The 57,671-nt window shown below is 73.5% G+C and carries 46 protein-coding genes and 1 riboswitch (2 of these 47 running past the window's edge); of the genes, 11 read left to right on the forward strand and 35 right to left on the reverse strand.

The window, feature by feature from the left end:
• From BMY61_RS06040 to BMY61_RS06095, 12 genes are all read right to left on the reverse strand, one after another.
• A protein-coding gene (locus BMY61_RS06040; protein WP_042443890.1) for a type I polyketide synthase crosses the window boundary here: on the reverse strand, nt 1–1,742 show its 5' portion. Its footprint begins 1,261 nt before the window's first position; the window shows 1,742 of its 3,003 coding nt (coding positions 1–1,742); the start codon lies at nt 1,740–1,742; its stop codon lies off the left edge, out of view.
• The gene (locus BMY61_RS06045) at nt 1,742–2,044 is read right to left on the reverse strand and encodes an acyl carrier protein (RefSeq protein ID WP_042443892.1); all 303 of its coding nucleotides are present in this window, start codon (nt 2,042–2,044) and stop codon (nt 1,742–1,744) included. Before BMY61_RS06045 ends, BMY61_RS06040 begins: the two co-directional genes overlap by 1 nt.
• Before the next feature lie 56 nt (nt 2,045–2,100).
• Nucleotides 2,101–3,828, reverse strand: coding sequence for an acyl-CoA dehydrogenase family protein (locus BMY61_RS06050; RefSeq protein WP_042443894.1), 1,728 nt, complete (start codon nt 3,826–3,828; stop codon nt 2,101–2,103).
• Nucleotides 3,825–5,606 (reverse strand): acyl-CoA dehydrogenase family protein, encoded by a 1,782-nt coding sequence (locus tag BMY61_RS06055; RefSeq protein WP_042443896.1) that lies wholly within the window; start codon nt 5,604–5,606, stop codon nt 3,825–3,827. The genes BMY61_RS06050 and BMY61_RS06055 overlap by 4 nt, the downstream gene beginning before the upstream one ends.
• A gap of 3 nt (nt 5,607–5,609) precedes the next feature.
• A complete protein-coding gene (locus tag BMY61_RS06060; RefSeq protein ID WP_042443898.1) occupies nt 5,610–7,412 on the reverse strand; it encodes a fatty acyl-AMP ligase in 1,803 nt (600 codons plus the stop codon).
• Nucleotides 7,413–7,490: 78 nt separating this feature from the next.
• Nucleotides 7,491–7,772, reverse strand: coding sequence for a DUF6059 family protein (locus tag BMY61_RS06065; RefSeq protein ID WP_042443900.1), 282 nt, complete (start codon nt 7,770–7,772; stop codon nt 7,491–7,493).
• Nucleotides 7,769–9,016 (reverse strand): cytochrome P450, encoded by a 1,248-nt coding sequence (locus BMY61_RS06070; protein WP_042443903.1) that lies wholly within the window; start codon nt 9,014–9,016, stop codon nt 7,769–7,771. Before BMY61_RS06070 ends, BMY61_RS06065 begins: the two co-directional genes overlap by 4 nt.
• Nucleotides 9,013–10,191, reverse strand: a complete 1,179-nt coding sequence (locus tag BMY61_RS06075) for a terpene synthase family protein (RefSeq protein ID WP_042443905.1) — start codon at nt 10,189–10,191, stop codon at nt 9,013–9,015. The genes BMY61_RS06070 and BMY61_RS06075 overlap by 4 nt, the downstream gene beginning before the upstream one ends.
• Entirely contained in the window at nt 10,185–11,300 is a 1,116-nt protein-coding gene (locus BMY61_RS06080) for a polyprenyl synthetase family protein (RefSeq protein ID WP_052438422.1), read from the reverse strand. The genes BMY61_RS06075 and BMY61_RS06080 overlap by 7 nt, the downstream gene beginning before the upstream one ends.
• Complete coding sequence (locus BMY61_RS06085) at nt 11,297–13,054, reverse strand: cytochrome P450 (RefSeq protein ID WP_075003767.1); 1,758 nt, start codon at nt 13,052–13,054, stop codon at nt 11,297–11,299. The genes BMY61_RS06080 and BMY61_RS06085 overlap by 4 nt, the downstream gene beginning before the upstream one ends.
• A gap of 149 nt (nt 13,055–13,203) precedes the next feature.
• On the reverse strand, nt 13,204–14,241 hold the full coding sequence (locus BMY61_RS06090) for a ketoacyl-ACP synthase III family protein (RefSeq protein ID WP_042443909.1): 1,038 nt from the start codon (nt 14,239–14,241) through the stop codon (nt 13,204–13,206).
• Between the two features lie 179 nt (nt 14,242–14,420).
• Nucleotides 14,421–15,902 (reverse strand): MFS transporter, encoded by a 1,482-nt coding sequence (locus tag BMY61_RS06095; RefSeq protein WP_083555134.1) that lies wholly within the window; start codon nt 15,900–15,902, stop codon nt 14,421–14,423.
• A gap of 185 nt (nt 15,903–16,087) precedes the next feature.
• On the opposite strand from BMY61_RS06095, the gene BMY61_RS06100 reads away from it, so the two are divergent.
• The gene (locus BMY61_RS06100; RefSeq protein WP_052438425.1) at nt 16,088–16,468 is read left to right on the forward strand and encodes a YrdB family protein; all 381 of its coding nucleotides are present in this window, start codon (nt 16,088–16,090) and stop codon (nt 16,466–16,468) included.
• A gap of 119 nt (nt 16,469–16,587) precedes the next feature.
• Complete coding sequence (locus tag BMY61_RS06105) at nt 16,588–17,625, forward strand: PDR/VanB family oxidoreductase (RefSeq protein ID WP_082014819.1); 1,038 nt, start codon at nt 16,588–16,590, stop codon at nt 17,623–17,625.
• Nucleotides 17,626–17,686: 61 nt separating this feature from the next.
• On the opposite strand, the gene BMY61_RS06110 is transcribed toward BMY61_RS06105, so the two are convergent.
• The 8 genes from BMY61_RS06110 to BMY61_RS06145 form a co-directional block, all read right to left on the reverse strand.
• Complete coding sequence (locus BMY61_RS06110; RefSeq protein ID WP_042443911.1) at nt 17,687–19,900, reverse strand: MMPL family transporter; 2,214 nt, start codon at nt 19,898–19,900, stop codon at nt 17,687–17,689.
• A gap of 103 nt (nt 19,901–20,003) precedes the next feature.
• Nucleotides 20,004–20,240 carry an acyl carrier protein gene (locus BMY61_RS06115; RefSeq protein WP_052438426.1) on the reverse strand — a complete coding sequence of 79 codons (237 nt, stop codon included), beginning with the start codon at nt 20,238–20,240 and terminating at the stop codon, nt 20,004–20,006.
• Between the two features lie 2 nt (nt 20,241–20,242).
• Complete coding sequence (locus BMY61_RS06120) at nt 20,243–22,186, reverse strand: HAD-IIIC family phosphatase (protein ID WP_042443913.1); 1,944 nt, start codon at nt 22,184–22,186, stop codon at nt 20,243–20,245.
• 71 nt (nt 22,187–22,257) lie between these two features.
• Nucleotides 22,258–23,361 carry a ketoacyl-ACP synthase III family protein gene (locus BMY61_RS06125; protein WP_143094183.1) on the reverse strand — a complete coding sequence of 368 codons (1,104 nt, stop codon included), beginning with the start codon at nt 23,359–23,361 and terminating at the stop codon, nt 22,258–22,260.
• Nucleotides 23,362–23,448: 87 nt separating this feature from the next.
• Nucleotides 23,449–24,006: an SRPBCC family protein gene (locus tag BMY61_RS06130; RefSeq protein ID WP_042443916.1), complete on the reverse strand. Its 558-nt coding sequence runs from the start codon at nt 24,004–24,006 to the stop codon at nt 23,449–23,451.
• Between the two features lie 11 nt (nt 24,007–24,017).
• Nucleotides 24,018–25,268 (reverse strand): FAD-dependent monooxygenase, encoded by a 1,251-nt coding sequence (locus BMY61_RS06135; RefSeq protein WP_042443917.1) that lies wholly within the window; start codon nt 25,266–25,268, stop codon nt 24,018–24,020.
• A 107-nt stretch (nt 25,269–25,375) separates the two neighbouring features.
• The gene (locus tag BMY61_RS06140; RefSeq protein ID WP_042443919.1) at nt 25,376–26,119 is read right to left on the reverse strand and encodes a thioesterase II family protein; all 744 of its coding nucleotides are present in this window, start codon (nt 26,117–26,119) and stop codon (nt 25,376–25,378) included.
• On the reverse strand, nt 26,116–27,105 hold the full coding sequence (locus BMY61_RS06145) for an alpha/beta fold hydrolase (RefSeq protein WP_042443921.1): 990 nt from the start codon (nt 27,103–27,105) through the stop codon (nt 26,116–26,118). Before BMY61_RS06145 ends, BMY61_RS06140 begins: the two co-directional genes overlap by 4 nt.
• A gap of 202 nt (nt 27,106–27,307) precedes the next feature.
• Between BMY61_RS06145 and BMY61_RS06150 the strand changes: the two genes are divergently transcribed.
• A complete protein-coding gene (locus tag BMY61_RS06150) occupies nt 27,308–28,126 on the forward strand; it encodes a 4'-phosphopantetheinyl transferase family protein (RefSeq protein ID WP_052438428.1) in 819 nt (272 codons plus the stop codon).
• 166 nt (nt 28,127–28,292) lie between these two features.
• Nucleotides 28,293–31,346, forward strand: coding sequence for an AfsR/SARP family transcriptional regulator (locus tag BMY61_RS06155; protein ID WP_161791211.1), 3,054 nt, complete (start codon nt 28,293–28,295; stop codon nt 31,344–31,346).
• Nucleotides 31,347–31,416: 70 nt separating this feature from the next.
• On the opposite strand, the gene BMY61_RS45970 is transcribed toward BMY61_RS06155, so the two are convergent.
• Nucleotides 31,417–31,566: a hypothetical protein gene (locus BMY61_RS45970; protein WP_161791212.1), complete on the reverse strand. Its 150-nt coding sequence runs from the start codon at nt 31,564–31,566 to the stop codon at nt 31,417–31,419.
• A gap of 203 nt (nt 31,567–31,769) precedes the next feature.
• On the opposite strand from BMY61_RS45970, the gene BMY61_RS06160 reads away from it, so the two are divergent.
• The 4 genes from BMY61_RS06160 to BMY61_RS06175 are packed head-to-tail and all read left to right on the forward strand — an operon-like array spanning nt 31,770 to nt 36,627.
• Nucleotides 31,770–32,318 carry a luciferase domain-containing protein gene (locus tag BMY61_RS06160; protein WP_143094184.1) on the forward strand — a complete coding sequence of 183 codons (549 nt, stop codon included), beginning with the start codon at nt 31,770–31,772 and terminating at the stop codon, nt 32,316–32,318.
• On the forward strand, nt 32,284–33,279 hold the full coding sequence (locus tag BMY61_RS06165) for an AfsA-related hotdog domain-containing protein (RefSeq protein ID WP_052438430.1): 996 nt from the start codon (nt 32,284–32,286) through the stop codon (nt 33,277–33,279). The genes BMY61_RS06160 and BMY61_RS06165 overlap by 35 nt, the downstream gene beginning before the upstream one ends.
• A 25-nt stretch (nt 33,280–33,304) precedes the next feature.
• Nucleotides 33,305–36,079 carry an AfsR/SARP family transcriptional regulator gene (locus tag BMY61_RS06170; protein ID WP_042443924.1) on the forward strand — a complete coding sequence of 925 codons (2,775 nt, stop codon included), beginning with the start codon at nt 33,305–33,307 and terminating at the stop codon, nt 36,077–36,079.
• Nucleotides 36,076–36,627, forward strand: coding sequence for a TetR/AcrR family transcriptional regulator (locus BMY61_RS06175; RefSeq protein WP_052438432.1), 552 nt, complete (start codon nt 36,076–36,078; stop codon nt 36,625–36,627). Before BMY61_RS06170 ends, BMY61_RS06175 begins: the two co-directional genes overlap by 4 nt.
• Here the strand turns inward: BMY61_RS06175 and BMY61_RS06180 are convergent.
• From BMY61_RS06180 to BMY61_RS06205, 6 genes are all read right to left on the reverse strand, one after another.
• Nucleotides 36,540–37,928, reverse strand: coding sequence for a cytochrome P450 (locus tag BMY61_RS06180; protein ID WP_082014804.1), 1,389 nt, complete (start codon nt 37,926–37,928; stop codon nt 36,540–36,542). The genes BMY61_RS06175 and BMY61_RS06180 overlap by 88 nt on opposite strands.
• The gene (locus BMY61_RS06185; RefSeq protein ID WP_042443926.1) at nt 37,925–38,719 is read right to left on the reverse strand and encodes an alpha/beta fold hydrolase; all 795 of its coding nucleotides are present in this window, start codon (nt 38,717–38,719) and stop codon (nt 37,925–37,927) included. The genes BMY61_RS06180 and BMY61_RS06185 overlap by 4 nt, the downstream gene beginning before the upstream one ends.
• A 49-nt stretch (nt 38,720–38,768) precedes the next feature.
• Nucleotides 38,769–40,259, reverse strand: a complete 1,491-nt coding sequence (locus BMY61_RS06190) for a DUF7405 family protein (protein WP_042443928.1) — start codon at nt 40,257–40,259, stop codon at nt 38,769–38,771.
• Between the two features lie 74 nt (nt 40,260–40,333).
• Nucleotides 40,334–41,374 carry a nucleotidyl transferase AbiEii/AbiGii toxin family protein gene (locus tag BMY61_RS06195; protein WP_063773198.1) on the reverse strand — a complete coding sequence of 347 codons (1,041 nt, stop codon included), beginning with the start codon at nt 41,372–41,374 and terminating at the stop codon, nt 40,334–40,336.
• Nucleotides 41,375–41,417: 43 nt separating this feature from the next.
• Nucleotides 41,418–42,737: a nucleotidyl transferase AbiEii/AbiGii toxin family protein gene (locus BMY61_RS45975; protein ID WP_063773199.1), complete on the reverse strand. Its 1,320-nt coding sequence runs from the start codon at nt 42,735–42,737 to the stop codon at nt 41,418–41,420.
• Complete coding sequence (locus BMY61_RS06205; protein WP_042443930.1) at nt 42,682–43,392, reverse strand: hypothetical protein; 711 nt, start codon at nt 43,390–43,392, stop codon at nt 42,682–42,684. The genes BMY61_RS45975 and BMY61_RS06205 overlap by 56 nt, the downstream gene beginning before the upstream one ends.
• A 200-nt stretch (nt 43,393–43,592) precedes the next feature.
• Here BMY61_RS06205 and BMY61_RS06210 point away from each other — a divergent pair, with 200 nt between their 5' ends.
• On the forward strand, nt 43,593–44,531 hold the full coding sequence (locus BMY61_RS06210) for an extracellular catalytic domain type 1 short-chain-length polyhydroxyalkanoate depolymerase (RefSeq protein WP_042443932.1): 939 nt from the start codon (nt 43,593–43,595) through the stop codon (nt 44,529–44,531).
• Between the two features lie 22 nt (nt 44,532–44,553).
• Here the strand turns inward: BMY61_RS06210 and BMY61_RS06215 are convergent, their stop codons facing one another.
• From BMY61_RS06215 to BMY61_RS06245, 7 genes are all read right to left on the reverse strand, one after another.
• On the reverse strand, nt 44,554–45,447 hold the full coding sequence (locus tag BMY61_RS06215) for a bifunctional 5,10-methylenetetrahydrofolate dehydrogenase/5,10-methenyltetrahydrofolate cyclohydrolase (protein WP_042443934.1): 894 nt from the start codon (nt 45,445–45,447) through the stop codon (nt 44,554–44,556).
• Between the two features lie 21 nt (nt 45,448–45,468).
• Nucleotides 45,469–45,553, reverse strand: a riboswitch (ZMP/ZTP riboswitch).
• A gap of 65 nt (nt 45,554–45,618) precedes the next feature.
• A complete protein-coding gene (locus tag BMY61_RS06220) occupies nt 45,619–47,685 on the reverse strand; it encodes a tetratricopeptide repeat protein (protein ID WP_042443936.1) in 2,067 nt (688 codons plus the stop codon).
• A 77-nt stretch (nt 47,686–47,762) separates the two neighbouring features.
• Nucleotides 47,763–48,959 carry a hypothetical protein gene (locus tag BMY61_RS06225; RefSeq protein WP_143094185.1) on the reverse strand — a complete coding sequence of 399 codons (1,197 nt, stop codon included), beginning with the start codon at nt 48,957–48,959 and terminating at the stop codon, nt 47,763–47,765.
• A 601-nt stretch (nt 48,960–49,560) separates the two neighbouring features.
• Nucleotides 49,561–51,456 (reverse strand): Ig domain-containing protein, encoded by a 1,896-nt coding sequence (locus BMY61_RS06230; RefSeq protein WP_082014806.1) that lies wholly within the window; start codon nt 51,454–51,456, stop codon nt 49,561–49,563.
• A gap of 262 nt (nt 51,457–51,718) precedes the next feature.
• Nucleotides 51,719–52,744, reverse strand: coding sequence for a glutamine synthetase (gene glnII, locus BMY61_RS06235; RefSeq protein WP_042444024.1), 1,026 nt, complete (start codon nt 52,742–52,744; stop codon nt 51,719–51,721).
• 177 nt (nt 52,745–52,921) lie between these two features.
• Nucleotides 52,922–54,142: a beta-ketoacyl-[acyl-carrier-protein] synthase family protein gene (locus BMY61_RS06240; RefSeq protein WP_042443939.1), complete on the reverse strand. Its 1,221-nt coding sequence runs from the start codon at nt 54,140–54,142 to the stop codon at nt 52,922–52,924.
• Nucleotides 54,143–54,308: 166 nt separating this feature from the next.
• Nucleotides 54,309–54,941: a YigZ family protein gene (locus BMY61_RS06245; protein WP_236655899.1), complete on the reverse strand. Its 633-nt coding sequence runs from the start codon at nt 54,939–54,941 to the stop codon at nt 54,309–54,311.
• 147 nt (nt 54,942–55,088) lie between these two features.
• Here BMY61_RS06245 and BMY61_RS06250 point away from each other — a divergent pair, with 147 nt between their 5' ends.
• Nucleotides 55,089–56,261, forward strand: a complete 1,173-nt coding sequence (locus BMY61_RS06250; RefSeq protein WP_042443941.1) for a DUF5685 family protein — start codon at nt 55,089–55,091, stop codon at nt 56,259–56,261.
• 3 nt (nt 56,262–56,264) lie between these two features.
• Here the strand turns inward: BMY61_RS06250 and BMY61_RS06255 are convergent, their stop codons facing one another.
• Nucleotides 56,265–57,173, reverse strand: coding sequence for an alpha/beta fold hydrolase (locus tag BMY61_RS06255; protein ID WP_042443943.1), 909 nt, complete (start codon nt 57,171–57,173; stop codon nt 56,265–56,267).
• Nucleotides 57,174–57,270: 97 nt separating this feature from the next.
• Between BMY61_RS06255 and BMY61_RS06260 the strand changes: the two genes are divergently transcribed.
• Nucleotides 57,271–57,671, forward strand: the 5' portion of a protein-coding gene (locus BMY61_RS06260) for a TetR/AcrR family transcriptional regulator (protein WP_042443944.1). It continues 277 nt past the right edge of the window; 401 of the gene's 678 nt are visible here — the first part of the coding sequence; its start codon is at nt 57,271–57,273; the stop codon falls past the right edge of the window.

Consider the following 57,671-nt stretch of genomic DNA (forward strand, 5'->3'; position numbering starts at 1 on the left):
CGATGCACCTTCTGGTCCTCGGCGGTCAGCAGCTCGACGACGGACCAGCCCAGGTGCGGGCGCAGCGCCGCGTCGGCCGCGTCCAGGTGGCGGCGGTAGACCGCCGACTCCCGGTACAGCCGCATCGTCATGCCCGGCGACTGGACGCCCTGTCCGGCGAAGAGGAAGGCGGCCTTGGGGCGGCCGGTGGGACGGTTGGCGTGCCGGGTGAGCAGGTCGTCGTCCTCGGCGGCCGCGCGCAGGGCCGCGGACAGGGCGGAGATGTCCTCGGCGGGCAGCGCGAAGCGGATCCGGTGACCGGTCTTGACCCGGTTGCTGGTCCAGCACAGCCGGCCGAGCGGCACCCGGCGCTTGTCGAGCTCCTCGGCCTGCGCCAGCAGGTTGCGGCGCAGCGCCTCCGGGGTGGTCGCGCTGAGCGTGAAGACGCCGCCGGCCGTGCCGGGAGCCTCGACCGTGGCCGGGCGCACCGCCTGGGGCGGGGCCGAGGCGAGGACGGCATGGGCGTTGGTGCCGCCCATGCCGAAGCTGCTGAGCCCGGCCACGGAGGTGCCCGCCGCCAGCCGCAACGGGGCCTTGATCAGCTTGATGCCCTTGGCCGCCAGGTTCAGCTTGGGGTTCTCCCGCACGGCGAACCGGCTGGCCGGGACCACCCGGTTGTGCAGCGAGAGGGCGACCTTGATCAGGCCTGCGACGCCCGCGGCACCCTCGGTGTGCCCGAGGTTGCCCTTGACCGAGCCGAGCGCCATCGGCTTGTCCGCGCGCGTGGCGTGCAGCGCGCCCAGGGCCTTGGTCTCGATCATGTCACCCAGCTCGGTGCCGGTGCCGTGGCCCTCGGTGAAGACGACCTCGGCGGGCTCCACGCCGGCCCGGCGGTAGGCGGCCTCCAGCACCGCCTGCTGCGCCCAGCGGTTGGGCGCGGTCAGGCCGTTGCTGCGGCCGTCCTGGTTGACGGCGGTCGCGCGGATCACCGCGTAGACCTGCTGGCCGTCGGCGAGGGCGTCCTCGAGGCGCCGCAGCACGACGACGCCGACGCCCTCACCGCGTCCGATCCCGTCGGCCTGCGCGCTGAACGGCTTGCAGCGGCCGTCCGGCGCGGAGAGACCGGCCTGGGTGTAGAAGATGTTCAGCGCGGGCGAGACCGTGACGTTGACGCCGGCCGCGATGGCGGTGTCGCACTCGCCCGAGAGCAGCGCGTTGCCCGCCAGGTGGACGGCGACCAGGGACGAGGAGCAGGCCGTGTCGACGGCGAGGCTCGGGCCCTTGAGGTCGAGGTGGTAGGAGATCCGGTTGGCCGTCATGCAGTAGCCGTTGCCGGAGCCGACCTGGGCGGTGATCTTGTCGTAGTCGGTCAGGTGCCGGTGGGCCCACTCGTTGCCCATGATGCCGACGAAGACGCCGGTGTCGCTGCCCGCCAGGGAGGCGGGAGCGATGCCGGCGTCCTCCAGCGCGCGCCAGGAGCACTGCAGCAGCAGGCGCTGCTGCGGGTCCATGGCGGCGGCCTCGCGAGGGGAGATGGTGAAGAACTCGTTGTCGAAGACGTCCGGGTCGTCGATGAAGCCGCCCCGGTCGGTGTTGGCCCGGCCGTCGCCGCCCTCGGGGGCGGAGAACTCGGCGCCGTCCCAGCGGTCGGCCGGGACCCGGCCGACCGCGTCACCGGAGCGCATCAGCAGCTCCCAGTAGGCGCGCGCGTCGGCGGCGCCGGGGAACCGGCAGTCCAGGCCGACGATGGCTATCTCTCTCATCAGGCGGCGCCCGCCTGCGTTGAGAGCTCCTCCAGGATGTGGGCGGCGAGCGCCTCGATGGTCGGGTAGTCCCAGGCCACGGTGGGCTCCAGCACCAGATCGAAGTCCTCCTCGATGTCGCCGCAGAGGCTGAGGGCGGCCACGGAGTCGAGCCCGTACTCGGCCAGCGGGACGGTCGCGTCGATCTGGTCGGAGGAACGCTTCAGGTAGACGGCGATACGGTCGACCAGCCAGACACTGAGCGACTCGGCGGTGTGCTGCTGCGCCGAACTGGTGGTGACGGTGGTGGTCGTGTCGGTCACGGGATCCTCCAGACGGATCGGACGGGTCGTACGGGACGGGTGCGGGACGGGACTGCTCAGCCCGCGAGCGGGCAGTCGTAGAGGTCGAAGCTGCGGTGCTCCTCGAAGCGGCGCAGCAGCTCCTGGTGGACGCGCTCGGCGCAGGAGGCGGGCAGTGCGGCGGGCTGGTAGCCGAGCCGCCGGACCAGCCGGTCCAGCGCGGCGGCGGCCCAGGCCGGATCGGCCAGGAACGGGTCGCCGCCGTCGGCGCGGGCCTCGCGCCAGACGCCGAGGACGGCCGCGCCCGCCAGCACCACCGTGTAACGGTCCGCCAGCGCGAAGCTCGCCGGGGAGGCGAGGGCGGTGCGGTCCTCCAGCGACAGCGTCAGGCTCTGCTCCTGGATCTGCCGCAGCTCGTCCATCAGTCGCAGCGCCAGGGACTGGACGGCCACCTCCTCGGGCGAGCCGTCGGGCAGCTCGTCCACGGCCGCCACCAGGGAGGCGCTCAGGCTGTCCTTGCCGCTGGCCAGGGCGAGCCGCCGGAACGGGATCGCGGGCAGGTCCGTGCGCGGCTGGAACAGCTCCGCCGGGGCCGGCGCGTCCTGGAACCAGGCGCGACGGGCGAGCCGGGGCAGCTGCGGGATGATGGTGGCCTGGCAGGCCGCCGAGCCCGCGTGCCCGAGGCTGAGCACCGGCAGGTCCCGCACGTTCTTCTGGAATCCGCCGAACTCGCCGTCGCGCACGTAGAAGCGCGCGCCGAGCACGATCGACAGCTCGTACATGGTCTCCTGCAGCAGCTTCGGCACCAGGTACTTGACGGCCGAGGCGTAGACGGACGTCTCCTCCGGCAGCAGGTGCACCGCGCGGGTGCCCACCAGGGAGAGGCTGTCGCTGATCAGCAGGTCCAGGAAGGCGTTGCCGAGGGTGGCCCTGGCGTGCGGGATCTCCATGACCGACCGCCGGTACAGCCGTCGGCCCAGCGCGAAGGAGACGACGGTACGCAGCGCCGCGTCCGCCCCGCCGAGCGCCATGCCGGGCACCGCGCTGCGGGTGATCTGGAAGGAGCGCAGCGCCAGTTCGACGCCCTGGCCGAGCGAGCCGACCAGCGCCTCGGCGGCGACCGGGGCCTCGGTGAAGTCGAGGCCGGCCAACTGGCAGCCGCGCACCCCGACCGTGGTGTAGCGAGGCAGCACGGTGACCCGCTCGGGGTCGACCCCGGCCCGCTCCACCATCAGCACCGAGTGGCTGCGCGAGCCGGGGGCGTCGTCGGTGCGGCTGAACAGCAGCCAGGCGTCGGCCCGAGCCGCGTTGTTGATGACCTGCTTGGCGCCGTGCAGGACGAAGGAGCCGTCGGGCTGGACCCGGGCCTCGAACTCGTTGCGGACGAAGTCGTTGCCGTGGGCCAGCTCGTGGTAGGCCACCGACGCGCGGCCGCCGTCGAGCAGGATCTCGGCCAGCCGGGCCTGCTGCCGCTCGTCGCCCTCGGTCCAGACGTTGACCGCGGCCATGAACGAGGTGACGCCGTAGCCGAGGCCGAGCGCCACGTCACGGCGGAAGACCTGCCGCAGCACCCGGACCAGGGTGTCGATCCGTTCCAGCCGGCCGCCGAGCTCCACCGGCACGAACTCGGCGTTGAGGTTCAGCGCCTCCAGGGCCTTCTCGCCCGCGGCGAGCAGCTCGCCCGCCTCGTCGGCCTCCAGCAGCCGGGCCTGCCCGACCGGGTTGGCCGGGTCCGCCGGATCGCCCAGCGCGGCCTCGATCTCGGCGATCCGAGCGGCGGCGCGCACCTCCTGGGCGGTCGTCATGATGCCTCCTCCATGGTGTTGCCCGCGGCGTCCACCGCGTGGTTCGGGTGCAGCGACAGCGACAGCAGCGAGACCAGGCGGCCGTCGGCGTGCTGCGCGCGGACCACGTCCAGCACCTCGTCGAGGGCCTGCGGGTCGTCCGTGTCGGGCAGCCCGAGGGCGGTCAGCAGGCGTGCCAACGCCGCCCGCAGCCACAGGGCGCCGCGCCACAGCTCCGCCGTGGCGCCCGTCTCGGCCTCGGCGCGGGTGTGCGCCCACAGGCCCACGCAGGCCGCGGCGGCGAAGCAGAGGGAGAAGCGACGGGCGGCGTCGAAGGCGGCCGGCGGCACGTCGGTGACGGTGTTCTGGTGCTCGGCGAGCTCCTCGTGCACCTGGTCCACCGCCGTCAGCAGCCGCTCCGCGGCCTGCAGCGCCGGCTTGAACGCCGGGTCCTCGGCCGCCGCGCGGCGCAGCTGCTCGACGCTGCCCGGCAGCGCCGCGAACACGCCGCTGCCGTGGCGGGCGACCAGGGAGAGCCGCTCGGGCGCGAACGGCGGCAGCGGCTCGGCCAGCCGGAAGGCGCGCACGGCCCCGGTCACGTCGCCGGTGCCGCGCCGGTGCGCACGGGCCAGCGAACGGAACTGGCTGACCAGCGAGTTCAGGTTGACCAGGGTGTTGCCGTCGAAGAGGCCGACGATTCGGTGGTCCCGGTCGACCTTCTGGAACTGTCCCCCGGCGAAGACGCCCTTGAGGAAGGCGCGGGCGCCCAGCAGCCGGGTCAGCGAAGCGATGACCGCCTCGGTGCGGGTGGGCACCAGGTACTTGGTGACGGCGGCCGTGATCGACAGCTCCGCCGGGGCGGTGTGCACCGCGCGGGAGGCGACCAGAGTCAGTGCCTCGCCCGCCAGGACGTCGGCGGCGCACTCCGCCAGGGTGCGGCGGGCCTGCGGCAGTTCGACCAGGGCGCGACCGTAGAGCGTGCGCTCGGTCGCGAAGTCCAGGCCCAGGCGCAGCGCGTGGTCGGCGGCACCGAGCGACAGCGCCGCGCACATGGTGCGGGTCAGCTGCAGGGCCTTGAGCACCGTCTCCACGCCGCCGCCGACGGTGCCGACGACGGCGTCGCCGGGGACGGTGGCACCGGAGAAGGCGATGCCGGAGATGTCGGCACCGCGGATGCCGTGCGTGCGGATCTTCTCCAGGCAGCGGTAACTCTCCTGCGGCAGCGCGCGCTTGTCGACGAGCAGCACGGAGTAGGCGCGCGGTCCGCCGTCCGGATCGGTCCGGGTGAGCAGCGAGATGATGCTGCCCCGGGTGGCGTTGTTGATCAGCCACTTCTCGCCGGCGACGCTCCAGCCGCCGTCCGGCGTCGGCTCGGCGCAGACCTCGTTCGCCAGCAGGTCGCTGCCGTGGGCACGTTCGGTCAGGCCCAGGGAGACGGGCAGGCCGGCGCGGATCGCCTCGCCGAGCCGGCGTCCCTGCTCCTCCGTGCCGGACACCCAGACGCAGACGCCGCCGAGGTAGGTCTTGCCGTGCCCGATGGCGACGGTGAGGTCGCGCCGGGCCACGGTGCGCATCTGCTGCAGCACCTGTTCGTAGTTCTGCAGCCGGCCGCCGTACTCGGCCGGCACGTAGTACTCGTGCAGGCCGAGCTGCTCCAGCCGCTCGCAGATCGCGGCCGGGAACTCCTCACGCTCGTCGAGGGCGAGGCAGGCGTCGTGGCCGAAGACGGTCTCCGGCAGGTCCGGGTCGCCGAGCTGCCACTCCAGCTGCTCGGCCAGACGGTAGGGGGCGTGGTCCACGGCTCAGCCCACCGGGGCCGGCTGCGGCTGGGCGGCCGGAGCCTGCGTCGCGATCTGGTCGGCGACCAGCTGCTCCAGGTGCTGGTGCTCGGCGGTGACCGCGCCCTCCAACAGCAGCTTGCGCATCAGGGTGCGCTGGATCTTGCCGCTGGTGGTCTTGCGGACAGTGCCCGGACGGGCCAGCACGACGCTCGCGTTGACCTGGAACTCGCGGCTGATCAGCGAGCGGGCGGAGGCCAGCAGGGCCGGCAGGTCGGCCGCCGCCGGGGCGTTGGGCCGGATCTCCTGGACCAGGACCAGGTGCTCCTCGCCCGCGTCCACCGAGAAGGCCGCCCCGCCGCCGATGCCGAAGGCCGGGTCGAGGGACTGCACCTGGCGCTCGACGTCGTGGGGGTAGATGTTGCGGCCGTTGATCAGGATCATCTCCTTGAGGCGGCCGGTCACGTAGAGCTGCCCGGCCTCCAGCACGCCGAGGTCGCCGGTGCGCAGCCAGCCCGCGTCGACGGTCTCCTCGGCGCCCTCGCCCACGCGCAGCTTGGCGTTGAAGATCTCCTCGTTGACCTCGGGGCGCTTCCAGTAGCCCGAGGCGACGCTGTCGCCCTTGACCCAGATCTCGCCGACGTGGCCCTCGGGCTGCTCGCGGAAGGAGTCCGTGTCGACGATCTTCACGGTGAAGTCGGTCGGGTGGACGACGCCGGAGCTGACCAGGGTGCGGGCGCCCGTTTCGGCCACCTCCGCCAGCGCACCCTGCTCCAGGGCCTGGGCGTCGACGGTGCGGTAGATCGGGGCCTGGCCGTGGGGCGTGCCGGAGACCAGCAGCGTGGTCTCGGCCATGCCGTAGCAGGGGAAGAAGGCCTCGGCGCGGAAGCCGGCCGGGGCGAAGCGCTCGGTGAAGGCGCGCACGGTCTCGGCGCGGATCGGCTCGGCGCCGTTGGCGGCCTGCTCCCAGCTGCTCAGGTCGAGGGTGGCGAGCTGCTGGTCGGTGACCCGCTTGACGCAGAGGTCGTAGCCGAAGTTGGGGCCGCCGCCGGCCGTCACCTGGTACTCGGTGATCATCTGGAGCCAGCGCAGCGGGCGCTTGAGGAACGAGATCGGCGACATCAGGGCACTGGAGCCACCGAGGAAGAGCGGCTGCAGGATGTGACCGATCAGGCCCATGTCGTGGTAGAAGGGCAGCCAGCCGCCGAGCCGGGTGTCCTGGTGGCCGTGGATCTGGTGCTGGATCGCCAACTCGTTGGCCAGCAGGTTGCGGTGAGAGACCATGACGCCCTTGGGCGCGCTGGTCGAGCCGGAGGTGTACTGCAGGAAGGCCAGCGACTCGGGGGTGAGCCGCGGCTCGCTCCAGGCGGACGCGTCGCCCTCGCCGGGGAGGTCGGTGGCGAGCACCGGGATGTGGGTGATGCCCGCGTCGCGCAGCCAGCCGCTGATGGTGGGCTCGTTGACGCTGTCCGTCAGCACCGCGCGGACCTCGGCGTCCTGCAGGATGCCGGTCACCCGGGAGAAGTGGTTGCCCTGGTCGCCCGGCAGCGGGGCGGGCACGGCGACGGAGCCGGCGTAGAGGCAGGCGGTGAAGGCCTTGATGAAGTCGAGGCCGGAGGGGTACAGCAGCAGCACCTGGCCGCCGGAGGCGCCACGCTGCTGCAGCCACGAGGCGACGCGCTTGGCCTCCTGGTCCAGCGTCGCGTAGGTGAGCCGCTCGGCGTCGCTGCCGGAGGCGTTGTCGTGCAGGAAGATGAAGGCGTCCTTGCTCGGCAGATCGGCGGTGCGGTGCAGCACCAGCTCCGTGAAGGTCTCGAAACTCTTCAAGGTCGTTCCCTCGCCTCGATTGGCTGTCGACGGATTCGGGCCGGGGGGCACCGGTGGTCCGATGCTCACCGGCCGTGCTTAAGGCCTTCTTGCGGCGCCCACGTGCGTGAGTGTGTGGTCGAACTGCTCCCACAGCGCGGCCTCGCCGGTGCCCGGCGGCCGACCGGGCACCAGGCGCTCCGGATGCCCCGGGGAGGGCCGGCGCGGACGCTCGGCCGCCACCAGCGCGGCGTACTCCGGGGTGGTCACACTGAAGTAGGCGCCCAGGTGGACCAGGGCCAACAGGCCCTCCCTGCCCAGCGTCCGCAGCCACCAGCGCACCCGGAAGGAGGGGCGGAACCGCCCGCGGGCGCGGTTCACCAGCTGACCGGCAGGGATGCGACGCCGGTGATCAGTCGCCCGGAGGTGCGCGGCACCTGCTCGGCGGGCACGGCCAGCCGCAGCGTCGGGAAGCGCTCGAAGAGCGTCCACAGGGCGATCTGCAGCTCGGCCCGGGCCAGTCCGGAGCCGAGGCAGTAGTGGATGCCGTGGCCGAAGCTCAGGTGGGCGTTGAGCGGACGGTCCAGCTCCAGCCGTTCCGGCTGGGCGAAGCGGGCGCCGTCGCGGTTGCCGGAGCCCAGCGAGGGCAGCACCGCCTCCCCGGCCCGGATCAACGTCCCGCCCAGGTCCACGTCCTCGACGGCGATCCGCAGCAGCGTCTCGTCGCCGGGCAGGTGCAGGCGGAGCAGCTCCTCGACGGCGGCGGGCACGCCGTCGGGGTCGGCCCGGAACCGGTCCGCCTGCCCGGGCTCGGCGAGCAGGGCGAGGACGCTGTTGCCGATCTGGTTGACCGTCGTCTCGTGGCCGGCCACCAGCAGGCTCACGCCGAGGAAGAGCAACTCCTGCTCGCTCAGCCGCTCCTGGTCGCTGTCGCGGACGGAGACGAGCGCGGAGAGCAGGTCCTCCCCCGGGTTCCGGCGCTTCTCGGCGTACAGGGAGGCGAAGTAGTCGCGCAGCGCGGCGATGGCCCCGAGCATCTCCTCCGCGGTACTGCCCGTGGTGGCGACGAACGCGCCCGACCAGGCCGTGAACCGCTCCTGATCCGCCTGCGGCACGCCCAGCAGCTCGCAGATCACCCGCACCGGCAGTGGGAAGGCGAGGGCCTGGACGAGGTCGGTGGTCCGGCCGTCGGCCTCGCCTCGCGCCGCCATCTCGTCGAGCAGGGCATCGGTCAGCTGCTGGATCCGGGGCCGCAGCGCGGCCACCCGGCGCGCCGTGAACTCCCGCGAGACCAGCGCCCGCACGCGGGCGTGCTCGGCGCCGTCGAGATTGGGCAGGCTCGGGAAGCGCTGCGGCGCGGCCGCCAGCCGCGGGGCGCCCTCCGCGAGCGTCGCGGCGCGGCTGAAGCGCGGGTCGGCGAGCACCGCGCGCACCTCGTCGTAGGTGGTGACCAGGTGGGCACTGTCCCCGCTGGGCATCCGCACCCGGGCGACGGGCTGCGTCTCGCGCAACCGCGCGTAGTGCGGGCAGGGGGTGAGCGCGTCGGGGCGCGGGAACGGGTACGGGATCGGCTCCGCCCCGGTCCCGGCCTCGGCCTCGGGCTCGGTCATCTGCTCTGTCGTCATCGCGCGTTCGCCTCCCGGAAGGGCGTCGGTCGGCCCGGGCGGAACGCCGGGACGGGCAGTCGGGCGGCCTCCTCGAGGGCGGCCTCCGTCTCGGCGGTGGGGCCGAGGACGACGGTGCGGTCCCGGTGGAGGACGAAGCGGCCGTGGGTCAGGCCGGTCCAGACGTGGCCCGCGCCGAGATAGCGGCTGGACATGTACTGCCACAGCAGCACCCCGGAGACGAAGTGGCTCATCTCGTCGAGGAACGCCCGCACCGCCGGGTCGGCGCCCGCCTCGCCGACGAGGATCCCGTCGCGGCAGCGGATGAACTCGTCCTCGCGCCGCTGCGCCAGTCGGGCGGCGGTGCCGATCGCCGTCTGCAGGTCGCAGCCGGTGTCCGCGCGCACGGCCGCGACCACGTTCATCGGGTCGTCGTGCAGCAACACCTCCTTGCGGTAGGCGACCACGTCGTTGGCGAAGCAGGTCTGCTCCAGGGCGATGTCGACGAGCGTGCCCAGCTCCGGGTGGAGCGCGAACTGCTCGGTCAGGTCGATGCCGAGGCCGTACTCGCACATCAGGAACACCCAGTGCATCCCCGAGCAGGCGTAACGGATCTCGAGGTACTCCTCGTAGCCCAGGCGTTCACCGCGGGCGCGGGCCTCGTCCTCGCGGCGGAAGCCGTCGATGGTGAAGTCGACGCAGGCCAGGAAGCGCCGCCACTGGCCCGGCGTCATCCGCGACCGGAGCCGGTCCCCCACCTCGGCCAGCACCGTCCCGTAGGGCGGGAGCGAGCCGCGGTCGGCGCCGTGGGCGGCGGCGGCGAGCATGGCGTAGAGATCGGGGAAGCCGCCGACATGCCGACGCGGATCGCCCTCCGCGCACAGGTCGTCCAGGGCGAACCAGGTGAGCTCCCAGTCGCAGATGTCGGCGAGGCGCTCCGGTTCGGCGCGGGAGTAGGAGAGCGCGGTGTAGAGCGCGTACCGGTGGTCCAGGAACCGGTCCAGTGCGGCGTCGTCGGGGAACATCGGGCGCAGGTGCCGCCGGGCCCAGCGGTCCGTGCGCTGCTCCAGCCAGACCAGCGCCGGGTTGCAGCGGGAGCTCAACCGCCGCACCAGTGGCGGCACCTGGACCGAGAGCGGAGCGTCCGGCGCCACGGCGGAGGCGTCCGGGAGCGCGGGGCGGGCGGTGGTCACCATGGTCGGGTCTCCTCGGCGGGCGGGAGGATCGGACGGGTCAGCGCGGCCGCCAGCTCGGCCAGGGTTCCGTGGCCGGCCGGGTGCAGCGGCTCGCCCACCTCCGCGAGGGCCGCGACGGCAAGTCCGGCGTGGGCGGAGGCCAGCCGGGCGGTCCCGGCGAGGGCGTCCCCGGCGCGGACCCTGGCCGCCATCTCCTCCGGGCGGGCGAGCAGCGACGCGAGCTCGGGCCGCGCGCGCAGGGTGCGCAGCAGCGGCAGGGTGTAGACGCCCTGCCCGATGTCGTGTCCGACGGGCTTGCCCAGCTGGGCCGAGTCGGCGGTGAAGTCGAGGATGTCGTCGTTGAGTTGGAAGGCGATGCCGAGATGCCGTCCGTACCGGGCCAGTGCTGCGCACTGCGTGGTCGTCAGGCCCGCTGCCATGGCCCCCAGTTCGCAGGAGGCCTCGAAGAGCGAGGCGGTCTTGCCGTCGACGGCGCGCAGGTAGGACTCCTCGGAGCGGCTCGGGTCGAAGAGGGCGGCGCCCTCCTCGGCCTGGCCCTGGCAGAGCCGGGCGAAGGTGCGGGCGGCCAGCACGCCTTCCGCGGCGCCGAGCGAGCCGGCCGCGGCCAGCGCCTGGGCGATCAGGAAGTCACCGGTGAGCACCGCCCGGCCGACGCCCGCCTCGGCGTTGACGGTGGCGACACCGTGGCGCAGCCGGGAGCCGTCCATCACGTCGTCGTGCACCAGGCTGGCCAGGTGCAGCAGTTCGACGACGGCCGCGCTCTGCACGGTGCGGGCGCGCCGGTGCGGGGTGCCGAGGGGGCGACAGGCGTAGCCGACGGCCAGGACGAGCAGCGGACGCAGCCGCTTGCCGCCCAACAGCAACGGCAGCAGGCCGTCGGGGACGATCGCCGGGTCCTCCCCGGCGATCCGGCAGACGGCCTCGACGCAGTCGGCCAGGTCGGCGGTGAGCCGGCTCGGCCCCACCAGGGCGGCGACCGCCCGGTGCGGCGGCGCCGTCACGACGCGGGCCACGCGCTCGGTGATGCGTTCGCCGAGCCAGGGCGAGGCCTCGCTCCGGCCACGGACGGTGGCGGCGGCCCGCTGCGGCGCGACGGTGGTCGGGGTCATCGCGCCACCTCCACGCTGTCCGGCCCGGGGGCCGCCGTCCGCTGGAAGGGGCAGACGTCCTCGGACCCGGCGGCGGTGGTCCCGGTCCCGGCCAACACGGGCACGGGCGCGGCCTTGGCGGCGGCGACCGTCGCGGTGGCGGTGGTCCCGGCCGCGGCCGTCGCGGTCCCGGCCGTCCCAGTGGCAGCCATCGCGGCCCCAGCCCTCGCGGTTCGGGCCGTCCCGGCGGCGTCCATCGCGGGCCCCGCCGTCGCGGGCACCGCCGACGCGGGCGCAGCCTTCGCGGGCGCGGGCGCGGTTGCCGCCGTCGCAGGCGCAGCCGTCTCGCGGCGGGGGCGGGCCTGCACGGTCATCGGCAGCGGGCCGGGGCCGAGGCTGGCCGCGGGGGTGGTGCTGAGCGAGGCGCCCGGAGCCAGCCGCAGCGTCCAGCGGGAGGCGACCGTCGCCAGCGCGACGTTCACCTCGATCATGCTGAACCCGTTGCCGATGCACTGACGGTTGCCGGCGCCGAAGGGCAGGAACGCGGTGCGCTGCCGGCGGGTGGTCCGCTCGGGCAGCCAGCGGTCCGGGTCGAACCGGTCCGGCGCCTCGTAGGTGGCGGGGTCGAGGTGGAGCAGGTAGGGGCTGTAGAGCAGGATCGTGCCCGGCTCGATCCGGCGGCCGGCCAGCTCGGCGGGACGGGTGGTGGTGCGGGTGGCCAGCCAGACCGGCGGGCGCATCCGCAGCGCCTCGGTGGTGACGCGCGAGGCGTAGTCCAGGTGGCCGACCGCCTCGCGCAGCGCCTCCCGGCCGGGAGGCAGCGCGTCCAGCTCGGCGTGGAGCCGGGCCTCGACGTCGGGGGCCTCGGAGATCAGGTGGAAGGCGGAGGCCATGGCGTTGGCGGTGGTCTCGCTGCCGCCCAGGTACATGGTCATGACCTGGTCGTGGATCTCCTGGTCCGAGAGCGGCGCCCCGGTCTCCGGATCGCGGGTGTTGACCAGCAGGGAGAGCAGGTCGCCCTCGTCGCGGCCGCGCGCGTGGTAGTCCGCGATCGTGCGGTCGATGACCTCGTGCATGTGGGTCAGGGCCTGCTCGTAGGCCCGGTTGTGCGCGGTGGGCAGGCGCTCGGCCAGGCGGGTCGGGGTGACCATGCGCCGGTAGACGCCGTCCATGATCACCGGCAGGCACTCCTGCACACCGTCGATCGTGGCCTCGCTCGCGAGCTCGCCGAACATGGTGCGGGTGACGATCCGCAGCGTCAGCGCCTGCATCCGCTGCCGCACGTCGACGACCTCGCCGGAACGCCAACTCGCGGCCTCCGCCTCGAACTCCTCGATCATGATGTCCGTGTAGCCGGGCATCTGCGCGGCGTGGAAGGCGGGTTGGAGCATCCGACGCTGGCCGCGGTGGTCCGCGTAGCGGGAGGTGACCAGGCCGTTGCCGGTGAGTCGGCGGGCGGTGTCGAAGAGCGGACCGCCCTTGTCGAAGGTGCGCGGGTCCTGGAGCAGGTCGCGGACCACGTCCGGGTCGGCGGCCAGATAGGCCCGCTTGGGTCCGATCCTGATCTCCAGCAGGTCGCCCTGCCCGGCCAGGGAGCGCAGGAACGCCAGTGGGTCCCGCCAGAGGCGCCAGACGTGCCCGAGCACGGGAACCGCCCCCGGCGCGGGCCGGACGACGTAGGACCGCTCGGGCACGTGGGCGCCGCTGCGGCGGACCGGTTCCGGACCGGGGCGGTCCACGCGGGGCGGGGCCTGAACGGGGGTGGTCGCTGCCATCGGTTCTCCTGGGCCGGTCGTCGCGGAGCGGACCCCGTCGGACGGGGGGCCGACGGGGTCCGCAGCTGTGGGGGTGGGGACGCGCGGTGGGGACGCGCGGTGGGGACGCGGAGTCGAATGCGGGCGCGGAACGCGGGGAGGCGCGAACCTCACCAGGACGGGGCGGACTCGACCTCCAGCACCGCGACGGTCCAGGTGAAGCCGACGCCGACACCCATGGTCACGATCTTGTCGCCGGCCTTGAGCCGACCGGCCTCGGCCAGGTGGTTGAGGCCGAGCAGCTGGTCCGCGCCACCGCAGTGGCCGATGTTCTGGCCCCAGTCGTAGGTGGTGGTGGCCCGGTCGACGCCGAGGGTCATGTAGAACGAGTAGGTCGCGATGGACTCGGCGATGTTGGCGTGCACGAAGTGCTGCGCGTCGGCGAGCTTCATGTCCGCCTCGTCCAGGGCCTCCTGCAGCACCTGGCCGGCGTTGACGGTCATCTGGTTGATGGTCGCCTCGTACGCGTCCTCGTGCAGCAGCAGGTAGTCGCGCTTGCGCGAGCGCAGGTCCACGGGCTTGCCGTCGGCGAAGGGCGCCTCGGTCCAGCCGGTGACACCGCGGTAGATCGGCTCCAGCGTCGCGTCGGTGAGACTGGCGGTGGAGACCAGGCGGAGGAAGCCGCCACGCTTGGAGAGCACCAGGGCGCCCGCGCCGTCGCCGTAGACCTGCTGGTTGTCGGAGGCCCAGCGGTCGAAGTAGGGGGTCTTGAAGGCGTCGGCGACGGTGATCAGCGCCGCCGTCTCGGCGGGTCGGGCGGTCAGGTAGGAGGCGGCCAGCTCGACACCGGCCAGGCCGCCGTTGGAGCCGGGGTGGATCTCCACGGCGCTGCCGCGCCCGCCGACGGTCTCCTGCTGAACGTAGTGGGCGGGGGTCCAGAACTCCTGGCCCTGGTGGCCGATGCATGCGTGCACGACCAGGCCGAAGTCCTGCGCGTCGTGGCCCGAGCGGGCCACGGCGGTACGAGCGGCCGCGGCCGCCATGACCGGCGCGGCCTCCTCGTCGTTCGCGACGCGCACCGCGTGGATGCCGTTGCCGACCCGCTCGTCGGCGTCGTAGAGGCCGAGAGCGACGGCCTCGTCCGCGGTCTGCACCTGCTCCGGCAGGTAGGCGCCGAGGCCGGCGACGTAGATGTTCTCCCAGCGCATGCTGTCTCCCAGGTGTGCGTGTGCGCGAGTGCGGGGTCGGCCTCAGTGTGGGCGGGGCCGCTAAAGCGCCTCCTGCGCAGAGGGGCCCAGGTCAGGGCGGGTCAGGACGCAAGCGAAGGCCGCGGCGACCGGGTGGTGACCCGGCCGCCGCGGCCGTGGGGCGGTTCGCCTTGTGGGCGTCAGTCCTGGGAGACCGCCGCGGTGCTCTCACCCGTCGCCGTCAGGCCGCGGAAGCCGAAGACGCCGACCAGCGCGCCCAGCACGATCCAGACCAGCAGCGCGCCGAAGCCCCGGTGCAGGCCCTGCACGAAGGCCTCCTGCTGGCCCATGCCGTGCGCCATGAGATTGGCGGTGCGGGTCTGCAGCAGCGTCGCCGCCACCGTCAGGCCGAGCGCGCCGCCGATCTCGCTGGAGGAGTTGAGCAGCGCCGAGACGACGCCCGCGTCCTGCTCGGTGGCCTGCGAGGTGCCGACCATGGAGGCCGTGATCAGGCAGAGCACCAGACCGATGCCGAGCAGCGCGGTGACCGGCAGCAGCAGCGACCAGTAGCCGGCGTGCACCTTGGCGCCGAGCATCAGGGCCACCGTCGCGCCGAGCGCCACCGTGCCGGCCAGGTAGAGCGCCATCGGGCCGGTCCTGGCGACCAGCTTCGACGCCATCGGTGCGACCGTCATCATGGCCAGGCTGGTGGGGATGTAGGCGAGACCGGTCTGCAACGGGCTGTAGCCGAGGACGGTCTGCATGAACTGCGGCAGCAGGAAGAAGCAGGGCAGCATGACCCCGGCCGCCAGGATCTGGCCGAGGCCGGCCGTCACCAGGCCCCGGCCGCGGAAGAGCCGCAGCGGCACCAGCGGGGCGCTGCTGCGCTGTTCGATCAGCACGAAGGCGCTGAGCAGCACCGCCGCACCAGCGAAGGAGCCGAGGGTGACAGGGTTGCTCCAGCCACGGCTGCCGATCGCGGTGATGCCGTAGACCAGCAGCAGCAGACCCGCCGTCGAGGTCAGGCCACCCGCGATGTCGGCGGGCTGCCGCGCGCCGCCACGCGCCGTGCGTCCGGGGATCAACGTGACGGCGGCGACCGCCAGCACCACGCCGATCGGGATGTTGATGTAGAAGGCCCAGCGCCAGCCGATGTCGATGATGGCACCGCCCAGCAGGGTGCCGATGCTCGCCCCGACGCCGATGACGGTGCCCCAGATGCCGAACGCCTTGGCGCGCTCGGTCGGGTTCGGGAAGCTGGTCACCATGATCGAGAGCGCGGCGGGCGCGAGGCCCGCGGCGCCGAGGCCCTGCAGGGCACGGGCGATCAGCAGCTGGTCGGTGCCGTGCGCGGTACCGGCCAGCACCGAGCCGAAGACGAACAGCGCCATGCCGGCCAGCAGCACCCGGCGGCGGCCCATCACGTCGGCCAACCGGCCGCCCATCAGCATCAGGCCGCCGAAGAGCAGCACGTAGATGCTCATCACCCACTGCGTGTTGGCGATGGACAGCCCGATGCCGCGCTGCAACTGCGGGAGCATCACGTTCACCACGGTCGCATCGAGACCGACCATGAACTGTACGGACGCCACCACGACCAGGATCCACCAACGCCGGTTCTCGCCCTGGGCCGCAGCAGGCACCTGGGCGACGAGTGGCGCGGTCCTCTCGTCGATACTCACCTTCACTCCCTTCGCCCCGGCGCGGTGCCGACGGCTCGCGCAGGAAAGGTTCCGCGTCGCCCTTAAGGCGCGCTTGCGCCGCCCCGGGCGGGATCGCTTAAGCGGGGCGCAGGCGCGCGTGCGTAGCGTCGCGACCGAGTGTCGCCGTGTGGCGAACGCCGACTCCCACGCACCTGGAGGACCCCATGAAGGCCACCACCCTGTCGTTCCCGATGCACACCCAGCTGATCGCGTTCGGGCTGGAGTTGGCCGCGATCGCCAGCCTCGGTGCCTGGGCCTGGCACACCACCTCGGGCACGCTGCGCATCCCCGCCACCATCGGTCTGCCGCTGCTCGCGGCGGCCGCCTGGGGGACGTTCGCCACCGCGCGGGCCCAGGTGAGCGGCACCAGCGTGGTGGAGATCCCCGGTGTGCTCAGGCTCGGCCTGGAGCTGCTGATCCTCGGCGGCGCCGCGCTCGCGCTGTTCGACATGGGCTCGAGGACGCCGGCCCTGTTCTACTCCGCGGTGCTGGTGCTGCAGCTGCTGATGACCAAGGACCGCCTGTGGTGGCTGCTCAACCACTGACCCGGTCACTGCGAAGCCCGGCCTGCGGACAGGCCGGGCTTTAGCTTCGCCGCGGACCATCTCCTGGCCCGGAGGCTCCGGGAGAGCAACCACGGTGGAGGTGACCACGGGTGAACATCATGCGGATCCTCAAGGGGGGCGCGCGACGGCGCCCCCGCGGCGAGGAGTCGGCCGCCCCCGCGTCGACGGCGCCGGTCCTCGGCGAGCTGCGGCTGATCGTGACCGCCAGGACCGAACCGGCCGCCGGTATCGCCGCGTTCGAGCTGCGCGCCGTCGACGGCAGCCCGCTTCCGGCCTGGGCGCCCGGCGCCCATGTCGAGCTGCTGCTCCCCCAGGACGGCGGCCGCACCCTGCTGCGCCAGTACTCCCTCTGCGGCGACGTGGCCGACCGGGAGCGCTGGCGCGTCGCCGTGCTCCGGGAGCCGGAGAGCCGGGGCGGCTCGGCGCTGCTGCACGAGCAGGTGGCCGTCGGTGACGTGCTGACGGCACGTGGGCCCCGCAACGACTTCCCCTTCGCGGCCGGAACCGCCCACCTGTTCGTCGCGGGGGGCATCGGCATCACGCCGCTGCTGCCCATGATCGGCGCGGCGGAGGCGGCCGGTGCCGACTGGCGGCTGCTGTACGGCGGCCGCACCCGGACGTCCATGGCCTACCTGGACGAGCTGGCAGCCTACGGCGACCGGGTGGAGCCGCGCCCGCAGGACGAGTTCGGCCTGCTGGACCTTGACGCGGCGCTCGCCGCCCTGGACGCCGGGACGTCGGTGTACTGCTGCGGCCCGGAGCCGCTGCTGGCGGCGCTGGAGGAGCGCTTCGCCGCGCTGCCGGACGCCGCGGCCCGCGGCCTCTCCCTGCACGTGGAGCGCTTCACCGCCGCCCCGCAGGAGCCCGGTGAGGAGTTCGAGGTCGAGCTCGCCCGGACCGGCAAGGTGCTGCGCATCGCGGCGGACATGTCGATCCTCGACGCGGTCGAGGAGGCCGGCGTCCCGACCACCCCCTCCTGCCGCCAGGGCACCTGCGGCAGCTGCGAGACGCCCGTCCTGTCGGGCGAACCCGAGCACCGTGACAGCACCCTCAGCGACTCCGAGCGCGAGGCGGGCGACATCATGCTGATCTGCGTCTCCCGCTGCCGTGGCGAGCGGCTCGTGCTGGACCTCTGAGCAGGCTCAACGACGTGGGGCCCGGTCCGGAGAATCCGGACCGGGCCCCACTGTCGTGCACTCAGACGGCGGAGGTGGCCAGGTCCGGGTCGGCGACCGGAGCCGCCTCGGCCGCCGGCTCCTCCTCGACGGAGCCGCCCTCGTTCACGCCGAAGCGGGCGTGGAACGCGCGCAGCGGGCCCGGGGCCCACCAGGCCGCCTTGCCGAGCAGCGCCATCAGGGCGGGGACCAGCAGGGTGCGGACGACGGTCGCGTCGATCAGGACGGCGAAGGCCGCGCCGATGCCCAGCTCCTTGATGAAGGTGAGGTGGGAGATGCCCAGCGCGCCGATGGCGACGACGAAGAGCAGCGCCGCGGAGGTCACGATGCCGCCGGTGCGCGAGAGGCCGACGGCCACCGCGCCGCGCTCGTCCTGGCCCTTGCCGCGGGCCTCCTTGATCCGGCCGAGCAGGAAGACGTTGTAGTCGGTGGAGAGGCCGAAGGCGAGCGCGAAGAGGATGACCGGCGAGGTCTCCTCCAGTGCGCCGGTGGCGGTGAAGTCGAGCAGGGAACCAAGGTGGCCGTGCTGGAAGACGAAGACCAGCATGCCGAACGAGGCGGCGACCGACAGGGCGTTCATCAGCAGGCCCTGGACGGCGAGCCAGACCGAGCCGGTGAACAGGAAGAGCAGCAGCATGGTCAGCGCGGCCAGCAGCAGGCCGGCGGGCAGCAGGTGGTCGCCGATGCTGGCGCGCTGCGCGAGGAAGTCGGCCGTGGCGCCGGTGAACCGGGCCGTGGTCGGCGCGGCGACACGCTCCAGCTGCTGCACCGCGGTGAGCGAACTCGCCTGCAGCGGCTGGCCGGAGAGGGCGACGTCGATCTCCTGGTGGTCGGCTCCGAGCGCGACGGGCGCGCTGACGGCACGGACACCGGACACCTGGCCGAGGCGGGTGGCGTAGTCGGCCACCGCGGAGGCGCTCGCGCCGCCGTCGAGGACGATCCGGGCGGCGGCCGGCTGCTGCGCGAACTCGGTGGAGAGCTGCTGCGCGACCTGGCCGGAGCTGGTGGAGAGCGGCAGCACCGAGGAGTCGACGCCGGTGAACTTGATCCCCAGCATCGGCGAGGCGATGACCAGCAGCACCGCCACGCCGCCGATGGCGTAGACGACCGGACGGCGCATCACGCCGCGGGCGAGCCGCTCCCAGCGGCGCACCACGCGCTCGGCGCTCGCGGCGCGGCCGCGACCGAAGGAGAGCGCGTCGATCCGCCGGCCCAGCACGGCGAGCACCGCGGGCAGCACCAGCAGCGCGAAGAACGCGGCGGACAGCACCGTCAGGATGCCGGCGCTGCCGAGCGAGCGCAGGTAGGGCAGCGGGAAGACGAGCAGCGCGGAGAGCGCCACGGCGACGGTGAACGCGCTGAAGGCGACGGTGCGGCCGGCCGTCAGCACGGTGCGGCGCAGCGCCGGGGCGGTGTCGGTGACGCCGCGCGCCTGGTCGGCGGCGAGCTCCTCGCGGAAGCGGGAGACGATCAGCAGGCTGAAGTCGATGCAGAGGCCGAGCCCGAGGGCGAAGATCAGGTCCATCGCGCTGGCGGAGACCGAGGTGACGGTGGTGAGCACCCGGGTCAGCGCCATCGCCAGCATCATCGCGAAGATGCCGCCGACCAGCGGGATGAACGCCGCCACCAGGCCACGGAAGACGAAGAAGAGCAGGACCAGCAGGATCGGCAGCGCGATCGTCTCGCCGAGGCCGAGGTCCTTGGTGGAGACGTCGGCGACCTGGACGTGGCCGGGGGTGGCGCCGCCGACCAGGGTGGTGCCCGCCAGCAGCGGATCGGCCGCGACGGCGGCCTGCAGCGCCTTGACGGCGTCGACGTCACCCGGCGAGGGCAGCGGGCCCAGCTCGGCGACGACGGCAGTGCTGTGGCCGTCGGTGGAGATCAGCGTGGGCATCTTGGAGTCGGCGAAGTCCAGCACCTGCTTGACCTCGGGCCGCGCCTTGAGCACCTTGACGGCCTCGGCGACGGCGGCCGGGGCGGCCGAGTCGGCAGTGAGCTTCTCGTCGGAGCGGACCAGCAGCACGTAGCCCTGCTGCGGGTCGATCCCGGTGGCGCGCTGAATGGTCTGCCGCGCGGCCACGTTGGCGCCGCTCGGGTCGTCGTAGTCGGAGGCGCCGTTGGTCAGCTTCTGCTGGAGGGAGCCGCCGACCGCGCCGGCGAGGACGAGGAGCACCAGGGCGGCGAGGAGGGCGAGTCGGCGTCGTTTGTGCATCAGCGTGGCGATTGAGGCGAACATGTCATCAGTGCTTTCGTCCGAAGGCGGAGGGGGCAGCAGGTTCAGCGGGAAATGCCCGAGGGGCCGGGCACGGTGCGGGGGAACACCGTGCCCGGCCCAGCTCTCAGGCGGTCAGTACGTCGTAGATGCCGCGCAGGCTCCGCTCCGCGAGCACGCGGCCGACCGGCACCCGCTTGCCGGTCCGCTTCTCGACGGCCGCGACCAGGCGCAGCGTCTGCAGCGAGTCCCAGGCGACGACGCGGTCGAAGTCGGACTCCAGGTCGCTCTGGGCGAGCGGCAGGGCCAGCTCGTCACGGACGAGCTCGAGGAAGGAGTCCTCGGTCAGCACGGTCACGGTCATGGTCAGGAGCCTCCGAGGTCGGCGTCGAGGTGGACATAGGTGGGGACCTCGGGCAGCGCGGCGAGCGAGTGGGTGAAGCCGAGCTCGCCCTCCTCCGTCTCGCTGGTCTGCTCGAAGCCCAGGCTGGGCCAGAAGTCCTTGACCCGGTGGTTCTTCTTGGTGGGCCGGTAGGCCGCGGTCACCTCGGTGACGCCGAGCCCGTCGCGGGCATGGGCGAGCAGCGACGCCACCGTCGTCTGCTCGATCCCGCGCGCGAAGACGCGGCAGCTGAGGATCAGGTTGTCGATGTGCAGGCGCTCGCCCTCGCGGTGGGCGAAGAGCGCGCCGACGACGCCGTTGTCGCCGAAGCGGTCGCCCGAGCGGACCGAGAGCACCAGGTGCGCCGGGTCGTCGAGCCGGGCCCGCACCTCGGCGGGCTGGAGGCGCTCGGTGGTCAGGTTGAACTGGTTGGTGCGCAGCGTCAGCTGGGCCACCCGGGCGAGGTCGCCGTCACCGACGACCGCCACCTGGACCTTCACGCCCAGCTTGTCCAGGTACTCCTCCATCGAGCCACTGGAGTCCAGCAGGTCCTGGCGGTCCGCCTCGACCCGGTAGAGCGCGCCGCGCTCGCGGTCCTCCGCCGTCAGCTCGCGCACGTCGAACCAGCCGTCGGCCAGCAGCTTGTCGATGTGCAGGGCCGGCTCCTCGTCGAGCCGGACCACCGCGACCTCGGGCAGGCTGGAGGCGACCAGGCCGGTTTCGAACGGGGAGTCGTCGACGAAGACGAAGCTGTCGATCCCCAGGTTGAGCCGGTCGGCGATGTCCCGCAGGTTGGCGTCCTTCGGGTTCCAGTTGGCGTTGATCCGGACGAAGTCGGTGTCACGCAGCTGCATGTCCGGGTGGGTGCGCAGCACCTCCAACACCGGCTCCTGGTCGTTCTTGCTGCTGATCGCGAGCAGCACGCCCTGGGAGCCGATCTGCCGGACGATCTTCTGGAAGTTACCGAAGGCCTCGCCGCGGAAGGTGGTCGCGGCGGCGATGCCGTCCGCGCCGTCGTCCCCGAGGATGCCGTCCCACATGGTGTTGTCCAGGTCGACCACGAGGACCTTCTTGGACCGGCCCTTCAGGGTCCGGGCCAGGTGGCCGATCTCGCGGGCGTAGCGGGCCAACAGCTCCTCGCCGAGGTTGGCCTTGGCGTAGGAGGCCATCCGCGGCTCGTTCAGCGAACCGCCCTGGGCGACCAGCGGGTCCAGGTCGACGACCACGACGCGCTCGTGCCTGGCCGCCAGCTTCAGCAGCCCGGCGTTGAACTCGCGCCAGGCGACGCCGAGCGCGGCACGGGACTTGAGGTCCACCAGCTGGTGGGTGTGGTGGCGGTGCAGCGGCAGGGTGTTGAGAACCAGCGTGCCCGCGCCCTCGCGCGCCGCGAAGCGTTCGACCAGCACCGCGAGCTGGGCCAGCTTGCCGGTGGCCGCCCGCTCCAGGTCCTCGACCCGCCAGACGGGAGGCAGCTCGTCGAAGACGGCCTGGGCGTCCAGGATCACCAGCGCCAGGTCGGTGCCGGCGGTGTGCAGGTGGCTCTCGGGGTCCTGCAGCTCACGCAGGTAGCCGTCGAAGTCCCCGAGGGAGAGCCGCAGCGCGAAGCCGTGCCGGGCCAGTTCGGCGGTGAGCGGACCGGCGACCGGGCCCACCGTGGAGTGGCCGGCCACCGCGACGCTCACGACGGTGGTGTCCGGGTGGGCGGCCAGGATGTCGTCGGGGGCGACCCGGGCCAGGAACTGCCCGGCGCGGGCCAGGTCCGCGGTGCCGCTCTCCCCGGCCGCCACCTCGGCCAACAGGCTCGGCAGCGAGGGGAACTCGGCGGCAAGGCGGCCCTCGGTGTTCAGGGCGCGGAGCCGGTCGAAGGCGGACTCCGGCTCCGGTCCGCTCGCCTCCGCACCGGGCGGGGTGGTCGCGACCGTGGTCATGGTGTCTGGTCTCCTCACTGGGCGTCTGTTCACAGGGCGTGGAATCAGGAGGCGGTGCGGGGCAGTCGGATTCAGTGGTCCGGTTCGGCTGCGAGGGTCGTGGGTGCGAGGGTCGTGGATGCGGGAGGCGTGGGTGCGAGAGGCGTGGATGCGAGCAGTTGCAGCACGGCCGCGCTCCACACCACGCCCGTCCCGGCGCCGACGACGAGCACGTGGTCGCCCGCGGCGAGCGGCTCGGTGCGCACGAGGTGGTCGAGGCCGACGAACTGGTCGGCGGCGCCCATGTGGCCGAGGTCCCGGCCCCACGCGTGGAGGGTGCGTTCGGGGTCCAGGCCCAGCGGTTCCCACAGGCCCCACCGGGCCACCGGCAGGCCGAGGTTGGCGTGGACGACACGGGCGACGTCGGCGGTCTTCAGCCCGCCGGCCTCGTCCAGGGCCTGTTCCACCACGGTGCGGAGCCGGTCCGTCATGGTGGCCATGGCCCCGCGCAGTCGCTGCTCGTCCCCGGCGAAGTGGGCCCGCTTGCGGGCGGCGAGCGAGACCGGCCGCCCGTCCGCGAAGGGCGCGGGCGTCCACTCCGTGCCCCGGTACACGGCCTCCAGCGAGGAGTCCGCGCGGGTGACCGTGCTCAGCACCCGGGCGAAGCCGCCGGAGCGGGACAGCACGACGGCACCGGCGCCGTCCCCGAAGACCTGCTGGTCGTCCAGGGTCCAGCGGTCGACGTAGGGCAGGTGGAAGGAGTCGCCGGCGGTGACCAGCGCCGCCGGGGTGTCCGGCCTGGCCACCAGCCAGGAGGCGGCGAGTTCGAGGGCGACCAGGCCGCCCACCGAACCCTGCCGCACCTCGGCGGTGGCGGCGTGGCCGCCGACGGAGTGCTGTTGCACGTAGGACGCGGGCGTCCACAGGTCCTGGCCCTGGTGGCCGGAGCCCGCGTGCACGACCAGCCCGAACTCCTCGGCGGCGAGGCCCGACCGGGCCACCGCGAGGCGCGCGGCGGAGGCCGCCATCACGGCCGGGCCCTCTGTCCGCGGGTCGGCCACCCGGACCGCACGGATACCGTTGGCGGCGTCCGCGTCCGCGGTGTACCGGCCGGCGGCGACGGCCTCGGCGGCCGTCTCCCGACGGTCCGGCAGACAGGCACCCAGGCCCGCCAGATACAGACTGTCCCAGCGCACGGCCACCTCCTCCTCACAGTGCGTTCGTCGACGGCGGGTTCTTCGACGGCGGGTACTTCGACAGCAGAGCCACCGTCGCAACAGGGGCTAAAGCTGGTCTTGCGTCGCCGCCGCGTGCGCGCGCGGCGCGGCCGACCGGGCCGCCTCGGCGACCCGCTGGAGCTCGGCCATCCAGGAGACGAGCGAGTCGCGCAGCTTCGCGTCGCTGTAGTAGAGCGGCAGCAGCGGGCCGGACATGGACTCCTCGGCGGTCACCCAGGTGCCGTCGCCGTCGGCGACCAGCAGTTGGCGGTGGACCGCCTTGGCCAGGAAGCCGCCGCAGACGCCGGTCCAGCTGATCTCCTGCTCGGGCGCGAGCACGGCGATCCGGGAGTCGATCCGGTGGATCCCGTTGCGCCAGTGGAACGGCCGGTCCACGGCCACCCCGTGCGGCAGCTGCACGTCGGTGATCCCGGCGCTCCAGTCGGGCCACCGCGCGATGTCGGCGAGGTGGCCCCAGACCACGTCCACCGGCGCGTCGATCCGCACCCGGTAGGTGGCCCGGACGTGGGCGTGCTCGTCCAGGCGGCCGCGCTTGGCGTAGAAGTCGTGCAGGTCCTCGATGTTCGGCCCGGAGGAGAAGAGCCGCAGCAGCTTCGTCAGCATCGTGTCGCCCCTCAGCCCGCGACCACGGCCGGAGCCTTGCGGCCCAGCTCCCGGTCGACCGGGTCGATCTCGTGCGGCGCGTTGATGACGCGGTCGAACATCTTGTACTTGACCGGCAGCTTGTCCAGCAGGCGGTAGCGGGCGCGGCGGGCGAGCTTCTGCAGCGGGCTGTTCTTGGACAGCGCGTCCTCCTGCATCCGCTGGAACTTGGTGACGAACCGCTTGTGCGTCCGGCGCTGCTGCACGAATCCGGCCAACTGCCGCTCGGTCACCGGGCCCTGGCCATCGGCCAGGGCCCGGGCGATGACGGGGGTGAGCACGATGGCGTCCTGCAGGGCGACGTTGACGCCCTGGCCGAGGATCGGGGTGCAGGTGTGGGAGGCGTCGCCGATCAGCACCAGGCCGTCGCGGGACCAGCGGTCCAGCTCGGCGGTGAAGATCTCCAGGAACGAGGTGTCGTCCCAGGAGGTCAGGTGCTCGTGGACGAGCGGCGCGATCCGCTCGTCCAGGGCCGCGATGCCGTCGCGGAAGGATTCGAAGCCGGCCCGCTTCAGCTGGCTGAGGCCCTTCTTGGGCAGGTTGTGGCCGATCCGCAGCAGGTCGGGGAAGGTCGGCAGGACCATGATGTGCTTCTCGCCGTCGGCGATCAGCTCGGCCTCGTGCTTCCAGCCGGCGGGGCGCGGCAGCTTGAAGGAGAGGAAGTCGCGGGCCATCGGCTGGACGTCGGCCTCCAGCCCGGCCGCCCGCCGCACCTTGGAGAAGCGGCCGTCGGCGCCGACCACCAGTCGGGCCCGGACGGTGGTGCGCGTCCCGTCGGCCTCCTTGAGCACGGCGCCGCGGACGACGCCGTCCTCGACGACGAGGTCGGTGAAGGCGGTGCCGGCGCCGTAGGAGAAGCTCGGCAGCGCGGTGGCGGCGTCGTGGAAGATCCCGATCAGGCTCGGCTGCGGGATGTCGATCGGCAGGGTGCCGATCGGGAAGCGGCGGTAGTCGACATGCAGGACGTCGCGCCCCTCCATCCGCATGGTCACGGCCTCGGTCTCCAGGAAGCCGTGCGCGTCGAGCGCGGGACCGAAGCCCAGGCCGCGCAGCGAGTCCACGGAGGGCGCGGCCAGGGTCTCGCCGCGGAACTCGCGGTCGAAGGTGGTCTGCCGCTCGACCACCAGCACCGCGATGCCGCGGCGCGCCAGCAGGGTGCCCAGCAGCGCCCCGGCGGGGCCACCACCGACGATCAGCACGTCGGTCTCGGTCGTGACAGTCATCCTCAACTCCAAGGCGTGGGGCGGGCTCGGTTGCGACGCTAGGCAGCGCCTCTTGCGGTGGGCTTAAGGGGTGGGGCGCCGCCCGTGGGTGGCCGGACGGCGGGACGTCAACGCGCGAGCAGGGCCAGGTCGTCGACGGCGCGGCCGAGGTCGTCGAGGAAGAACTGTTCGTCGTCGCGCAGGTAGAAGTGGCCGCCGGGCAGGGTGCGCATGGTGAAGCCGCAGCCGGCGTACTGGACCCACTCGGCGACCTCGGTCGGCGTCACCAGGGCGTCGTGCTGACCGGCGTAGGCGTGCAGCGGAACGGGGAGCGGGTCACCGGCGACCGGGGCCGCGCACAGGCGCAGGTCGTCGCGGGCCACGGGCAGCAGCGCGCTGAGCCACTCGGGATGGTCCAGCAGGATCCTCGGTATGCCGCCGAGGCCGACCAGCGTGTCGATCAGCTCCTCGTCGCCCACGTCGGAGCCGCCGAGCTTGGGCGCGGGCAGGTGCGGCGCCCGGAAGGCGCTGACCACCAGGGCCTCGGGCAGCCGCTCCCCCAGCAGGTAGCGGTGCTGGGCGAGGGAGAAGGCGAGCAGTGCCCCCATGCTGTGGCCGAACAGCACGTGCGGGCGCTCCAGTTCGGGCCCCAGCTCCTCGTGCAGTTCGGCGATCAGCGGGGCCAGCTCGGTGAACCGCGGTTCGGCGCCGCGTCCCTCCCGGCCGGGCAGCTGGACCGGGAGCACCTCCACCCGGTCGCCGAGCCGGCGCTGCCAGCTCGCGTAGGCGGAGGCTCCGCCTCCGGCGTAGGGGAAGCAGAGGAGCAGAAGCCGGTCGTCGGGGACTCGTCGCGTGGGCAGGTATCGCGTCATGCGGACCTCATCAGGATGTCGGCGAGGCGCTGCGCCCGAGGGTTCGGCTGGTGGCCGCGCAGCATCATCCGCCACTGCTCGGGTCGGTAACCGGCCGGCTCGGTGGTGCTGATGAAGTCGTGCACCACCGAGACGAAGCGCTGCGGATCGCTGTGGAAGGGGAAGTGACCGGCGTTCTCGAACAGCTCCAGCCGGCTGCCGGGCATGGACACATGGGCGATCCCCGCGTGGATCGAGGGGACCACCTGGTCGCGCTCGCCCCAGACGAGCATGGTGGGCATGCCCTCGGTCAGGTAGCACCGGTCCAGCAGGGTGCCGACCTGGCCGCGGCTGTCGACCACGGCGCGCAGGGTGCGGATGAAGGCGTTCCGGGCCGCCGCGTCCGGCAGGGCGTCGACGGTGCGGATCAGGTCCGGGGCGTCCAGGCCGAGCCCGGTGTCGAGCTTCTGCAGCAGCCTGACCAGCAGGCTGACCTGGTACCGGACGGTCGGCAGGCGCAGGGCGGAGAGCACGAACTCCGCCCCGGGCAGCGAGGCGGCCCGCAGCAGCGGGGTCACCTCGCGGCCGACGCCGCCGGTGCCGACCAGCACCAGGCGCTCGGTGCGCTCCGGGAACTGGTAGGCGAACTGCATGGCGACGGCGCCGCCGAGCGAGTGCCCGACCAGCGTGACCCGTTCGATGCCGAGGACCGACAGCAGGTCGCGCATGCCGTTGGCGTAGGCGCCGACCGAGTAGTCCCCGCGGGGCTTGTCGGAGGCTCCGTGGCCGAGCAGGTCGGGGGCGATCACCCGGTAGTGGGGGGCGAGTCCGCGGATGACCGGGTTCCAGGTCACCGAGGAGTCCCCGATGCCGTGGATCAGCAGGACCGCGGAGCCCTGTCCGGCCATCCGGAAGGCGCGGCGGTAACCGTGCACCGTCCGGGTGCGCAGCCGCACCTCGCCCTTCGGCCTGCCGGGGCTCTGCCCCGGCGTACCGCTCTCTGGCACGGCCCACTCCCTCCACCCGGGTCTCTGGCGCTTGCGCGGTCCGAGCGTGGGACGGCTGATTTGCATCTCCCTTAAGCCGCGTCGGCCGGCGGCGAACCACCGCGAGCCCTCGCGGGTCACCACCGGCCGCCTAGCGCGGCTTTAGGCGGGCTCCACAGACTCGCCGGTGCCGTGCCAATGCCGGGTGAGCCAGGAGGGGACCGTGCACCAGATCCCGCATCAGACCGCAGACGGGACCGGACTGCTGCCGCCCGCGGGCCACCGGCCGGCCCGCGGAGTGGTGGAGCTGTGGCTGCTGCGGCCGGACGCCGCGCAGCTGGCCGCCGCCGAGCGGCTGCTGCCGCTGCTGGACGCCGAGGAGCGGGCCAGGATCGACCGGTGCGGCGACGACGAGCGGCGCGCCTCGCTGCTCGCCTCGCACGTCTCGCTGCGCCTGCTGCTGGGCGCCTACCTGGGGCAGGCGCCCGACCAGGTGCGGGTGGAGCGGGCGCCGTGCCGGGGCTGCGGGCGGCCGCACGGGCGGCCGGTGGTCGGTGCCGAGCCGGGGCTGCACTTCTCGCTGTCCCACACGAACGGCATGGCCCTGCTCGCCTTCGCCTCCACCCCGGTCGGGGTGGACGTGGAGAGCCTCGCCTCGGTGCCGGGCACCGAGTTGGTGCCCCTGCTGCACCCGGCCGAGCAGCGGGCGATCCGCGCCCTTCCGCCCGAGGACCAGGAGCGGGCCTTCCTGCACTGCTTCGTGCGCAAGGAGGCCTATCTGAAGGGCACCGGCGACGGCCTGTGGGCGGAGCTGGACAGCTTCTGCGTCGGCTTCGGCGGGCACGGGCCCTCGACCCTGGAGCCGTCCGCCCTCGAGCCCTGGGCCTTCGCCCAGGTCGCCACGGAGCCGACCCACGGCGCCGCGGTGGCCCTGCTGATGTCCGGCGCGGTCCGTCCTCGGATGCGTCGGCGTGACGTCCAACTTCCCGACTGGGCAATGTTCGTGACACATCAAGAGAACAAACCCACCAGTAACGCCTGAGCCCTCCTATACTCCACCGACAACGGCATGGCGGAATCGACTCCGCCGGTCGCGGGGGCAGTGTGCTGGTGGGGGGGTTATGGTGTCGGCACCGGAGGGTCTGTCCTTTGCGGTTCTCGGTCCCTTGGAGTGCTGGCACGACGGGCTACGCGTCCCACTCGGAGGCGTGCTACCCGAACGGATGCTGGCCCTGCTGCTGATCGAGGCCGGACGCACGGTCTCGGTCTCCCGGCTGGTGGACGCGGTCTGGGACACCGCTCCTCCGGCCACGGCCAACCACCAGGTCCGCAAGATGGTCGCCGGCCTGCGCAACCGGATCCCGTCCGGCCGCGAGGTGCTGCAGACCGACGGCCTCGGCTACCGCGTCGTGCTCGCGCCCGAGCAGCTCGACCTGGGCGTCTTCACGGTCCGGCTGCGCCGCAGCCGCGAGGCCGCCGCGGCGGGTCTGCGGGAGAACGCGATCGAGGAGCTGCGGGCGGGCCTGGACCTGTGGCGCGGTCCGCTGCCGGCCGGGAGCGGCGGCGCGTCGCTGGACGCCGTCTTCGCCGAGCTCTGCGAGCTGCGCCTGACGGCGGTCGAGGAGCTGGTCACCCTCCGTCTGGAGACGGACTCCGGGCCGGACCTGATCGGGGAGCTGCGTCGGCTCACGGCCGAGCACCCGCTGCGGGAACGGCTGCTGGGCCATCTGATGCTGGCCCTGTACCGCTCGGGCCGCCAGGCCGAGGCGCTGGCGGAGTACACCAGACTGCGCGAGCGGCTGGCCGAGGAGCTGGGCATCGACCCGTGCCCGCATCTGGTGGAGCTGCACGGTGCCATCCTGCGCGGCAGCCCCGAGCTGTCCCCGCCCGCCGCCGCCCGCCCGGACTCGCCCTCCCGGACGAGGACCGCGCGAACCGGGACCGCCGAGGAACCCGACAACGGCGCGCCCGACGGCGCTGCTCCCGAGCACGCGGCCGGCGGCGGTGCGGCCGCGGGCGGTGCGGTCCCCGCCGGTGGGGCTCCCGCGACGGAGCACCGCGCGCCCAACTCGCTCCCCTACGACGTCCCCGACTTCACGGGCCGCCAGCAGGAGCTGGCGGAGCTGCTGCGCCAGGCCGAGCCGGGGCCGCGGACCACCATCGTGTGCCTGGAGGGCATGGGCGGCTCCGGCAAGACCACCCTCGCCGTGCACGCCGCCCACCGCCTCGCCGCGCGGTACCCGGACGGGCAGCTCTGCATCGACCTGGCCGGGTTCACGCCCGGGGCGGCTCCGCTCGAGCCCGGCGCGGCGCTCGACGTGCTGTTGCGGACGCTGAACGTGCCCGGCGAGAGGATCCCCGACGAGCTGCTCAGTCGCATCGCGCTGTGGCGGGTCGTCACCGCGCACCGGCGGATGCTGGTGCTGCTGGACAACGCCGTCGACGCGCACCAGGTCCAGCCGCTGCTGCCGGCCTCCCCCGGCAGTCTGGTGCTGGTGACCAGCCGGGTACGGCTGAGCGGGCTGGACGGGGCCCGCGTCGTCCCGGTGGATGTCATGAGCGTGGCAGACAGCGAGGAGCTGCTGGCCCGGGTTCTCGGCGACGAGCGGGTCGCCGCCGAACCGGTGGCCACCGGTCAGCTGATCGACCAGTGCGGGCGGCTGCCGATCGCCCTGCGCATCTCGGCGGGCCGTCTGGCCGACCGACCCCGGTGGACTCTGGCACACCTCGCCGAACGGCTGGGTGAGGAGAACCGACGACTGCGTGAACTCCGCGACGGTGCCCGCAGCGTGGCCGCGAGCATCAGCCTGTCGTTCGAGGCCATGACCGAGGAGCTGCAGGCCGCCTTCCGAAGACTCGGCGTCCTCCCGGGCAACAGCTTCGACGCCCACGCCGCCGCCGCGCTGTTCGGCTGCGACGTCTACGAGGCGATGGACCTGCTGGAGGAGCTGGTCGACGTCAACCTGCTGCGGCAGCAGTCCGAGGACCACTACTCCTGCCACGACCTGGTCCGCAGCTACGCCCACCGGCTGGTGGAGTCCGAGCCGCTGCCCGAGGACGACGAAGCGCTGGAACGCCTGCTGGACCACTACTACCTGGCGCTGGCCGCCGCATCCGAGCGGCTCCACCCGGGCAAGCAGATCGACCACCGCGAGGGCGCCTGGCGGCCGGCCCTGCCGCTGCACTTCCCGGAAGCCGAGCAGGCACTCGGCTGGCTGCAGCGGGAACGGGTCAACCTGGTCACCGCCGTCCGACTGGCGCGCCGTCAGCGACGGTACTGGCACGCCGTGATGCTGCCGCGCCACCTGAGCGAGTACCTCTCCCTCTACGGCCACCTCCAGCAGAGCCTGGAGGTGGAACAGGAGGCCGTCGCCGCGGCCGAGCAGATCGGCGACGACGAACTGTGGTTGCACGCCCGGCTCAACCTCGCCGCGTCGCTGTGGAACCTGAGCCGCCACGAGGAGGGGTTGGACCAGACCCGGGCGGCGCTGGAGCTCGCGACCGGGAGCGGGAACGCGCTGGCCGAGGCGATGTGCCTGAGTCGGATCGGGCTCTTCCACAGCCAGTTGGGCGAGTTCTCGGAGAGCCTGCGGCACCTGGAGCGGGCCCAGGAGATTCAGCGACGGCTCGGCGGGGCGCGCGAGCTGGCCGGGATCGCGGTCTCCATCAGCTCGGCCTGCGGCTACCTCGGGCGCTACGACCGATCGGCCGAAGCGGCGCGCGAGGCGGCCTCGCTCTACCAGGACCTCGGCGAGGTGCTGGGCGAGACCCTGGCGCTGGTCAACCTCGCCAACGCCGACGTGGGCCAGGACGACCCCCGGGCCGCTCTCGACCGTCTCCAGCACGCCTGGGGGCTGGCCCAGCAGCGCCGTGACCGCGCCTACACCTCGCTGGTGGTGGCCCGTCTGACGCAGGTGCAACTGCTGCTCGGCGACCGCACGGCGGCACGTCGCGGCGCCGGGGTGATCCGGGAGGCGCTCTCCGCCGGCCTCAACCCCTCGCGCGCGGTGACCCTGAAGAACGTCCTCGGCTCCGTGCACTTCGCCTGGTCCCAGTTCCAGGAGGCCCGCCGCTGCCTGGAGGAGGCGCTGGAGCAGGCGGAACGCATCGGCTTCCGCCTGGGCGAGGCGGAGGCCCGCCAGGGTCTGGCCCGGGTGCTCACCGCCCTGGGCGAGACCGACACGGCCACCTCCCACAGGACCAGGGCGCAGGCGCTGTTCGACACGATGGCCATCCCGCTGGGGCACGTGCGCACCAGCTGACGACGGGTGCCGCCCGCGAACGACGAGAGCCCGGCTCCTCCAGGAGCCGGGCTCTGCGCTGTTCACCCGGTCAGGGCGTCGCCGACGCCGAGTTGGGCGTGACCTGCGCGGTGTTCCAGATCTGGGTGTCCGCCACACCGGTGCCGGTGGCGGAGACCATGCCCAGCAGAAGACCCGCGAACACGACGACCGCTCTGGTGACCGCACGCTGCTTGCTCATTGCCTGTTCCTCCCTGGTACGGACTGTCCTGGTGGGGATGGCAACCATCTTTCGTTCCCCCGTTCCCGGATCCGTTCCCACGCGGTACGGGGTCGGGGGAACGGCACGGGACTGCAACGGTAACGGCGAGGCCCAAATTTTCGGTGTGCACCAATCCACGAGTCGGCGACAGAGTTCGCGTACACGCACGAGGACGGTCGGGCATGGGTGACGACACCGATGACAGGGGTGGCGGGGCTCCCCAACTGCCGCCCCGGAGCGGCCGGCCCCCACTCGTGTCGGTCACCGGGCGGGTCGAGCAGGTCACCCAGCCCGCGCCGGCGGCACTGCAGCAGGTCCTGTTGGAGATGGCCGCCGCCCTGCCCGGGGTCAGGATCGGACCGTCCCTGGTGTGCGTCGAGGGCACCCGCGCCTTCCACGTACCCGCGGGCACCCAGCTGGCGAAGCGTCAGCTGCTCCTGGCCGACGGCGAGTTCGGTCATCTCCATCCCGTCTACGACGGGAGCCTGCACCTGCGGCTCCCGGACCCGGTGACGGCGCGGGCCGTCGCCGCCGGGTGGGCCCTGGCCGCCGAACCGGAGGGCTCCGTGCTGGTCTTCGCCCCGCGCGACCCGGAGGAGCTGGAAACCATCTGGCAGCTGGTGCTGGCTGCCTACCGCCACGCGGCGCCCGGTGGCGTGGCTGCGCAGACGACGAACGACGCCCAGGGAGACCCTCATGACGCAGACCCCGATCCGGCCGCAGACCGGTAGACCGGCTCCCCTGCCCGCCCCCGGCTACCACCTGGTGCACCGCCCCGACTCGCTCGAGGGGCTGATGAGCGGCACCACCGCGGCGGTGCCGCAGGAGTTCGGCATCTCCGTCCCGCTGGTGGTGGACCACCCCGTCCGCAACGAGGGCTCCCGCCGCCACGAGCTGCACGGACCGGTCGAGACCCTGCGCCAGGGCGCCCTGTTCGTCGCGCACCGCTACTTCCGGGTGCCGGCCGAGCGCCCCGTGGTCTTCGCCGCCACGGAGCTCACGGTCACCGAGCCCGACGCCTGGCTCCGTGGGCCCGACGGGTCCGGGCATCTGGAGATGGACCTGCTCCTGGAGCCCGCCGACGTGGTGGGCGGTGTCCCGCGCGGGCTGGAGTGCCGTGCGGACCTGCGCATCGACGGCCGGGACTGCGGCCGGGCCACCGCCCGGCTCGTCTTCCTGATGCCGAAGGTCTACCAGAACCACCGCCAGCGCGGACGGGTGCTCAGCCGCGCTGACGTGCGCCAGGGACCGCAGGTCATGGCCCGGAGCGACCGGCCGCAGCCGTCCGAGGTCGGGCGCGTCGACCCGGCCGACGTCGTCATCGGCCACGGCGGGATCGACGAGGACGACACGCTGACCGTGCAGGTGCTCACCGAGCCCGGCCACCCGCTCCACGCCGGGGGCGCCACGGACCACGTCCCCTCGGCCGTCCTGCTGGAGGCCAGCCGACAGACCGCCTTCTGGCACGCGGCGAGCCTCGGCGGCTTCGTCCCCGCCGACTGCCTGCTCACCGAATGGGCGGCGTCCTTCCAGGGCTTCGCCGAGCCCGACCTGCCACTGCACTGCACCTCCACGGCGGGGCCGGCCGAGCGTGACGGCGAGGGCCGCCCGCTGCGCCGGTTCACGCTGGTCCTCACCCAGGGCGCACGCCAGGTCGGCGTGATCCGGACATCGGTGCTGCAGCACTGCTGAGCGGGCAGGAACACAAGGGGGAGACATGAGATACCAGGTACTCGGGCCCGTGGTGCTGCGACCGCGCACGCCCACGGCGACCAAGGTCCGGGCGCTGCTGGCGACGTTCCTGGTCCGGGCGGGCGAGGTGGTGTCCAGCGAGGCCCTCGTCGACGAGCTGTGGGGCGAGGCGCCGCCGCGCACCGTCACCACCACCGTGCAGGTCTACATCTCCCAGCTGCGCACCCTGCTGGCCGAGGGCAGCGACGCGGCCCGGCACGAGGTGCTGCGGACCCAGCCGCCCGGCTACCGACTGCAGGTGGAACCGCACGAGCTCGACCTCTCGCGGTTCGAGGCGCTCGCCGCCGACGGCCGCCGCGCCTACCAGCGCGGGGACTACGACGAGGCACGCTCCTGGCTGCGCGAGGCGCTACGGCTCTGGCGCGGCGAGGCGCTGTCGGGCGTCCCGCACGGGCCGCTGCTCTCCGCCGCCGCGGTCCACCTGGAGGAGGCCCGGCTGACGGTTCTGGAACAGCGGATCGCCGCCGAGCTGCGGCTCGGTCTGCACGGCGAACTGGCCGCCGAGCTGCTGGCACTGGCCGCCGAACACCCCTACCGGGAGGCGGTGCACGGCCACCTGATGGTCGCCCTCTACCGCTCCGAGCGGCAGTCGGACGCGCTCCAGGCCTTCCGCACGCTGCGGCACGCCCTGGTCGAGGAGCTCGGGGTCGAGCCCGGCGCCGCGCTCACCCGGCTGCACTCGCGGATCCTGCGCTCCGACCCGTCGCTGGCCTGGCACGGACCGACCACGGCGGGCGAGCGGCCACCGGTCTTCCGGCTGCCGCCGTCGACCCACGAACTGGTCGGCCGGGACCGCGCGCTGGCCGCGGCGGAGCGTCTGCTCGGCAGCGAGCAGGAGAGCGGCCCCGCTCGCGTGCTCGCCCTCTCGGGCCGTTCCGGCGTCGGGAAGACGGCGCTGGCCGTGGAGCTGGCCCGTCGGCACGCGGAGCGGTTCCCGGCCGGGCAGGTGCTGGTGCGCACGCGCGGCGCGGACGGGGAACCGCTGGACCCGGCCGGCGTCGCGATGGCGGTCCTGCGCCACCTGGAGTCCTCCCGGCTGCTGGCCGAGTCCGGGGTCCTCGGCGACGCCGACGCGTTGCGGGAGTTGGGCCGGGTCCTGCGCGGCCGACGTCTGCTGCTCGTGCTGGACGACGTCGTCGGTGAGCACCAGGTCCAGCCGGTGGCGGGCGCGCTGGACCAGGGACTGCTCATCACCACCAGCCGCCGGGCGCTCGTCGGCCTCGACGGAGCACGGCAGTTGACCCTCGATCTGCTGGGCCCGGCCGACGCCGGGCGGCTGCTGGCGGTGGTGGCCGGGGAGCGCGTCGCCGACGATCCGAGGGCAACCGCCGAGATCGTCCGCCTGTGCGGCCGGCTGCCGCTGGCCCTGCGCGTCGCCGGCGCCGCGCTGGCGGCCAGGCCCCACTGGACGGCCGCCACGCTGGCGGAGCGGCTCGCCGACGAGCAGGGCCCGCTGGATCTCCTCGCCGCGGGCGAGCTGGACGTGCGCGCCGCCCTGCTCGTCGGCTACCGCGAGGTCGACGAGGCCGAGCGCAGGGCCTTCCGGCTGCTGTCGCTCGCCCCGGGAACCGGGTTCGCGCCGTGGGCGGCGGCGGCGCTGCTGGGGACCACGCCCCGGGCAGCCGAACCGGTGCTGCAGCGGCTGGTGGAGGCCCGGCTGCTGCAGGTGGACGGCCCCGCCCAGCAGGGCGAGCACCGCTACGGCTATCACCCTCTGCTGCACGCGGTCGCCCGGGAACTGCTGGCGGCGGCACCGACGGCGCAGGAGCGCGACGCCGCGACGGACCGGCTGGCGAGCTGCTACCTGGCCCTGGCCCGGTACGCGGACCGGCAGTTGTTCCCCGGACGCCGCGCCACGCCTGTCGAGGGCCCGGGCACGGGCGAGTTCCTCGTGGAGCTCGGGGCTGCGCCGGACGCCCGGCACATCGTCGGCAGCGCCCCCGCACGCTGGTTCCAGCAGGAGGGCGAGGGCCTGCTGACCGCGATCCGCCGCGCCCACGCGGCCGGACAGTGGCGGCTGGTCGGCGCCTTGGGCGAGGCCTTCGGCGGCTATCTGGAGGCGTCGGCCGGCTCGCACGCCTGGGGCGAGGTGCTGACCCTGGCCCTGGACGCGGCCGAGCGCGCGGACGACCCGTCGGCAGCGGCCCGCGCCCGCGCCTCCCTCGGCGACCTGGCCTGGCAGCAACGCCGGTTCGGCGAGGCCGCGGACCACCACTCGACGGCGCTGCGGGCCTTCGAACGGCTGGCCGACCCCGTCGGTCGCGCGCGCTGCCTGGTCGGCGCCGGGGACACCGCACTCAGCGACGGCGATGTCCCGCGGGCGGCCGAGCACTTCACCGCGGCCCTCGCCCTGGGCTCGGCCGCGCCCGCCGGGCCTGCCGGGTCTGCTGGTCCGGCGGGCGCGGGGCGGACCAGCAGACCCGAGCGACCCGACCGGCACGACCGGCACGACCGACGTGAACGGCTCGACCGGGAGGCGGTGGACGCGCAGCGCGGTCTGGCGCTGGCCGATCTGATGAGCGGCCGGGCCGAGGACGCGATCCGCCGCTTCCAGGAGTTCTGCCGCTCCGCCGACCAGCTCGGCGACCAGCGCTGGAGCCGCTTCGGTGAGCGCAGCGTCGTCCGCATCCTGGAGCATCTGGTCGACTGGGGCGGCGCCGAGGGCCTCGCCGTTCCGGCCGCGATCGAGGTCCGGCCGGGCGTCTGGCTCGTGCGCACCCCCTCGGCGGTGAGTCGATGACGCTGCCGGTCACGCGGCCGGTGCCGGGGGCGCGAGCCCGGGCCCGGCTGGCCGTCGCCGCCGAGATCAAGGAGGCGGCGTGGCGTCACCTCGCCACCGAGGGCGTCGCGGGCCTTTCCCTGCGCGCCCTCTCCAGGGAGCTCGGCGTCGCCTCCTCCGCGCTCTACCGGTACTACCCGAGCCGCGCGGACCTGCTGCACGCGCTGGCCGCCGACGCGCACGCGGCGTTGGCACGGGCGCTCGCCGAGACCGCGACCGGCCGGGAGGAGCAGCAGCCGACGGCGCGCTGGCAGTCCCTCTGCGCCACCGCCCGCTCCTGGGCGCTCGCCCACCCCGACCGGTTCGCGGTCGTGAACGCCTACCCGCTGCCCCCCGGCGTCGCTCCGCCGGCCGAGCTGAGCCGACTCACCGGCCAGGACCGGGCCCAGCTCGGCTGGGCCCTGCTCCTCGGCCTGCTCGCCTACGAGCTGCGGCTGAGCCCGAAGCCTCCGGGCTCCCTCTTCGCGGAGGGTGCCGACGCCGTCGGGTCCTTCCTCTGCGGGGACTGACCGTCCACGCCGAGGGCCAGCGGCAGCGTCTTGATCCCGTTGATGAAGTTGGACACCAGCCGCCGCGGCCGTCCCGCGAGCTCCAGCGCGGGCAGCCTGCGCGCGGTCTCGGCGTAGAGCGCGGCGAGCTGGATCTGTGCGAAGCGCGCGCCGAGGCAGCGGTGCGGGCCGGTGCCGAAGGAGAGGTGCGGGTCGGGGTTGCGCGCCAGATCGAGGCGGTGCGGCTCGGGGAAGACGTCCTCGTCGAAGTTGGCGGAGGCGTGGAAGACGACCACCTTCTCCCCCGCGCCGATCTTCACGCCGGCAAGCTCCGTGTCCCGCGCCGCCGTTCGGCGGAAGCTGAGCACCGGCGGGTGCCAGCGCAGCAGCTCCTCGACGGCGGTGCCGAGCGGCACCGCTCCCGCACGCAGGGCCCGGTAGGCGTCCGGGTGCTCGGCGAGCGCGAGCAGCCCGCCCGGCGCCGCGCTGCGCACGGTGTCGTTACCGGCCACGGTCAGCAGGAAGAAGAACATCTCCAGCTCCGCGTCCCCGAGCCGGACACCTTCCCCGGACCGGGCGGCGTGCGCCTGGGCCAGCGCGGTCATGACGTCGTCGCCGGGGCGCCGCAGCTTGTGGCGGGCCAGCTCACGCGCGTACGCGAACATCTCGGCGAGCTGCTCGGGCGAGCGCGGGTTGACGGGACGGCCGTCCGCGTCGAGGACCGGCTCGGTCGGCGCCTCGTCCGGGTCCTGGTACCCGATCACCTGCCGGGTCCAGTGCAGCAGCAGTCCGCGGTCCTCGGGCGGGACGCCCAGCAGGTCGGCGAGGTTCAGCAGCGCGTACTCGTCCGTCACGGCGGCCACCACGTCCACGGCGCCGTCGCCGTCGCGGGCGGCGGCGCGGGCTCCGTCGAGGAGGGCGCCCGCACGGGCGCGGGCGGTGGCGGCGAAGCGCTCCATCCGGCTCGGCGCGAAGGCCGCCGAGACGAGCAGACGCAGCCGGGCGTGCTCGGGCGGGTCCTGGTTGAGCATCATCCGGCGGATGAACGGCAGATCCCCCGGGTCGGGGTCGCGGATCTGGGTGGCGCCGAGGTGGGAGGAGAAGAGGGTGGCCTCCTTGAGCACCCTGCTGACGTCCCGGTGCCGGGTGACGGCCCAGAATCCGCTGCCGCCGGGCCAGCCCAGCAGCGGTGGCTCGTCCTGCCAGGCCACCGGGTGGTGGGCGCGCAGGCGGCGGAAGGCCTCGTGCGGGATGCCGTCGGCGTACAGTCGCGGATCGAAGACCTGGGGGACCTCCACGGCGCCGCGCCGTGCTCCGTTCACTGAGCGCTCTCCGGCTCCGGCTCGTCGGCACGCAGGAAGTCCTCGACGGCGGTGACGAGCTGCAGCGGGGTCTCCTCCATCGGGTAGTGCCCGGCCGCGGGCAGCACCACCAGTTCGGCGTCCCGGTACCAGCGCAGCCAGGTCGCCCGCATCACCTCGGCGCCCAGCGCCGGGTCCAGCTCGCCGACGACGACCCGGACCGGCAGGCCCGCGCCCTCGATCGCCTCGTGGAAGTCCTCCCCCGCCCAGGAGTCGAGCCAGGCCCGGAACGCCTTGGCATCGCTGCACGCCTGCGACTGCGCCACCATCCGGTCCAGCCAGGCGGCCGGGCGGACGCCGCCGGTGGTGATGTCGATGATCGTGCGCCGGTTCCCGGGGAACTCCGCGGCGCCCGAGAACAGCTCCCACTGCTGCGGCGGCATCGGGAACCCGCCCGCCGGCACCGGGTTGAGCCCGACCAGACGTCGCACCCGCGCGGGCGCGGCGGCGAGCACCCGCTGCGCGACACAGGCGCCCATCGAGTGGCCCACGAGCGAGAAGCGGTCCCAGCCGAGGGCGTCGGCGAGGGCGAGCACGTCGGCGCCTCCCTCGGCGGTGCTGTGGGCGCCGGTGCGGTGCATGGCCTCGCCGTAGCCGCGCAGGTCGACGAAGGCGTAGCTGAACGTCTCACGGTCCAGGTCGGGCAGGATCCGGTCGTAGGCGCGACGGTCCGCGAACCAGCCGTGCACGGCGATGACGCGATGCGGGCCGGTACCGATGAGCGTGTGTGGCAGGGGTGCGAGGGGGACCACGTCGACTCCGTTCCGTACGAATCGTCAGCACCAGTGTGCTCAGGTGCGCTCACGTGTGCTCGATCAGCGGGAAGGCGCGGTGGCGGCGCGGCGGGACGAGGAAGTTCTGCCGCCGGGTCGCCGTCAGGAACCGCTCCAGGCCCGAGTCGGACTGCGGGACGGCGTTGGCCCGGGCGAGGTCGACGGAGGCCTGGCTGCGCCGCATGGTGGCGAAGAAGTCCGCGCTCGGCACGAACGCGGTGAACTGGAGCTTGGGCTGCACGCTGCCGTCCGGCACGTCCATCGCGTCGAAGCCGGGGCCGTCCATCCGCAGGTGCAGCGGTCGGCCCGCGCGGTCGCGGGAGGTGCGCTGGAGCGTGGAGATGTGCCCGAGCCGGTGCTCGCCGCCCGGCGTGCCGACACCGCGGGCGCCTCGCAGCGCGTCGCCGGTGCCCCGGAAGGTGTTGGCGAGGAAGGCCGGTCCGCCGCCGTCGGTGTACTGGTCGCCGTAGCCGGTGGAGGGCGGCGGCGTGGAGCGGAACATGTACTGCACCCGCTCCCTGTACTCGGCGTCGTCGCCGGGCTTGCCGTGGTCGTCGACGTCGTAGAACTGCTGCAGGTCCATGATCACGTGAGAGAGGTGCTGGATCGAGCCGTTGTCAAAGTAGTCCCCGGCCACGGCCGTCGCCGGCTCCGCACCGCCGAAGGTCACCCGCGCGGCGGGGGCGCTCGCGTCGACCTGCTGGTCGGCGAAGCCCATCCACATCGGCGAGTCGGGGTTCACCATGAACGCGTAGACGAGCCCGTTGGCGTCGGCGACCTTGCGGGGCAGGCCGCGCTGCTGGAACATCGCCCGACTGGAGGTGAACCGCAGCAGCCCCTCCAGCGCGGGCGACGGCTCCGGCCGGCCCGCCAGCCGGCCGCTGCCGCCGAACCAGGCGAGCACGTCGCGGAGGTTGTCGGCCCGGTCGCTGCGCAGGGTGAACAGCAGGTCGTTGTCCTCGATGACGACCGGCACGTCGAAACGGTCCTTGGTGACGCCGGGGTTGGCGGGCGAGACGTCGGTGGGGCCGGGCACGGCCTCCTCCAGCACGTAGCGCGCGGGGTCACCGGCCAGCCGAGGCAGGTGCGCCGCGACCAGCGGCCCGGTCAGCCCGCCGGGCAGGCGGCGGAAGTAGGGCAGCCCGTAGGCGACGAAGGCGAACACCCCGGCCGGGCTGAAGGGGTAGCGGTGCTCGACCGTCCCGAGCGCGTCACGCAGCATCCGCTGGTCGGCCGCGGTCGGGGTGCGCAGCAACTGCGCGGTGGCGAAGACCGTGTGCACCGGGCCGAACTGCACCTCGACGCCCTCGACGGTCCGCGCGGGCGGCACGAAGGCGGCGATGTCGAACTGCACGTCCCCGGGCTTCCCCGGCTTCGCCCCCGGCACCCGGGTCGGTACCCCGGCCTGCCGCTGCCACCCGTCCAACGCGACCAGCGCTGCCGCCAGCCCGCCCCCGTACAACACCTGCCGCCTGCTCGGCCCGCCGACCCCCGTCACCCCGCTCGACCGATCAGCCATGCAAGCCCCCTGAGCCCACGAGTTGACGCGACGTCAGTACCGTCCAGCAACCTAACGTCGGCCCCTCGCGCGCATCAAGGGCGCGTGCGGACCCGAAGCACCTCCGCCGCGCCGCTGCCCTCGGCGCGTTCCGCCGTCAGCCCGCGCCCCTCCAGCGCCCCCGCGAGCCGGGCCACCCACGCCGCCCCGTCCGCCAGCCCGAACGCCTCACCGTCACCCTCGTCCAGGCGCCAGTCGAGCACCGTCTCCCGCCCCGGAGCCCCGCGCCCGCCACCCTGAGCCGGAACCCGGCGGAGCAGGCGAGAGGTGAGCCGGGTGCGCGGATGCTCGGCCAGCACGACGGCGTCGTAGAGGTCCTTCGCCTTGACCAGACCGCCACCGGCGCACGCGTCCGCGGCGAGCCAGCGAAGCTTCCAGGCCAGGCACAACCCCGGCCCCGCCGCCCGGACGACGGCTCGGCTCCGGCCGTCGGCCCTCGGGATCGCCGCCCAGCGCGGCGCCTCGGGCATCCGTTCGTCCAGCGCGAAGTCCAGGCGCAACTCCCCCGAAGGACCACCCTCGGCACGCCAGGGCAGGACGAGCCGGATCCCGGCCGCGTCCTCACCCAGGTACGTCCAGTTCTCGTCCTCCCAGACGCCCTGAGCGTCCACCCGCAGCCCCGGGGCGACCTCGGGCCGCCGCCGCAGGCGCGCCACCAGGTCGCCGAAGGGGGGACCGCCGAGGCGTTCGCCCTCCCCGGCCCGGATCCAGTGCAACCCCTCGGGCGCCAGGTGGGCGCGCAGCCCGCCGGTGTCGAGGTCCTCCATCTCCCAGAACTCGTAGACGCCCCCGCCGTGCGCCACCTCGGGCCAGAGCCGGACCGGCAGGAGGTCGTCCAGGAACGGGTACGGGTCCAGCGGATCCGCGCGGGCGATCTGCCCGCCCTGGACCACCCAGTCGAGATCGGCCGGCTCCCGCGCCGCCGCACCGACCCAGGCCGACATGACCGCGCTGCCGCGCAACACCAACCCGTCGGCCCAGGGGGCGTCCGCGACCAGCGCCAGGACGTGGTCGAGCACGGCACGGTGGGCCCGGCGGTGAGCCGGGTCCGGCGACAGCGCGGTGGTGCTGGTCATGGCGGGAATGTAGCCCCCGCCACCGACAGCGCGGGGGCACGGGTCACAGCCGGTCGAGGCGCTCCTGCAGCCAGGAGGCGTAGCGGGGGTGGCCGTGCAGGTGTGCCTCCCACGACGGGTGGGCGTAGAGGAGGTCGCGCACGGTCGGGATGTCGTACGTCCCGGGGCCGAGGACCTCGCGCAGGACCACGACGTCGAGGCCGGGGGCCAAGGGCTTCGCGGCCATCCGGTCGAGGAGCGCGGGCAGGTCCGTGGTCGCCGCCAGTGCACGGACCGCGCGGATGTGGTGGGCCATCCACCGCACGCGCAGCGGGTACTCCGGCTCGCCCTGGGCCGGCAGGTCCGCGAAGGTCGGAGCGAGCGCGGTCAGCAGGCGGTCGACCAGCGCGTCGAGGTCCTGCGGCAGGTCGGGGTACTCGTCGGTGAAGTGGGTCCACTCGTGCGACATCCGCTCGGCGCGGTCGGCGATGTCGTGGAGGCGGGCCGGTGCGGTCGCCTCGCTCGGGTCCGAGGCCATGAAGGCGGCGCCGAGGAGCTCGTAGTCGAGGGTGCAGTCTTCCGCCAGCAGCACGGCGTCGTAGAGGTCCTTGCCCTGCGGGTGCAGGTCGCCCAGCCACCACACCAGCTTCCAGGCGAGCGACAGTTCGGGGCTCGCCGCGAGGAGACGGGCGCCCGCCGTGCCCGAGCCCGCCGACAAGGCCTCCAGGTCGGTCGGTACGGGCTCCTGCGGCAGTTCCTCGTTGAAGACGAAGTCCAGCTGCACCACCCCGCCCGGCAGGCCCGCGGCGCTCCACGGCAGGACCAGCCGGCGGCCGGGGACGCGCTCGTACGTCCAGATCTCGTCGCTGACCGCCCCGGCGACGTCGAACCGGACCACGCCGTCCGCGGCGTCGGCGGCCCGCTGCGCCGCAAGGGCGACGCCGTCCAGCAGCCCGAGCGCCTCCGGCCCGTCGAAGGCGAAGGTGGGCGGCACCACGACGAAGTCGAGGTCGCCGGGTTCACGCGCGGCCTCGCCGAACCAGGTGCGCAACAGCACACTGCCGCGCAGCACCAACGAGTCGGCCCACGGCGAGGCGGCGATCCCGGCGAGCACCAGGTCCAGCGCGGCACGGCGGGCCTCCCGCCAGGCGCGGGCGAGGTCGTGGTCCGCGAACGCCGGGTCGCCGGCCCGGAAGGCGTTGCGGTACTGCTTCAACGCGGGCTCGAAGTGCCGCAGTTGCCGCGCTCGCTCGTCCCCGACGGGCCGCAGTGTCAGCGGCAGCCTCCGCTCCTGGCGCGCCTCGTCCCCCAGCGGGACCTGCGGCACCTCACCGTCGGACCACCGCTGCTTCCACGCGTCGTGGACGTTCTGGTACTCGCTCACTCTCGTCCCCCTCGTCCGCATCGTCGATCCACCCCGCGTCCACGCCCGCATCGCTGTCGTGGACCACGAACTCCCGCTCCACCTCGGCCCATCGGTGCCCCGCCTGCCGCAGCGACACCAGCAGGGCGTCCAGCCGCGCACCCGCGGTCCCGCGACCGACACCGTGGCAGCGCTGCGTGACGAAGCGTCGCTCGAGGCCATCGGCACCGATCCGCCGGGCGTTCCAGGACAAATGGGCCCGATGGGGCGTCACCAGCTCCGCCAGGGAACCCAGATCAGCGCCGGGCTCGAGCAACAGGCAGACGTGGTGCTCGAAGTAGCGTCCCGCTGCCATATGGAGGCGCGCGTCGACGTCGTCGAGGACGGGCACGCCGTCGGCCCGGGCCGAGACCTCCAGCTTGACCCGGAGGACGGTGAAGCCGTCCTCCTCGAGCGCGGCCGTGACGCTCCGAACTGCGGCGAGCTGCTCGTCGAGAGCGCCCCGGCCGCGCAGCGTCAGCATCGGCTGGGAGGGCGTGCGGCCGCGCGCGAGGACGATGTGGGTGAGCTTGAGCCCGGCCCGGGCCGCCCACGCGTCCAGGCGCGCGTGCTCCGCCTCCGCCTCGCACCCCACGGTCACATGGGCCTCGAAAGGCCCCGAGAAGGTCCTGTCCACGCGTCCGCTCCTCCCTCCGACGCGCCACCCTACGCGGCACCGGCTCCGCGATGCCGGCGGAGCTGCCGGAGCGGCCGCGGACGCCGTGGGAGGAGCACGATCTCGACGGCGGTGCTCGACCTGCTCGACGGCTGACCGGCCGGTCCACAGAGAATTCACAGACTGCCCTGCTGCACTGCGGCCTGGAGGGGAGGACCGCCGTGTCGCACACACCCCGTCGGCTCGCGCCGGCGCTGACGCTCGCCCTGCTCGGTCTGCTCAGCCTACTGGCCGGATGCACGCACCACGGGCCCGTACCGGGCCCCGCGCCGACCGCGCTCCCCGTCGGCAGCTCGACCGGGCAGGTCGTGGTCGGCGGGACCACCCGGAGCTACCGGGTCCACCGCCCGGCCGCGCTGCCCGCGCGGGCGCCGGTCGTGGTGATGCTCCACGGCGGGTTCGGCAGCGCCGCGCAGGCGGAGCAGTCCTACGGGTGGGACCAGGCGGCCGACGCCGGGCACTTCGTCGTGGTCTACCCGGACGGACTGGACCGGGCGTGGAACGCGGGCGGCGGCTGCTGCGGCACGCCCGGCCGCCAGGGCACGGACGACGTGGCCTTCGTGGCCGACGCCCTGGCGGCCGTGGAGCGGCAGGTCCCGGTGGACACGCGCCGCGTCTACGCGACGGGGATCTCCAACGGCGGCATGATGGCCTACCGACTGGCCTGCGACACCCGCCTGTTCGCGGCCGTCGGCGTCGACTCGGGGACCCTGCTGGGTAACTGCGCCGCGCCCGCGCCGGTCTCGGTCCTGCACATCCACGGCACGGCCGATCACAACATCCCCTACCTCGGCGGCCCGGGCCAGGGACCCGCCCGGATCGACGGTCCGCCGGTCCCGCAGGTGGTGGCCGGCTGGCGGACGACCGACGACTGCGCCGCGCCGACCGGCACGACCGCCGGGCCGGTCACGACGCTTCTCGCGACCTGCCCGGACGGCCGTGCGGTGGAGCTGCTCACCATCGCGGGCGCGGGCCACCAGTGGCCGGGCTCGCCCGACCGTCCCGTGCTCCAGCGCGTGCTGGGCCTCGACACCCCCTCCAGGGCCCTGGACGCCACGGCGGTCTTCTGGTCCTTCTTCGCCGCCCACCCCGCGCCCTGACCCGCTCCCGCGTCGGCCGCGTTCAGCCGCCGACGGGCAGCCCCAGCTGTCGCGTCGCGGCGGTGACCGTCTGCTCCAGCAGCACGGCGATGGTCATCGGCCCGACGCCGCCCGGGACGGGCGTGATCAGGCTCGCGCGCTCGCGTGCCGTCTCGAAGTCCACGTCGCCGACGTTGCCGGGGTTGTAGCCGGCGTCGACGACGACCGCGCCGGGCTTGACGTCCGTCCCGGCGATCAGTCGGGGTCGGCCGACGGCGGCGACCACGACATCGGCCTCACGCACGAGTGCGGGCAGGTCGCTGGTCCGCGAGTGGCAGTAGGTGACCGTCGCGTCCTGCCCGAGAAGCAGCATGCCGACCGGCTTGCCCAGGATCGCGCTGCGGCCGACCACGACGGCGTGCTTGCCCGCGAGGTCGACGTCGTAGGCGTCGAGCAGCCGCATGATGCCGCCGGGCGTGCAGGAGACGAAGCCGGGCAGCCCGAAGCCCATCGCGGCGAAGGAGTGCATGGTCACGCCGTCGACGTCCTTCTCCGGCGCGATCGCCTCGAACGCGGCCCGCTCGTCGATGTGCGGCCCGACGGGGTGCTGCAACAGGATGCCGTGCACGTCCGGGTCGGCGGAGAGGACGGCGACGGCGTCGACCAGCTCGGCGGTGGAGACGGAGGCCGGCAGGGCGACGTGGCGTGAGCGGATGCCCGCCCCGGCGCAGCGGTTCTGCTTCATCCGGACGTAGGTGACCGAGGCGGGGTCCTCACCGACGAGGACGGTGGCCAGGCAGGGGGCCGTTCCGGTGCGCCGCAGCAGGTCGGCGGCGGCCTCCGTGGTCTGCTGGACAAGGCGGCGGGCGAGGCCGGTGCCGTCCATGAGGTTGTCGGTGGGCCGGGTCTTCTCGGAGTTCTGGGTCGTCGTGGACATCAGCCGCTCCCGGGCTCGACGGTGGGTCGCCCAGGCGCGCGGCATCGACGGATGTCGGGCCGCTCCCCGGTGGTCGTCCACCTCAGCGCCAGTCACGGCCCGGATCCACCCTACTCGCCGTGGGCACGGCAGTCCCGCACCCACGGCGGAGCGCACCGCGGTGCTTCCGGCTCAGGCGAGGGCCGCGATCTCGTGGGCGATGTCCTCGTCGTCCGGGGCGTTCTCGGCGGCGCGACGCAGTTCGGCCAGGGCCTCGGCGGGGCGGCCGGCGTCGCGGTGGACCAGGGCGAGGTTGTAGCGCAGGGCCGGGTCCTGCGGGTCGAGGGTGACCGCGCGGGTCAGGTCCTCGGTGGCCAGGGCCAGGTCGCCCGCCGCGTAGGCGACGCCCGCCCGGCCGGAGAGGGCGATGACCAGGTCGGGGTCGGCCTTCAGCGCGCGGTCGTAGGAGGCCCGGGCGGCGGGCAGGTCCTCGGTCTCGACGTGGTACTGGCCGAGGACGGCGTGGAGGTAGGGGTTCTCCGGGTCGTGACGCAGGCCGGCCAGCGCGTCCTCGCGGGCCGACTCCAGGTCGCCCGCGTCCAGCAGCAGTCCGGCCCGGTTGACGTAGGCGTCCACGAAGTCGGGCTGCAGGTCGAGCACGTAGCTGAAGTCGGCGAGCGCGCCGTCGACGTCTCCCTCGCCGAACCGCAGGTCGCCGCGGTTGTAGTAGATCTCCGGGAACGGCGGCGAGAGCCGCAGGGCCTTCGCGTAGTCGGCGAGCGCCTCCTCGCTGCGGCCCAGCCGCCGCAGGATCGTGCCGCGTTCGAGGTGGTGCTCGGCGTGGTTGGGGTCCTCGCGGATCACGACCTCGTAGTCGGCGAGGGCGTCGTCGAGACGGCCCAGCGCGAGGTAGACGCGGGCGCGGTTGTTCTTGAGCACGGAGCGGTGCAGCACGTGCGAGTCGTCCGGCAGCAGCCGGTCCAGCATGTCGATGCACTCGTCGACCAGGCGCAGCGCCTCCTGCGGCGCACCGAGGTTGACCTCCACCAGCGCCAACCCGTTGCGGTAGAAAGCACTCTGGAAGGCCCGCTCGTGCGGGTCCTCGATCAGCGAGGCGGTGGCGATGGCGGCGTTCAGCCAGGACTTGGCCTTGCGCTGGTCGCGGCGCTCGGGGTCGTTGTGGCGGGTGTAGAGCATGGCCGTCGAGTAGGCGGCGTTCATGTGCACGCCGGGCTTGGTGGAGTGGAAGCGGGCCTGGTCGTCCATCAGTTCCGCCTCCTCCGTCCGGCCGAGGATGGAGAGGGCGAGCGTCGTGCCCTTGGCGAAGGCCCACCAGCGGTCGTGCTCGGTGACGGCGTCGACCAGGGCGAGACCGCGCTGCCCGTACTCGACGCAGGCGGCGTAGAAACCCAGGCAGAGGCAGTGGTCCATGGCGTGGAAGACGGCCTTCACCCCGGCCTCGCCCGGCTCGCTGCCGTGCTCGCGGTGGTGGGCGAGCGCGCCGACGCGCAGCGACTCCTGGTCGAGCGCCTCGATCTGCTCGGCGCGCCGGTCGTGCAGGGCCGCGCGGGCGGCGGGGTCGAGGGCGAGGTACGCGGCGAGGTCGGCGGGCTCGTCGCTGACGCAGTCGGCCATCACGTAGTCGGCGGGGTCGAGCACACTCTCCTCGGTGGCGGCGGCGACCTCGACCAGGACGGCGTGCTCGCGCAGCACGGCGAGCAGGTCCGGGTCGGCGGGCTCCTGCTGCGGCATGCAGATCACGACCTGGAGCCGGGCCGGATCGACCCGGCGCACCAGATTGGCCAGGAACTCCAGATCGGTCGGGTCGGCCTGGTCCACCTGCTCGACCACGACGGTGCGCAGGCCCTCGCCGGCGGCGGCGTCGTGGACGAACTCGACCAGGCCGTTGCCGATGCGGACCGTGCGCAGCCGGGCGTAGTAGCGGGTGCGCTCGGCGGGGATCGCCATCGAGGTCAGGGTCTCGCGGGAGTTGGGCACCAGGTTGTGCAACTCCGGTGCTGCCGACAGCAGTTCGATGTCATAGCGGCCGACGAGCGCGGGGTCGCGGGGCAGGGTGCCGGGCACCAGGGCGCGGGCGAGCGTCCCGGCGGCGGTGAACGGGCCGCGCAGCCGGCGGTGGGCGTCGACGACGAGGGTGTCGGGGGCGTCGAGCGAGATCCCGAGGCCGAGCAGCGCCCGGCTCCGGTCCCGACGCAGCCCGCCCCGAAGCCAGTAGTGCGGGCGCGCGGACTGGTTCATCTGAGTCTCCCTGGGGGCGAGGGCGGGCCGGAGGGGGTGCGGTGCGGAGTCGGTCCTGAGCGGTCGGGCGCGGGAGGTCAGACCGAGGCGGGAGCGGCGCCGGAAGCGGCGGCCTGATCCGCGCCTCGGCGCCGCCGCCCGCGCGCGGCGAGGTACCCGGCGAGGGCCAGCTCGCCGAAGTTCAGCACCAGGAAGACGCACACGTCGGTGACGTTGAGCACGGAGGTGTCGCGCACCAGCTTGTGCAGGGCGAGCTCGGTGATCCGGATCGCGGCCGGCAGCATGACGGTGAAGGCCAGCACGGTCAGCAGCGTGTAGCCGCCCACCATCAGCCACACGTACCAACGGGCCACGCTGCGGTCGCGCGGGGTCCAGCTCTCCGGGTCGACCAGGCCCTCGCGGCGGCCCAGCAGCGTCCGGACCCGGTTCTGCAGCAGCTGCCGGGAGACCGTCTGCAGGTCGTTGCAGCCGAGGACGGTGGTGGCGAGGAAGTACAGATCGGTCCGGAGGAAGAAGTAGAACTGCCAGGCGAGCCGCATCAGCGTGCCGAAGGCCATGGCGAGCAGGAAGCGTCCGGTCAGGCCGGCCGCGCCGGTGTGGGTGACCAGCGGGGCGGCGGCGAGACTCAGGCCGCAGACCACGACCACGTCCACCCCCATGCCGGACAGCATCGGCAGGTACCGCTTGCGGCGCGGCACCGCGACGAGCCCGTCGAGGGAGGTGAGGAAGACCAGGTAGTAGAAGCGGCGGCCGATCCGCAGCGTGGAGTTGAGGCCGAGGCGGCGTCCGGCGAGCGCGTGCGCGCCCTCGTGCAGCAGGATCCAGGGCAGTTGGCCGAGCACGTTGCCCGCGGTCAGCGCGACCAGCGAGGAGGTGGTGAAGAACAGGTTCTGGTACTGCGGGGTGACGTGGGCGTCCGTCGACATGACGACGATCCCGGCGAGGGTCACCGCCGCGTACAGGCACCAGGCGGGCCAGGAGAAGACCGCCTGGGCCAGCCGCCGCCAGCGGATCACCGGCGCCTCGGCGACCTGCTCGCCCTCGGGCACCAGGAGCTCGAACTCCTCCAGGACCTCCAGGAACTCCAGCATGTCGACGCTCTCGCCGTACTGCTGCTCGTACCAGCGGGCGGCCTCGTTGGGGCTCACCCCCTCCTCCAGCCGGCGCAGCAGGGCGGCGCCGTCGGCGGGGAAGAGGCCGTAGCTGTCGATGTCGGCCCGGCCGACCGTGACCTCCTCCCCCTCCTCCAGAAAGGTCAGGGGGTAGAGTCTCAAGGGCTGGTCCAGATCAACCGCGCTTCCGTCCACGGACAACCACCTGCCACCTCGTCGGGGTCGGCTCCAAGGGCCCCGGTCCGGGCCGCATTACGGGCGGCCCGGACCGGTCTTACCGGTGTCTCACCTGGGAATGACGCAGCGTCAGGCGAGGACGGGGCCGCCGCCGCAGTAGCAGGCGGAAGCAGCCGAGGTCAGCCGAACGGTGCCGGCCTTGCGCACGGTGATCTTCTTCATGGTGCTCTCCTTAGAGCCGGTGACGCCATCCCGGGCGCGGACGCGACCGGGCCCCCGGGCAGAGCCCGGGAGATCGAGGCGGGGCGGGAACCCCTTGCGCAGGTGGGTCTGTGAAGAAGGTGCGGTGAAACCGTGTGTGAACCGGTGGAGTTGTGGATGCACCGTCACGGGCGACGAGATTTGCATGCACCTGACGGGGTGTCAATATGCCACCCCTTCAGTCGGATCGGCCGAATTGTCATGTCCTGATCCTTCGAAAACGGACGGTGCCGTCCCAGTCGGCCCCGTGGGACAACGGGACCGCCGAACGAACGGTCAGTCGTCCTCTCGACGGCGTAGACGAATCACTCCGTCGGCCCGGTGTTCAGCTCAGCCGGAACGAGGTGTCGTCCAGCAGGAACGCGGTCCTGGCCGCGCCGGTCTCGTGGGCGGTGAACTTCACGATCACCGTCGACCCGAACTCGGCGGCGACCGCCGGGGTGAGGTCGAAGCTGACCGGCACGTAGCCCGTCGTCGTGTCCAGGTTCGTCCAGGTGTGCAGGACGGCGATCAGTCGGCCGCTGTACTGGTCGTCCAACTCCAGCGTGAGGCTGTCCCGTTGCTGCGGGTCCGTGGCGGTGTTGGTCGAGGCGACGTGCAGCCAGAAGGAGAAGGAGGCGTGGGTGTAGCCGGGGGTCGTCTCGATGCCCTGGCTGAGGGTGTCGTCGGCGGTGGCGCTGTGGCCGAGCCAGGCGTAGCCGATACCCGTGCGCGGGGCCTGCAGAGGCGACCGGGTGATGATGCCGGGCGCGGACTGGGCCCACCAGCCGGGGTAGGCGCCCTTGGCGTCGGTCGGTACCTCGAAGCCGGGGTCGACGACCTGCTCGATCCCGGCGCAGCCGGTCGCGCCGCCGCGCGCGACGGTCAACCGGAAGCTCGTCGACGCCGCGTCACCACTGCGGTCCCGCACGGTCAGCGTGACGTCGTGGCTGCCGGGCACCGAACTGCGGCCGCCGATGCGGCCGGTGGCGGGGTCGAGAACGAGCCCGCGAGGCAGCCCCTTCGCCGCATAGCGCAGGCCGGGTCGGCTCAGCCGGTCCGTGGCCAGGACCGGCACGGAGACCGGCCTTCCGGCCTGCACGGTGCGGTCGCAGAGGGTGCTCACGACCAGCGGCCTGTTCGCGACCACGGGGTGGTCTCCGGAGCAGGTGTGCTGGTCGTTGGACCAGGTGGTCTGCACGGCGAAGTCACCGGTGCCCAGGTGCAGGTCGAACAGCCCGCCGGGGGTGCCCTCGGTGATCCAGGCGCACTTGTCGCCGTCCTCCTGGCCCGCCGGGTCGATCCAGCCGCCCATGGCGTTCTGGTCGGTGACGGTCTCGGCGTACTCGTGGCCGCCGAGCAGGCTCCAGCCGTCGAGACGGCCACGCGGGCCGGGGTTGATCCAGTTGGTGCCGCAGTACTTGTAGTCGGTCAGGTACGGCATGATCGTGTACGCGAGCGTGCCGTAGCTGGAGCGCTCGAAGGTGTGCCAGGCGCACCAGCTGTTCATCTCGTGCCAGTGGTCCGGGTCGACGCCCTGGGCCGTGGTGACGACGTACTGCACGTTGCGGTTGCTCGCGGCCGTCGTGTTGCCGAAGTGCTTGGCGGCGGCGGCCGCCTCGGCGGCGATCTGCGGCTCGGTGGCCGCCTGCGGGGAGGGCGCGGCGTTGTCCACCCAGACCCCGGCGAGCGCGTCGCCGTGCGGCATGCCGACATGCGCGGCGCCCGCACCGCAGCCCGTCGCGCCGGCCGCGACGTTCTCGCAGTACTGGGTCATCACGCCGCTCCAGCTGTGCGGGCCGGCGTCGACGCCGGTGCCCAGGCCCCTGAAGAAGGCCTGCTGGTACGGGGCGGCGTGGTCGGGGTCGCGGGAGAGGGTGGTGTACCCGTTCGCGTCCTTGGCCGCCTTGCCCCACTGGGCGCCCCAGTAGACGACGTAGACCTTGGGCGGCCCGGAGGTGACACCCACGGAGTCCTGGCCGCCGCGGTAGCCGAGGTTCGGCTGGTCGTTGTTGACCACGACGTCGGGGGCACTGTGCGGGCGCGGGGTGGCGGCGAGGGCGACGTGGGGGTGGCCGGGCTGGATCTGCACCCACTCGCCGTGGGTCCGGACCCAGCCCTCGGCGGCGGGGTGGGGGTCGGCGGCGGCCGCCGCGTGGACGGGCGCGGCCGCGCCGGTGAGCGCGGCGCCGAGCAACAGGGCGCAACCGACCTTGAGCATCCGTGAGGAGTGACTTCGCATGGCTCGGTACCATGGCACATGTCACGCATGAAGTGGTTCCGTTGAGCAGACATCCGGACCCCCACCCCCATCCGGTGGGCCCACCCCTCCGAACGGCGGCGCCACCAAGTGCAGTTCAGCGCCCCGCACGCGGCCGCACCCCGACGTCCACCCGTCGGTCGGCGGACAACTCCAGCCGACCGGCCACCCCCCGCAAAATGCCGCGCGCCCTCCGGTACGGGAACCGGAGGGCACGCGGAGCAGAACCGGGCTGCGGGGTGGATCAGACCTGGCCGGCCTTCTCCAGGGCGGAGCAGCAGGTGTTCACCAGCAGGCGGGTGACGACGTAGGGGTCGACGTTCGCGTTCGGGCGACGGTCCTCGATGTAGCCCTTCTTGTCGACCTCGACCTGCCACGGGATGCGGACCGAGGCGCCACGGTTGGACACACCGTAGGAGTAGACGTTCCACGGGGCGGTCTCGTGCTTGCCGGTGAGACGCTCCTCGACACCCGAGCCGTACTGGGTGACGTGCTCCATGACGATGTCCTGGGACGCGCCCAGCGACTCGCAGGCGGTGATGATGGCGTCGTAGCCCTCACGCATCGCCTTGGTGGAGAAGTTGGTGTGCGCGCCCGCACCGTTCCAGTCGCCCTTGGCCGGCTTGGCGTCCAGGGAGACGACGACGTTGTAGTCCTCGGCGATGCGGTGCAGCAGCCAACGGGCGACCCACATGTGGTCGGAGACCTCGAGCGGGCCGACCGGGCCGATCTGGAACTCCCACTGACCCGGCATGACCTCGGCGTTGATGCCGCAGATGGCCAGACCGGCCTCCATGCAGGCGTCGAGGTGCTTCTCGACGATCTCGCGACCGACGACCTTGCCGGCGCCGACGCCGCAGTAGTACGGGCCCTGCGGGGCCGGGAAGCCACCCTCGGGGAAGCCCAGCGGACGGCCGTCCTCGGTCAGGAAGGTGTACTCCTGCTCGATGCCGAAGATCGACTCCTGCGCGGCGAAGCGCTCGGCGACCGTGCGGAGCGCCGCGCGGTGGTTGGTCTCGTGCGCGGTGCCGTCGATGTTCAGCACCTCGCACAGGACGAGGATGTTGTCACCGCCACGGATCGGGTCCGGGCAGGTGAACACCGGCTGCAGCACGCGGTCGGAGGCGTGACCCTCGGCCTGGTTGGTGGAGGAGCCGTCGAAGCCCCACACGCCCGGCTCGGCGCCGTCGGCCAGGACCTTCGTCTTGGAGCGCAGCTCGGCGGTCGGCTCGGTGCCGTCGATCCAGATGTACTCAGCCTTGAAGCTCACGGGCGCGTCCTCGCAGTGATACGGGCGGTGGGTGGAAACGATGCTGTGGCGCTCGGCGTCGCTCCGCTGCACTGGGGAGTTACGTCCTTCGCTTGGGTAGGAGATTCACAGGACGCAATTTCCCGGCTGTTGCCCGTTTGTGAACAGCAGGTTAACCGGGCCCCCGAGTGGCACAGTTCACACACCGGTGAGCACGAGGCTGACGTTGTGGCCGCCGAATCCGTACGAGTTCGCCAGCCCCGCACGCCACTGCCCACGCCGCGGCAGGCCGCTGACCAGGTCGAGCTTCACTCCCGGGTCCACGTTCCGGAGGTTGCGGACGGGCGGGATCCGGCCCTCGTGCAGCGCCAGCGCCGTCACCAGCACCCCCAGTGCGCCGGACGCACCGAGCAGATGCCCCGTCATCGACTTCGTCGCGGTGACGACCGCGTGAAGTCCGATGGTCTCGGCGATCACGTCCGCCTCGACGATGTCACCGGCGGGTGTGGAGGTGGCGTGCGCGTGGACCAGGCCGACGTCCAGCGGGTCGACCTCGGCGTCGGCCAGCGCCAGGCGGATCGCCCGCTGCTGCCCGTCCGCGTCGGAGGCGGTGATGTGGACCGCGCTCGAGGTGATCCCGGCCCCGGCCACCCGGGCGTAGATCCGGGCGCCGCGCGCCTGCGCCAGGTCGGCGCGCTCCAGCACGACCAGGGCCGCCCCCTCGCCCAGCACGAAGCCGTCCCGGTCCGCGTCGAACGGACGCGACGCCTCCTCGGGTGCGTCCTCGCGCTTCGACAGCGCCGTCATCTGCGCGAACCCGGCCATCACCGCCGCCGTGACGCAGGCCTCCGTCCCACCCGCGACGACCACGTCGGCGCGACCGAGCCGGATCAGGTCCAGGCCCATCGCGATCGCCTCCGCACCCGAACTGCAGGCGCTCACCGGCGTACGCGCTCCCCCGCGCGCGCCCAGGTCCATGCTGACCCAGGCCGCCGGGCCGTTCGCCATCATCTGCGTCACCACGTAGGGCGAGACCTTGCGGGCCCCGTGCTGCTCCAGCGCGTCGTCCTGGGCCAGCAGCGAGCCCACACCCCCGGTCCCGGTACCGATCACGACGGCCAGCCGCTCCGGCGCCACCTGCGGCCGCGCCGCGTCCGCCCACGCCTCACGGGCCGTCACCAGCGCCAGTTGCTGGCACCGGTCGAGCTTGCGCGCCTCGACCCGCGGCAGCATCTCCGCCGGGTCCACCGCGAGCCGCGCCGCGATGCGCACCGGCAGATCGCGCGCCCACTCGTCCTCGATCACGGCCACCCCCGACCGCCCCTCCAGCATCGCCGCCCACGTCGACGCGACATCGCCGCCCAGCGGCGTGCTGGCGCCCAACCCCGTGATCGCGACATCGACCAGCTCACGTGCCATGTCAGGTTCCCCTCATGCGCTCTTGGTAGAAGCGCACGATAAGATCATCAGCTTTCTGATCGCTTCGTGCGCTCTCCAGGCCAGCCTGACACGGGCCCTACGGGCAATCGGGCGTGGAACCACGGCGAGTCGGAGGGTCGACTTCTGTGGGATCCGCACAATCCACTCAGACCACGGGCACGTCGATGAGGGTCGTGCCGGTCCGCTCGGCCAGCGCCTCGCCCGCGGTCGCCTCGGCGAGCCAGGCCTCGAACATCTCGACGGACTCCTCCGGAACACCGACCTCGACGACCACGCCATGGGCCTCGTAGGCGACACCCCGCACCGCATGGCCCGCCGCGCGCAGGTCGTTCTCCAGCCGGCCCGCGCGCACGTGGTCCGTGTGGACCGAGAGCAGCGCCACCGGGCGGCGCTCGACGAGGCCGACCGCGTCCAGCGCCGCCGCGACCGAACCGCCGTAGGCCCGGACCAGACCACCCGCGCCGAGCAGCACGCCGCCGAAGTAGCGGGTCACCACGGCCACGGTGTCGGTGACGCCGCGTCGGCGCAGCACCTCCAACATCGGCGCCCCGGCGGTGCCCGCGGGCTCGCCGTCGTCGTTGGAACGCTCACGACGCGGGTCGTCACCGACGACGAACGCGGTGCAGTTGTGGCGGGCGTCCCAGTACTGCTTGCGGATCGCGGCGACGAACGCCTGCGCCTCCGTCTCGTCGGCCACCCGGCCGAGATGGCAGATGAAGCGGGACTTCTTGACCTCGATCTCGTGGACACCCGGTCCGGCCACGGTCAGGTACGGCACGGACGGGCCTCCACGGTTGCTGGTGCTGTTCCGCCAGCCTACTCGGCATCCCCGCAGGCAGGAGGCTGCGCAAGCGGCCACCCGACCGCTACGGTGAGCACGCCGTACGGAGGTGCCGATCGAAGGCACCGGGGGAGGAACCGAGGCGTGTTCGGAATCATCAGGCCTTGCCGGCATCGGCTGGGCGAGCGGTTGTTGGAGAGCTGGACGGCCCATCTGTGCGGGCTCTGCCTGGCCTTGCGCGACGGGCACGGCCAACTGGCCCGCACCGCCACCAACTACGACGGGCTGATCGTCTCCGTCCTGGTCGAGGCGCAGACGGCGAGCCGCCCCGACGCGCGGCGCACGGCCGGCCCCTGCCCGCTGCGGGGGCTGCGCACAGCGCCCGTCGCCCGCGGCGAGGGGGCCAGGCTGGCCGCGGCGGTCTCGCTCGCGCTGGCGTCCGCCAAGATGCGCGACCATGTCGACGACGCCGACGGGGTGTTCGCCCGCCGGCCGGTCGCGGTGGCCGCGGGCGGCGTCGCGGAGCGGTGGCGCCGGCAGAGCCGCTCGGCGGGCACCGCCCTGGGCTTCGACCCCGAGGTGCTCTTCGCCTCGCTGTCGCGGCAGGCCGAGGTCGAGGCCGCCGCCGGGATCGGGTCATCCGTGCTGCTGGTCACCGCCCCCACGGAGGAGGCGACGGCGCTGGCCCTGGAGCACACCGCCGTCCTCGCGGGCCGTCCGGGCAACCGGGCGCCGCTGCGCGAGGTGGGCCGCTACTTCGGGCGCCTCGCCCATCTCCTGGACGCGGTCGAGGACCTGACCGAGGACCAGGCCAACGGCGCCTGGAACCCCCTGGTCGCCACCGGCACCTCGCTCGCCGAGGCCGAGCGCCTGTGCCGCGACGCGGTCCACGGCATCCGGCTCGCCCTGGCCGAGGTCGAGGTGACGGACGGCGCCCTGGTGCACCGCCTCCTGGCCCACGAGACGGACGCGGCCGTCGGCCGTGTCTTCGGGCACGCCCAGGCGCACGGCAGTCGCCAGGACTGGACGCCGCCGCCGATGGGCCCGAACCCGTTCGGTCAGCCGGGGATCTTCCCGCCCCCTCCGCCCGCGCCCACCCGTCGCAACCCCCTCGTGGCCTGCGGCCTGTGGGCGGTGCTGTGCTGCACCTGCCAGGCGTGCTGCCGCGAGGAGTACGAGAATCCGTGCACGGGTCGACGGATGCACGGCCCGTGCCGCGACTGCGACTGCGATTGCTGTGACTGCGGGGATTGTTGCGAGTGCTGCGACGGCTGCGACGGCTGTGATGGGTGCGACTGCTGCGACTGCAGCTGCTGACGCTCAGCTGCGTGTGAGCTCCCCGGTCGCCGCCAGGTCCGCGAGGGCGCGGATCTCGACGGCGTAGAGGGGCCACGTCTCGCGGGAGAGGAAGTGCCCGACGCCCGGCATGATCCGCAGCCGGGCGCCGGGGATCGCCGCAGCGATGTCGCGGGCGGCGGCGACCCGCACCAGCGGGTCGTCCTCGCCGTGCAGCACCAGCGCCGGCGCGGCGATCGCGCCGAGCGCTCCGCCGTTCCACTTCGCGCCGACCTGGCGGCTCTCCGCTTTCGGGTCGCGGAAGCTGCGCAGCCCGCGCTCGGCCTCCCGCTCGACGAACTCACGCACGTCCCACTCCCCCAGCTCCTGCCGCGGCGACGCGAGCAGGCGGGCGACGGCGACGGCCATCGCCAGGTTCCCCTCGGGAGTCTCCGGGTGGCGCAACCGCGTGAACGCGGCGGTCCGCGCCAACTGGACGTAACGCAGGACGCGCAGGCCCTTCACGTCCCCGGGCACGGCCCCGGACGTCGTGACGGTGCGGACCCGTCCCGGGTGGCGCACGGCGGTGCGCTGGGCGACGGCGCCACCGAGGGAGTGACCGAACAGGTGGGCCCGCCCCCAGCCCATCGCGTCCATCACGGCGACGGCGTCGTCCGTCTGGTCCTCGGCGCTGTAGGCGGGCGCACTGCGCCGCATCAGCGCCGCGAAGGGCGAGCCCCCGGGCGCCTCGGCCAGGTGGGTGGACTGGCCGGCGTCGCGCTGGTCGTAGGCGACGACGTGGAAGTCCCGTCGCACCAACTCCTCGACCAGGCCGTCCGGCCACCAGAACCGGGAGGTACCGAGCCCCATGATCAGGAGCAGCGGCTCGCCGCCGGCACCTCCGAGGTCCTCGTAGGCGAGCTGGACCTCTCCATTGCGGGCATAGCGCGTCATCGGACTCCTCCCGGGCTTCGCAAACACCGTTCGCAATCAACGTTCGCGAACACTGTATGCGAAATGTAGTCTGAGCGGCAACAAGGGAGGACGATCGGTGGCAGAGGAACAACCGGTGATCTGGCTGCGGCCCGAACAGGCCGGCGTCGGACGGCCGGCCGAACGCAGCCGCGCCGAGATCACGGCAGCCGCCGTCGACCTGGCCGACCGCGAGGGCCTCGACGCCGTCTCGATGCGCCGCGTCGCCGCCGCACTCGGCACCGGCGCCGCCTCGCTCTACCGCTACGTCGCCACCCGCGACGACCTGCTCGACCTGATGACGGACAGCACCGCCGCCGAGTACGACTTCACCGCCCGCAGCGGCGACTGGCTTCCCGACCTGCTCGACGTGGCCGCCCAGGCCCGGGACATCATGCGCCGCCACCCCTGGCTGCCCGCGCTCGTCGTCACCCGGCCGACCCTGGGACCGCACGGCGTGGACCTGCTGGAGCACGTCCT

This window comes from Streptacidiphilus jiangxiensis, from assembly GCF_900109465.1.
Taxonomy (GTDB): domain Bacteria; phylum Actinomycetota; class Actinomycetes; order Streptomycetales; family Streptomycetaceae; genus Streptacidiphilus; species Streptacidiphilus jiangxiensis.

Excerpts from the sequence above, each read along its gene's own strand:
- BMY61_RS06050 (WP_042443894.1), bottom strand. The coding sequence starts at position 3,828 with ATGACGACCGCCCAGGAGGTGCGCGCCGCCGCTCGGATCGCCGAGATC.
- BMY61_RS06070 (WP_042443903.1), bottom strand. The coding sequence starts at position 9,016 with ATGACGACAGAGCAGATGACCGAGCCCGAGGCCGAGGCCGGGACCGGG.
- BMY61_RS06075 (WP_042443905.1), bottom strand. The coding sequence starts at position 10,191 with ATGGTGACCACCGCCCGCCCCGCGCTCCCGGACGCCTCCGCCGTGGCG.
- BMY61_RS06080 (WP_052438422.1), bottom strand. The coding sequence starts at position 11,300 with ATGACCCCGACCACCGTCGCGCCGCAGCGGGCCGCCGCCACCGTCCGT.
- BMY61_RS06085 (WP_075003767.1), bottom strand. The coding sequence starts at position 13,054 with ATGGCAGCGACCACCCCCGTTCAGGCCCCGCCCCGCGTGGACCGCCCC.
- BMY61_RS06090 (WP_042443909.1), bottom strand. The coding sequence starts at position 14,241 with ATGCGCTGGGAGAACATCTACGTCGCCGGCCTCGGCGCCTACCTGCCG.
- BMY61_RS06100 (WP_052438425.1), top strand. The coding sequence starts at position 16,088 with ATGAAGGCCACCACCCTGTCGTTCCCGATGCACACCCAGCTGATCGCG.
- BMY61_RS06105 (WP_082014819.1), top strand. The coding sequence starts at position 16,588 with ATGCGGATCCTCAAGGGGGGCGCGCGACGGCGCCCCCGCGGCGAGGAG.
- BMY61_RS06110 (WP_042443911.1), bottom strand. The coding sequence starts at position 19,900 with ATGTTCGCCTCAATCGCCACGCTGATGCACAAACGACGCCGACTCGCC.
- BMY61_RS06115 (WP_052438426.1), bottom strand. The coding sequence starts at position 20,240 with ATGACCGTGACCGTGCTGACCGAGGACTCCTTCCTCGAGCTCGTCCGT.
- BMY61_RS06120 (WP_042443913.1), bottom strand. The coding sequence starts at position 22,186 with ATGACCACGGTCGCGACCACCCCGCCCGGTGCGGAGGCGAGCGGACCG.
- BMY61_RS06130 (WP_042443916.1), bottom strand. The coding sequence starts at position 24,006 with ATGCTGACGAAGCTGCTGCGGCTCTTCTCCTCCGGGCCGAACATCGAG.
- BMY61_RS06135 (WP_042443917.1), bottom strand. The coding sequence starts at position 25,268 with ATGACTGTCACGACCGAGACCGACGTGCTGATCGTCGGTGGTGGCCCC.
- BMY61_RS06140 (WP_042443919.1), bottom strand. The coding sequence starts at position 26,119 with ATGACGCGATACCTGCCCACGCGACGAGTCCCCGACGACCGGCTTCTG.
- BMY61_RS45970 (WP_161791212.1), bottom strand. The coding sequence starts at position 31,566 with ATGAGCAAGCAGCGTGCGGTCACCAGAGCGGTCGTCGTGTTCGCGGGT.
- BMY61_RS06160 (WP_143094184.1), top strand. The coding sequence starts at position 31,770 with ATGGGTGACGACACCGATGACAGGGGTGGCGGGGCTCCCCAACTGCCG.
- BMY61_RS06165 (WP_052438430.1), top strand. The coding sequence starts at position 32,284 with ATGACGCAGACCCCGATCCGGCCGCAGACCGGTAGACCGGCTCCCCTG.
- BMY61_RS06170 (WP_042443924.1), top strand. The coding sequence starts at position 33,305 with ATGAGATACCAGGTACTCGGGCCCGTGGTGCTGCGACCGCGCACGCCC.
- BMY61_RS06175 (WP_052438432.1), top strand. The coding sequence starts at position 36,076 with ATGACGCTGCCGGTCACGCGGCCGGTGCCGGGGGCGCGAGCCCGGGCC.
- BMY61_RS06190 (WP_042443928.1), bottom strand. The coding sequence starts at position 40,259 with ATGGCTGATCGGTCGAGCGGGGTGACGGGGGTCGGCGGGCCGAGCAGG.
- BMY61_RS06195 (WP_063773198.1), bottom strand. The coding sequence starts at position 41,374 with ATGACCAGCACCACCGCGCTGTCGCCGGACCCGGCTCACCGCCGGGCC.
- BMY61_RS06215 (WP_042443934.1), bottom strand. The coding sequence starts at position 45,447 with ATGTCCACGACGACCCAGAACTCCGAGAAGACCCGGCCCACCGACAAC.
- BMY61_RS06220 (WP_042443936.1), bottom strand. The coding sequence starts at position 47,685 with ATGAACCAGTCCGCGCGCCCGCACTACTGGCTTCGGGGCGGGCTGCGT.
- BMY61_RS06230 (WP_082014806.1), bottom strand. The coding sequence starts at position 51,456 with ATGCGAAGTCACTCCTCACGGATGCTCAAGGTCGGTTGCGCCCTGTTG.
- BMY61_RS06240 (WP_042443939.1), bottom strand. The coding sequence starts at position 54,142 with ATGGCACGTGAGCTGGTCGATGTCGCGATCACGGGGTTGGGCGCCAGC.
- BMY61_RS06255 (WP_042443943.1), bottom strand. The coding sequence starts at position 57,173 with ATGACGCGCTATGCCCGCAATGGAGAGGTCCAGCTCGCCTACGAGGAC.